Source organism: Cytobacillus oceanisediminis (assembly GCF_007830235.1).
Classification (GTDB): domain Bacteria; phylum Bacillota; class Bacilli; order Bacillales; family Cytobacillaceae; genus Cytobacillus; species Cytobacillus oceanisediminis.
The window spans coordinates 1-57,671 of sequence record NZ_VLKI01000002.1 but is presented as its reverse complement, the minus strand read 5'-3'; the positions used below and the strand labels follow the sequence as shown (position 1 = coordinate 57,671).

At 42.3% G+C, this 57,671-nt stretch carries 52 protein-coding genes and 2 pseudogenes (1 of these 54 running past the window's edge); 15 read left to right on the top strand and 39 right to left on the bottom strand.

What is annotated here, in order from left to right; translation table 11 throughout:
* From IQ19_RS04215 to yhfZ, 8 genes are all read right to left on the bottom strand, one after another.
* Nucleotides 1-270, bottom strand: the start of a protein-coding gene (locus IQ19_RS04215) for a phosphopentomutase (protein ID WP_144540211.1). The gene continues 924 nt to the left of window position 1, outside the view; the window shows 270 of its 1,194 coding nt (coding positions 1-270); the start codon lies at nt 268-270; its stop codon lies beyond the left edge, outside the window.
* A gap of 2 nt (nt 271-272) precedes the next feature.
* Nucleotides 273-1,433, bottom strand: a complete 1,161-nt coding sequence (locus tag IQ19_RS04210) for a YhfX family PLP-dependent enzyme (protein WP_144540209.1) — start codon at nt 1,431-1,433, stop codon at nt 273-275.
* Nucleotides 1,434-1,453: 20 nt separating this feature from the next.
* Entirely contained in the window at nt 1,454-2,596 is a 1,143-nt protein-coding gene (locus IQ19_RS04205; protein ID WP_144540206.1) for an aminotransferase class V-fold PLP-dependent enzyme, read from the bottom strand.
* A complete protein-coding gene (locus tag IQ19_RS04200) occupies nt 2,569-3,513 on the bottom strand; it encodes a phosphotriesterase family protein (RefSeq protein WP_144540204.1) in 945 nt (314 codons plus the stop codon). The genes IQ19_RS04205 and IQ19_RS04200 overlap by 28 nt, the downstream gene beginning before the upstream one ends.
* A gap of 155 nt (nt 3,514-3,668) precedes the next feature.
* Nucleotides 3,669-4,961, bottom strand: coding sequence for a YhfT family protein (locus tag IQ19_RS04195; protein WP_144540202.1), 1,293 nt, complete (start codon nt 4,959-4,961; stop codon nt 3,669-3,671).
* 31 nt (nt 4,962-4,992) lie between these two features.
* On the bottom strand, nt 4,993-5,352 hold the full coding sequence (locus IQ19_RS04190) for a DUF2620 domain-containing protein (RefSeq protein WP_144540200.1): 360 nt from the start codon (nt 5,350-5,352) through the stop codon (nt 4,993-4,995).
* A 1-nt stretch (nt 5,353) separates the two neighbouring features.
* Nucleotides 5,354-5,728, bottom strand: a complete 375-nt coding sequence (locus IQ19_RS04185; RefSeq protein ID WP_144540198.1) for a PRD domain-containing protein — start codon at nt 5,726-5,728, stop codon at nt 5,354-5,356.
* A gap of 65 nt (nt 5,729-5,793) precedes the next feature.
* Nucleotides 5,794-6,726, bottom strand: a complete 933-nt coding sequence (gene yhfZ / locus IQ19_RS04180) for a GntR family transcriptional regulator YhfZ (protein ID WP_144540196.1) — start codon at nt 6,724-6,726, stop codon at nt 5,794-5,796.
* A gap of 116 nt (nt 6,727-6,842) precedes the next feature.
* Here yhfZ and IQ19_RS04175 point away from each other — a divergent pair, with 116 nt between their 5' ends.
* The gene (locus IQ19_RS04175) at nt 6,843-7,064 is read left to right on the top strand and encodes a hypothetical protein (protein WP_144540194.1); all 222 of its coding nucleotides are present in this window, start codon (nt 6,843-6,845) and stop codon (nt 7,062-7,064) included.
* A 25-nt stretch (nt 7,065-7,089) separates the two neighbouring features.
* On the opposite strand, the gene IQ19_RS04170 is transcribed toward IQ19_RS04175, so the two are convergent.
* Nucleotides 7,090-7,698 (bottom strand): FMN-binding negative transcriptional regulator, encoded by a 609-nt coding sequence (locus tag IQ19_RS04170; RefSeq protein ID WP_144540192.1) that lies wholly within the window; start codon nt 7,696-7,698, stop codon nt 7,090-7,092.
* Between the two features lie 155 nt (nt 7,699-7,853).
* Here IQ19_RS04170 and pdxR point away from each other — a divergent pair, with 155 nt between their 5' ends.
* Complete coding sequence (gene pdxR / locus IQ19_RS04165; protein ID WP_144540190.1) at nt 7,854-9,233, top strand: MocR-like pyridoxine biosynthesis transcription factor PdxR; 1,380 nt, start codon at nt 7,854-7,856, stop codon at nt 9,231-9,233.
* A gap of 619 nt (nt 9,234-9,852) precedes the next feature.
* On the opposite strand, the gene IQ19_RS04160 is transcribed toward pdxR, so the two are convergent.
* The 3 genes from IQ19_RS04160 to IQ19_RS04150 all read right to left on the bottom strand — a co-directional run bounded on the left by IQ19_RS04160 (nt 9,853) and on the right by IQ19_RS04150 (nt 13,104).
* Nucleotides 9,853-10,692 carry a MurR/RpiR family transcriptional regulator gene (locus IQ19_RS04160; RefSeq protein WP_144540188.1) on the bottom strand — a complete coding sequence of 280 codons (840 nt, stop codon included), beginning with the start codon at nt 10,690-10,692 and terminating at the stop codon, nt 9,853-9,855.
* Between the two features lie 163 nt (nt 10,693-10,855).
* Nucleotides 10,856-11,548 (bottom strand): N-acetylmannosamine-6-phosphate 2-epimerase, encoded by a 693-nt coding sequence (locus tag IQ19_RS04155; protein WP_144540186.1) that lies wholly within the window; start codon nt 11,546-11,548, stop codon nt 10,856-10,858.
* A gap of 20 nt (nt 11,549-11,568) precedes the next feature.
* The gene (locus IQ19_RS04150) at nt 11,569-13,104 is read right to left on the bottom strand and encodes a maltose/glucose-specific PTS transporter subunit IIC (RefSeq protein WP_144540184.1); all 1,536 of its coding nucleotides are present in this window, start codon (nt 13,102-13,104) and stop codon (nt 11,569-11,571) included.
* A gap of 535 nt (nt 13,105-13,639) precedes the next feature.
* Between IQ19_RS04150 and nagA the strand changes: the two genes are divergently transcribed.
* The 3 genes from nagA (at nt 13,640) to IQ19_RS04135 (ending at nt 17,665) form a co-directional block, all read left to right on the top strand.
* Complete coding sequence (gene nagA, locus IQ19_RS04145; RefSeq protein WP_144540182.1) at nt 13,640-14,827, top strand: N-acetylglucosamine-6-phosphate deacetylase; 1,188 nt, start codon at nt 13,640-13,642, stop codon at nt 14,825-14,827.
* Entirely contained in the window at nt 14,824-15,555 is a 732-nt protein-coding gene (gene nagB / locus IQ19_RS04140; RefSeq protein WP_144540180.1) for a glucosamine-6-phosphate deaminase, read from the top strand. Before nagA ends, nagB begins: the two co-directional genes overlap by 4 nt.
* 505 nt (nt 15,556-16,060) lie before the next feature.
* Nucleotides 16,061-17,665, top strand: coding sequence for an alkaline phosphatase D family protein (locus IQ19_RS04135; protein WP_144540178.1), 1,605 nt, complete (start codon nt 16,061-16,063; stop codon nt 17,663-17,665).
* Nucleotides 17,666-17,770: 105 nt separating this feature from the next.
* On the opposite strand, the gene IQ19_RS04130 is transcribed toward IQ19_RS04135, so the two are convergent.
* The 7 genes from IQ19_RS04130 to IQ19_RS04100 form a co-directional block, all read right to left on the bottom strand.
* Nucleotides 17,771-17,968, bottom strand: a complete 198-nt coding sequence (locus tag IQ19_RS04130) for an acyltransferase (RefSeq protein WP_144540176.1) — start codon at nt 17,966-17,968, stop codon at nt 17,771-17,773.
* Nucleotides 17,969-18,527: 559 nt separating this feature from the next.
* Nucleotides 18,528-19,838: a helix-turn-helix domain-containing protein gene (locus tag IQ19_RS04125; RefSeq protein WP_144540174.1), complete on the bottom strand. Its 1,311-nt coding sequence runs from the start codon at nt 19,836-19,838 to the stop codon at nt 18,528-18,530.
* A gap of 29 nt (nt 19,839-19,867) precedes the next feature.
* Nucleotides 19,868-21,118, bottom strand: a complete 1,251-nt coding sequence (locus IQ19_RS04120; RefSeq protein ID WP_144540172.1) for a M20 family metallo-hydrolase — start codon at nt 21,116-21,118, stop codon at nt 19,868-19,870.
* 88 nt (nt 21,119-21,206) lie between these two features.
* Entirely contained in the window at nt 21,207-22,481 is a 1,275-nt protein-coding gene (locus tag IQ19_RS04115) for a M20 family metallo-hydrolase (RefSeq protein ID WP_144540170.1), read from the bottom strand.
* Nucleotides 22,482-22,506: 25 nt separating this feature from the next.
* On the bottom strand, nt 22,507-24,054 hold the full coding sequence (locus IQ19_RS04110) for an AbgT family transporter (RefSeq protein ID WP_144540168.1): 1,548 nt from the start codon (nt 24,052-24,054) through the stop codon (nt 22,507-22,509).
* Between the two features lie 259 nt (nt 24,055-24,313).
* Nucleotides 24,314-25,741: a M20 family metallopeptidase gene (locus IQ19_RS04105; protein ID WP_144540166.1), complete on the bottom strand. Its 1,428-nt coding sequence runs from the start codon at nt 25,739-25,741 to the stop codon at nt 24,314-24,316.
* Between the two features lie 33 nt (nt 25,742-25,774).
* Nucleotides 25,775-27,070, bottom strand: a complete 1,296-nt coding sequence (locus IQ19_RS04100; RefSeq protein ID WP_144540164.1) for an amidohydrolase — start codon at nt 27,068-27,070, stop codon at nt 25,775-25,777.
* 503 nt (nt 27,071-27,573) lie between these two features.
* Between IQ19_RS04100 and IQ19_RS04095 the strand changes: the two genes are divergently transcribed.
* Nucleotides 27,574-27,711 (top strand): YvrJ family protein, encoded by a 138-nt coding sequence (locus IQ19_RS04095; protein ID WP_144540162.1) that lies wholly within the window; start codon nt 27,574-27,576, stop codon nt 27,709-27,711.
* 81 nt (nt 27,712-27,792) lie between these two features.
* Here IQ19_RS04095 and IQ19_RS04090 read toward each other — a convergent pair whose 3' ends face one another.
* Both IQ19_RS04090 and IQ19_RS04085 read right to left on the bottom strand, forming a co-directional pair.
* Nucleotides 27,793-28,062 carry an HTH domain-containing protein gene (locus IQ19_RS04090; RefSeq protein ID WP_144540160.1) on the bottom strand — a complete coding sequence of 90 codons (270 nt, stop codon included), beginning with the start codon at nt 28,060-28,062 and terminating at the stop codon, nt 27,793-27,795.
* A 762-nt stretch (nt 28,063-28,824) separates the two neighbouring features.
* Complete coding sequence (locus IQ19_RS04085; protein WP_144540158.1) at nt 28,825-29,313, bottom strand: hypothetical protein; 489 nt, start codon at nt 29,311-29,313, stop codon at nt 28,825-28,827.
* Nucleotides 29,314-29,778: 465 nt separating this feature from the next.
* On the opposite strand from IQ19_RS04085, the gene IQ19_RS04080 reads away from it, so the two are divergent.
* The 4 genes from IQ19_RS04080 (at nt 29,779) to IQ19_RS04065 (ending at nt 36,202) form a co-directional block, all read left to right on the top strand.
* Nucleotides 29,779-30,666 carry a hypothetical protein gene (locus IQ19_RS04080; RefSeq protein ID WP_144540156.1) on the top strand — a complete coding sequence of 296 codons (888 nt, stop codon included), beginning with the start codon at nt 29,779-29,781 and terminating at the stop codon, nt 30,664-30,666.
* 45 nt (nt 30,667-30,711) lie between these two features.
* Entirely contained in the window at nt 30,712-31,809 is a 1,098-nt protein-coding gene (locus IQ19_RS04075) for a hypothetical protein (protein ID WP_144540154.1), read from the top strand.
* Between the two features lie 500 nt (nt 31,810-32,309).
* A complete protein-coding gene (locus IQ19_RS04070) occupies nt 32,310-34,331 on the top strand; it encodes a phospholipase D-like domain-containing protein (RefSeq protein ID WP_144540152.1) in 2,022 nt (673 codons plus the stop codon).
* A 266-nt stretch (nt 34,332-34,597) separates the two neighbouring features.
* Nucleotides 34,598-36,202 (top strand): phosphodiester glycosidase family protein, encoded by a 1,605-nt coding sequence (locus tag IQ19_RS04065; protein ID WP_144540150.1) that lies wholly within the window; start codon nt 34,598-34,600, stop codon nt 36,200-36,202.
* Between the two features lie 124 nt (nt 36,203-36,326).
* Here IQ19_RS04065 and IQ19_RS28395 read toward each other — a convergent pair whose 3' ends face one another.
* Nucleotides 36,327-36,440 carry a DUF3231 family protein gene (locus tag IQ19_RS28395; RefSeq protein ID WP_242020899.1) on the bottom strand — a complete coding sequence of 38 codons (114 nt, stop codon included), beginning with the start codon at nt 36,438-36,440 and terminating at the stop codon, nt 36,327-36,329.
* A gap of 229 nt (nt 36,441-36,669) precedes the next feature.
* Between IQ19_RS28395 and IQ19_RS04060 the strand changes: the two genes are divergently transcribed.
* Complete coding sequence (locus tag IQ19_RS04060; protein ID WP_144540148.1) at nt 36,670-37,191, top strand: CBO0543 family protein; 522 nt, start codon at nt 36,670-36,672, stop codon at nt 37,189-37,191.
* A gap of 379 nt (nt 37,192-37,570) precedes the next feature.
* On the opposite strand, the gene IQ19_RS04055 is transcribed toward IQ19_RS04060, so the two are convergent.
* The 5 genes from IQ19_RS04055 to IQ19_RS04035 all read right to left on the bottom strand — a co-directional run bounded on the left by IQ19_RS04055 (nt 37,571) and on the right by IQ19_RS04035 (nt 40,596).
* Nucleotides 37,571-38,356, bottom strand: coding sequence for a 2-keto-4-pentenoate hydratase (locus tag IQ19_RS04055; RefSeq protein WP_415802439.1), 786 nt, complete (start codon nt 38,354-38,356; stop codon nt 37,571-37,573).
* 5 nt (nt 38,357-38,361) lie between these two features.
* Nucleotides 38,362-38,553: a 2-hydroxymuconate tautomerase gene (locus IQ19_RS04050; RefSeq protein WP_144540144.1), complete on the bottom strand. Its 192-nt coding sequence runs from the start codon at nt 38,551-38,553 to the stop codon at nt 38,362-38,364.
* A 93-nt stretch (nt 38,554-38,646) separates the two neighbouring features.
* Entirely contained in the window at nt 38,647-39,075 is a 429-nt protein-coding gene (locus IQ19_RS04045) for a DoxX family protein (RefSeq protein WP_144540142.1), read from the bottom strand.
* 54 nt (nt 39,076-39,129) lie between these two features.
* Nucleotides 39,130-39,921, bottom strand: a complete 792-nt coding sequence (locus IQ19_RS04040) for a dioxygenase family protein (protein ID WP_144540140.1) — start codon at nt 39,919-39,921, stop codon at nt 39,130-39,132.
* Nucleotides 39,922-39,945: 24 nt separating this feature from the next.
* On the bottom strand, nt 39,946-40,596 hold the full coding sequence (locus IQ19_RS04035) for an alpha/beta hydrolase (protein WP_242020898.1): 651 nt from the start codon (nt 40,594-40,596) through the stop codon (nt 39,946-39,948).
* A gap of 231 nt (nt 40,597-40,827) precedes the next feature.
* Here IQ19_RS04035 and IQ19_RS04030 point away from each other — a divergent pair, with 231 nt between their 5' ends.
* Both IQ19_RS04030 and IQ19_RS29255 read left to right on the top strand, forming a co-directional pair.
* Complete coding sequence (locus IQ19_RS04030) at nt 40,828-41,367, top strand: helix-turn-helix domain-containing protein (RefSeq protein WP_144541122.1); 540 nt, start codon at nt 40,828-40,830, stop codon at nt 41,365-41,367.
* 116 nt (nt 41,368-41,483) lie between these two features.
* The gene (locus IQ19_RS29255; RefSeq protein ID WP_144541120.1) at nt 41,484-41,687 is read left to right on the top strand and encodes a phosphodiester glycosidase family protein; all 204 of its coding nucleotides are present in this window, start codon (nt 41,484-41,486) and stop codon (nt 41,685-41,687) included.
* A gap of 557 nt (nt 41,688-42,244) precedes the next feature.
* Here IQ19_RS29255 and IQ19_RS04020 read toward each other — a convergent pair.
* From IQ19_RS04020 to IQ19_RS03965, 12 genes and pseudogenes are all read right to left on the bottom strand, one after another.
* Nucleotides 42,245-43,294, bottom strand: coding sequence for a LacI family DNA-binding transcriptional regulator (locus tag IQ19_RS04020; protein WP_144540138.1), 1,050 nt, complete (start codon nt 43,292-43,294; stop codon nt 42,245-42,247).
* Nucleotides 43,295-43,332: 38 nt separating this feature from the next.
* Nucleotides 43,333-45,456 carry an ADP-ribosylglycohydrolase family protein gene (locus IQ19_RS04015; RefSeq protein ID WP_144541118.1) on the bottom strand — a complete coding sequence of 708 codons (2,124 nt, stop codon included), beginning with the start codon at nt 45,454-45,456 and terminating at the stop codon, nt 43,333-43,335.
* A 30-nt stretch (nt 45,457-45,486) separates the two neighbouring features.
* A complete protein-coding gene (locus IQ19_RS04010; RefSeq protein ID WP_144540136.1) occupies nt 45,487-46,635 on the bottom strand; it encodes an ADP-ribosylglycohydrolase family protein in 1,149 nt (382 codons plus the stop codon).
* 74 nt (nt 46,636-46,709) lie between these two features.
* A complete protein-coding gene (locus IQ19_RS04005) occupies nt 46,710-47,600 on the bottom strand; it encodes a carbohydrate ABC transporter permease (protein WP_144540134.1) in 891 nt (296 codons plus the stop codon).
* 11 nt (nt 47,601-47,611) lie between these two features.
* Entirely contained in the window at nt 47,612-48,511 is a 900-nt protein-coding gene (locus IQ19_RS04000) for an ABC transporter permease (protein ID WP_144540132.1), read from the bottom strand.
* A complete protein-coding gene (gene rbsK, locus IQ19_RS03995; RefSeq protein WP_144540130.1) occupies nt 48,483-49,409 on the bottom strand; it encodes a ribokinase in 927 nt (308 codons plus the stop codon). Before rbsK ends, IQ19_RS04000 begins: the two co-directional genes overlap by 29 nt.
* Nucleotides 49,410-49,419: 10 nt before the next feature.
* Nucleotides 49,420-49,731: a DUF4387 domain-containing protein gene (locus tag IQ19_RS03990; RefSeq protein WP_144540128.1), complete on the bottom strand. Its 312-nt coding sequence runs from the start codon at nt 49,729-49,731 to the stop codon at nt 49,420-49,422.
* Nucleotides 49,732-49,743: 12 nt separating this feature from the next.
* Nucleotides 49,744-51,102 carry an acyclic terpene utilization AtuA family protein gene (locus IQ19_RS03985; RefSeq protein WP_144540126.1) on the bottom strand — a complete coding sequence of 453 codons (1,359 nt, stop codon included), beginning with the start codon at nt 51,100-51,102 and terminating at the stop codon, nt 49,744-49,746.
* Between the two features lie 293 nt (nt 51,103-51,395).
* Nucleotides 51,396-52,436 carry an ADP-ribosylglycohydrolase family protein gene (locus IQ19_RS03980; protein WP_144540124.1) on the bottom strand — a complete coding sequence of 347 codons (1,041 nt, stop codon included), beginning with the start codon at nt 52,434-52,436 and terminating at the stop codon, nt 51,396-51,398.
* Entirely contained in the window at nt 52,436-53,428 is a 993-nt protein-coding gene (locus tag IQ19_RS03975; protein ID WP_144540122.1) for an ADP-ribosylglycohydrolase family protein, read from the bottom strand. Before IQ19_RS03975 ends, IQ19_RS03980 begins: the two co-directional genes overlap by 1 nt.
* A gap of 71 nt (nt 53,429-53,499) precedes the next feature.
* Entirely contained in the window at nt 53,500-54,978 is a 1,479-nt protein-coding gene (locus IQ19_RS03970; RefSeq protein ID WP_144540120.1) for an extracellular solute-binding protein, read from the bottom strand.
* Nucleotides 54,979-55,366: 388 nt separating this feature from the next.
* Nucleotides 55,367-56,835, bottom strand: a pseudogene (locus tag IQ19_RS03965) (IS1182 family transposase); the annotation flags it as partial.
* Between the two features lie 155 nt (nt 56,836-56,990).
* Here IQ19_RS03965 and IQ19_RS03960 point away from each other — a divergent pair.
* Together IQ19_RS03960 and IQ19_RS28390 are read left to right on the top strand one after the other, a co-directional pair.
* Nucleotides 56,991-57,326: a hypothetical protein gene (locus IQ19_RS03960; protein ID WP_144540118.1), complete on the top strand. Its 336-nt coding sequence runs from the start codon at nt 56,991-56,993 to the stop codon at nt 57,324-57,326.
* A 170-nt stretch (nt 57,327-57,496) separates the two neighbouring features.
* A pseudogene (locus IQ19_RS28390) lies at nt 57,497-57,671 on the top strand (IS21 family transposase); the annotation flags it as partial.

The window sequence follows — 57,671 nt, the reverse complement described above, 5'->3', positions numbered from 1 at the left end:
GCAGCTCCCGGCAATTTCCTGATGTCCCAAATACGTATCTGCCCCATGATGGGCAAGAGCCGAATAACCATATGCATTAGCTGGCGCTTCCATTCCATCAACAAGCGCCCCAAGCCCCAGATTATATAAAGTGGGTATATTTAAAAAGCCTGCTGATTCCCGTATATGCTTAAACGTATTAGCTCTGCAGTCAGAAGGGTTAAACTCCCCGCAGTCGTTCATTGCTCCAATTCCAAAACTGTCGATTACCAGCAGAATTGCTTTTGCCATCCTCACCACTTCCTCTCAAAGTGAACCAGTTCCGGCTTTCCGCTTTGTATTCCTTTTACCAGTGCAATATGGGCTCTTGTAACGAAAACCTGTGTGCGGAAAGAAAAAATGGCTGTATCCCCTTCAGCAATACGAAAGCCCTTCGGTTTTTCGATTGCCCCGTAATAATCGATTGCTTCAGGAGCCGGTTCTGCTGCTGGGACATACTGATCCAATATCTCGCTTTCTGCATTTCCGACGAGGCACCCCGTTAGATGTGAGCGGCCATAATATCCGCCCCCGATTACATAATAATGATCCTTGTCCTGGTGGGACACTTCCGTTACATAGATAATGGCCGGCTTTTCAGCGAGATCCCTATAAGCATGGAGCGGCGTCGTTCCTGTGAGGGCATGTCCAGGTTCCCCATGCGTCACACCCTGGTCAGCTAAAAATGGAATGGTTTCGCAGCTTGTCGCGCTTGGACCGTTTACTTGCTTGACTTCCATGCCCCGTCCTGCTAAAACCTTTTTAGCCTGAAGAAGGGTTTGAAAGTTAGGAGTAGGCTCCATTCCCATCCGGTCAGCCGAAAGTTGAAAGTTCGGGAATGTGGTGATTCCGGCTATGTTAATGCCCGGAAGTCCGGCCAGCTTAGTCAGCTCTTCATCCAATGAATCCAAGGGAAAGCCGCCCTCCTGTCCGGGATAAATGAAATCCCCATCTGCATACACTCTCAGAAGGACATCCTGCACCATTCCGGATTGGACGGCTGTCTCTGAAAGCTGCTGGGCACGTTCGTATGAAAACAGGGTCACGACCTCCGGTTTCCACGATAAAACTTCCGGCCATTGGTTTTTTCCCGGCTGAACAAGGTGGCCAACATTGCCGATTTCAACGCCGCCTTCTGCCAGTGTTTTGGCTTCATCAAATTCCACAGCTACAGCTTTTTGAATGCCATGCTCTGCTATAAATCGGCCAATAAACGGAAGCCTGCCCAGCTGTTTGCTCATGAAATAAAGCTGGAAGCTGTGCTCATTTGCCGTTCTTGCAAGTGCCTCCACATTCTCTCCCAGGATATCAAGATCAATCACATACGTATTTGGGGGTATTTGCCCGCTTTGATGCAAGGTGACACCTGATTGTATAAGCTTTGGGTTTCTTCGTCTTGTTACATCTAAAAACATTGAATATCCCCCCTTTGTTATCAGCGATGCTGCTTTTCTTTTGCAAGAGGTATCACTTTTTCCAATATGCCGATAATCGTGCTTGCACCGGACTTCATTGGGTTGATGCGCAACCCATACTCCTTCAGTTCCGGCTGGGCTTCCAAAAAGCTTCCGGATACCCGGTAAATCATTGGAATGATTTCATATTTTGATTCTGCCCCAACAGGGTGAGTGGCGGCGCCGTGCTCATCACTCATGCTGATGACCTGCTGGGCAATTGGATCTTTCAATTCCACAATGACATTTTTCGATTGGGCATTGGTCATATACGCAGCACGGATTCCGGCCACAGCCCCTTCATTCAGCCGGCGGCATAGCTCTTCTACTTGCTCATTTTGAATCGCTAAAGATACAGGCGCAAAGGTCATCATCCTGAGCAGCTCCATTGCTTCGTAGCCCTGTACCTGGCCTCCGCCCGAATAGTTATAATGATGGACTCGGGCAATCGCCTCTCTTTTTCCGACAATGATAGCAATCCCTTCAGGACCCAGCAGTTTGAAGCCGGAAAAAGTGGAATAATCGGCGCCCAGTTCAACCCCAATCCCCTTCGTTTTTAATGCACAATAATTATCATCCACCACAATTGGCAGGTCGGGGCGTTCTTCCTTTACGGCTTTAATGACATCAGCCAAACGGTAATGGTCTATCGGCTGCTGGCGGGCATGCTGAATGTAGAAAACTTTAGGGCTTTGGTTGTGCCTGATTGCTGCTCTGATTTCCTCAAGATTGTTATAATCCGCTTCGACTGTTTTAATGCCCAATATCCTTAACGTTTCTTTGGTCGTTGTATAGACAGGGGCTGTATGAATGAACATTTCATCTCCTGCAGCCAAAAGCATGCTTAAGATATTGCGGATCGCTCCCGTTCCTGCACCTCGGACAAGAGCACAATCCTCCGCTTCAAAAAAGTCCGCCAGCACTCTTTCCACAAGATAAGTCTGTTCCGGACGCTTCCATTTTGGAGAGACACCGAGATCTCCCATCGATAGAAACTGCTTTCCCTCAAAATAATGGCTCATTCGATCGACGAGCTTGAATTGTTTTTCCTGGGCCTCCTGTATCGATAAACTTGGCAGAACTGAATCGGCATACTTCAGATCGGCTGGATTGTATGTTGACAATATGATCCCTCCCTTATTGAAAAAGCTCTGGATGGATTAACGATTAGAAGCTGCTGCAGAATGCTGTCCGAAACGCCGGCTTCTTTTAATTTTGGAATAAAAGATTCAAGCACCAGCCCGTAGCCTGGCCCGCCATTCTTTTTCCAATGGGATTTCCGTGTTAGATCGGCTGAAAGCAGGATTTGCCTTTCAAATCCCCGATTAATAAAATCAAGCAGGAAATCCGATCTTTCTCCGTCAGGCCGGTAATTATTTTTGCCAATCGTATCAAAAGCGATATAGGCACCTGTTTCCAAAACGGAGAGCACTTCCTCTTTATTCGGATTAAGGTCCTGATGGCCGATAATGATTTGGTCCACAGGAAGTCCTTGCTTTGTAAGAAGCTGCACCTGTTCAAAGCCAAGTGTCCCGAGCGTCGTATGGGTTGTGACCGGAAGGCCGGTTTCGACTCCGGCTATAGCCGCACCAATCAACAGTTCTTTCTCAATCGGCTTCATTTCATTCTTGCTTGTGCCCACTTCCCCAATGACACCTGGAAGAATGCCGGTATCAGCGATTCCTTCCGTAGCTTCTTTAATGAAATGATGCGCAAACTGTTCTGCTTTCCAGTCCCCGGCATATTCCGGGATAAATGGATCCTTGTAAAAGCCTGTGCACGTAATCAGGTGAACCCCTGTCGCTTCACTTAATCTTTTTAGAACAAGAGCATCCCGGCCCATGCCGTCATTCGTCACTTCGACCATAGACCTGCCGCCCAGACGGTAAAAGTCCTCCAGTTCCTCCCGCATGCCCTGTTCATCATCAAATATCGTATCCGGATCTTTTTTCACTCGCGAAAGATCAATGGAGAGATGCTCGTGAGCCGAGCAAACCCCCAATTCCTCCGGAGCAATTTTTCCAAGAACCGTTTGTATCATGGCCTTTCACTCCGATCTTCTCTGCCGATTCTTATATTGCGGATAAATTTCGTTCTAATAGGGATAAAAATCTTTTATAACGAGGATAAATCCCGCTATAACATAGATAAACCTTTTTATATTACAGAAAAGCTGTAATGACAGCTTCATACCATTTATTGAGGAATGGACATAATTCCAAGAGCCACAAGGATATTCGCAATGATTCCGACTGCAATGGCGCCAACAGGACCAACCGCAATACGGACAATTGGGCGTCCTGCCGCTTCATTCAATAAGTAGAAGCCCGCAATGAAGAAGAAGCCAAATCCTGGCGCGATCGCATTTGCCGCATTCGCTCCACCGATCAAAAGGGCCACTTCCAGAAGCTTGGTCATCGCACTGCGGATGTTTTCCCCGGAGTTGCGGACACCAGGATATTTATCAAGGAATCTGGCAATTGAACTTAATAGCATAACTTCAATGAAAATTATAATGACACCGCCAATTAAGGCTAACCAAACATTTGGAGAGAAAAATCCTACAACGAAAATGAGCGTAAATCCGACCGGGCTGTAAACACCTGTTGCAATAGCTGTACTGGCGACAAGCGGAATAAAGCCGAGTGCACGGGCAGCGGCAGCAATTCCGGCATCTGTTGCTTTGCCTTCAGCCAATAGATTCAGAGAAATTGGATCACCTGCCATAATCCATAGATTGGTAGCAGCTGCAATAAGACCGCCGATAATCATAAAGAAGACTACATTTTTTCTGATCTTAGCTACTTTGTCACTGAATACGGCTGCAAGGTCAATGGATGAACCTTCTTCTGCTTTTTCCTTCATGGCAAATGCAAGCAGGAATATCATCCCAGTAATAAGGGCCATTCCTTCCTGGTTCAGTGTTACAGTTGTACCCGAAACAGTTAGGATAGCACTTTCATTTAGCCAAACAGCAAGCTGGCGGACCAAAGCGGAAACAATAAACGTAATGACACCTTTCTTCACACTGAACTGCATCGCTACAGCAAGGGCCGGGAACGCCATGAATGTAACAACTACCGGTGCTCCAACTGCTCCCATTGCATCAAGGAAATTAAGCGGAAGGTAATCAAACAGTTTAACAAAGCCTTCCAATCCGATTAAAAGACCTGCTCCATACGCTCCCCCGATCACGGCAGCAAGCGGCGTACCCCACTTATTTTTGGGTGTCAGCAAACCGATAATATCTGTCCCCAGCAAGATACTGTGAACGAGAATGATGCTGGCGGAGAGTGTAAAGGGAATTCCAAAACCGATCACAAGGCCAAAGCTCATGGCAAAGGCAGTAAATGCCAGGTCTCTTCGTGTCATCCGTCCTTCTACGTGCTCGGAGACAATAGGCCGAAGCCCATCGTTGAAAACAGCAATATTCATATTGGCCAAAACAGCAGCAACGGCACCGATCAGGATAATTAAGGTCATTTCCATTTCATTTTCCCCCTTAAGTTAAATGGATTTCCTAGCTTCTATTCTTTAAAGCCTTGATAATCATAGGGACTGCGGCATCTTTATGATCCGCTGTAAATCCAAAAGCTTTTTTGCCTTCATTGACAGCGGTTACGATTTTCTCCTCAACAGGCTTCTTCCCTGGCATGGAAACAGTCTCGCAATTTGGTTTGCCCAGAAGTGCAATAGCCATCGCTAAAGCCCCGCCGCCACCAGTATGGCAGGCGCCGACATAGTAATCTGCTTGTCCTGTCTTGACAGCCATGGCAGCTTCCAAATCCGACTTGATCATCGTCGTGATGCTGCTATCAATTTCTTTTATTAAGCTCTCAATCTCTTTTTTATCCACTTGTCCTCCAACTACAATTTTCATCCTAGTTTCCTCCTTTATTAATTTGCAGTACATTCGTATAATGGATGAGCAGAAAATCGATTTCTTCCTGGGGGAGCTGTTTTTTCCATTGCTGCTGTACAAAATCGATTTCCTTTATTGCCAATGCCGCTTGCGGTGACTGCTTTACCTCTTCCAGCAAAGCCGGATGAGGAGCTTCCACCTGTTCACCCTTTTCAATTCTGGTCAGCGCTGTCGGCAAATGCGTGAACAGCATTTCTGCCTGTTCAATGGTATCTTTTTTTAAGATTGAACTTAAATGCATGAATGATAGAGTAGTTATATCTGCAGCTTTTGTGCTAACAACCAAAGAGGTTAAAAGTATGTCTAATCTTTGTTTCAACTGTTCTAAATTCATTGAAATTCCTCCAGTATACAGTATTTAGTATATTAATCACAGAAAGAAACTAGAACTCCAGTTTCTTAATAGTGAGGATACTTTTTTTCCTCCTCGACAAGCTGTTGGATTTCCTCCACTTTTTCAAATTGAAGAAGCTGGATCTGTTCCTTAATATTTGTTCTTTCACTTTCTATCACAATGGCAGCCCTTGTCGCTTTCAGGGCCAGTTCCTTTGCTTTTTTCGATTTAAAATCTGAGGAAGTAAAAGTCTTAAAAGCTCTGGCTTCATCAGCATTCCACACTGCTGCATCAATACTGCCATTTTTCAGCATGGTGAAAAGCTGCATATAATCTACTTTGATGAGTTCAACATCCAAACCTTCACATTCCAGCAGGGTGATATTGGCCTGGTCAGTAGATGAATAGTCAATCCCTAATCTCATGCCGTCTATAATCCTGTCATTTCCGCTTTTTGAAAAAAATACTTTGTGGGACGTCACATATGTTTCAGGACCTAACGTATGAAGAATTTCCAGGCCCTCAAATTCCTGTACTGCTTCTTCCGCTGCCAGCTGGGACATGATCGCAAAATCGTAGCGGCGCGTTTTCAAAGATTCAATTCTTCTCCTGGCCCCTCTCATATAAGCGAGTCCTGATTTCTTATTCATCTCTTCAAAGCCTTCCACCATGCCGGTAGCCAAGCCTTCATACTTGCGGGAATATGGCAATGGCATAACGCCCATTACAGGTCCGATGCCGGCAATCTCGTAAAGAAGGTTGATGTCCCTTTTTTTAAGAAAGGTCCCAAGATGCCCCCTGGACTCCAGAGAAATGGCATGCAATTCCTCCAGCACTCTTAGTGCTCCCTGCACAGTTCCCCGACCCAGGGAAAGCTTTTCCGTAAAATCACTAACCCGCGGGATCCTCTCTCCCTCTAAAAACTGAATAAGCTCCATCGCAATAAACTTCGCTGCCAGCCCATTTTTCGAATACAAACTTTCCCAAATTCGGCTCATATGTCAATACCTCTTTCAATATACAAAAAATTGTATATTTTGAGTGTAGCGTTTTCATATCTCTAATTCAAGGGTTTTCTATAAAAATCCATATTCTTAATAAAAAACAGTCTTAAATGACAGCCAGCCAGACGAATCCGTATAACAGCATGCCGAAATTACTGGAGAGCATTGAAAGGAATGTGATTCTTGATGCTTTAAAAAAGGAAAAATCGACACGAAAGGGTGCACAAAAACTGGGCGTTACACAATCGCTGCTGATGAGACGGGTGAGGAAGTACGGAATCGATGTTCATGCAGAATCCGCTAATCAGCAAAATAGCCTAATTTCTATTTGACTTGACTGAAACAAAAAATTAACTATTACTTTTTAAGATTTTCTTTCATGAATTTTGATATTTGCTGCTCATCTGTATTTAAAATCTTTTCCAGGTGATTAACAATGAGTTCTTGCCTTTGGCGAGAATGGTTTTGACTTAATTTCGCTTTCCCTTCAATACTATTAATCTTTATTTTGAATCCTTGAACTCCTTTATTCATGCCAGCGAGAAAATCGGGATCAATATCTTGCAATCTGTATGAACTGTCAGGAGCTTCATACTTCAAAACCATATCATGCATGGAACCGATTAACTCATCTTCATCCTCAATAAGTTCGACTTCGCCATATACGTGAATAGCTGTATAATTCCAGGTTGGCACAGCTTTATTGGTCTCATACCAGGATGGTGAGACATAACAGTGAGGACCGTGGAAAATCACTAGTACAGTTTGATTCAGTATATCTTTCCACTGAGGATTCGGACGGGCAAAATGTCCATATAAGCAGGTATTTTCTTTGTTCAAAATTAACGGCAAATGAGTGGCGAATGGTTGACCATTGTGCTGAGAAAAAAGAGTCGCAAAGCTATTCTCCTTTATGACAGTGAAGGCTTCATCCTCGTTGATCTTAAAGTGCTTGGGAATATACATGAAAAAATCTCCTTTCCATTTTACAAAAATCAGGAAACTAAGTAAATCCTTCCGGCAGGCATTCAAAATATATTTGATACAGGTTATGATAATATTCAATCTGACATATAAAAAGATACAATTTTAAATAATTGAGCATGTCAAAGGAGATGCCAATGAAAAATACCATTTTTGCTATTAAGGATGACTCCCCTAAATATAAACAAATCTACGAGCAGTTTAAAAAATATATTGAGCAGGGTGACATACCGGCTGATGAACAATTGCCCTCCATTCGCCAGCTCGCAGACTCCCTTCAAGTAAGCCGCAACACCACCTTAATGGCATATGATCAGCTTGCTGCTGAAGGCTATATTCGCGGAGAAGGAAGAAAAGGATTTTTTGTAAATCAATTGGAAGCAAGTTTATTTCAAGACTCGTCCCTTTCAATTAGCCAAAAGCAAACAGAGGCGGCACCAACTGTCCGGATTGATTTTAAAGCAGGGGCCGTAGACCAGACACATTTTCCTTTACAGGCCTGGAGAAGGACGGCCAATCAAGTACTAACGTTTCAGGAAAGCTTTCGATACGGGACCCCATTTGGCGAAGCCTGTCTCCGGGAACAAATTGCGGCATACTTGCTCCAATCCCGCGGGGTAAGGGCAGATTCCAATTCCATTATTATAGGCAGCAGCACCCAGCAAATGCTGATCAATCTTGGATATATACTGAAGGATGATTTTCCGGGCATTTTCGTAGAGGACCCTGGCTATGATGGTGCCAGGGAAGCCTTTCAATTCCATCGTTATCTACTTGAAACCTTGCCAGTTACTGAAGCCGGTGCTGATTTTTCCCAATTAGAACAAAAGATATCACGATTAATCTATGTAACCCCTTCCCATCACAGTCCATACGGGGTAAGCATGTCCATTCAGCAGCGGCAAAGGCTTATTCAATGGGCCAACATGAAGCAAGGATATATTATTGAAGACGATTATGACAGTGAGTTTCGCTATACGCAGAAGCCATTTCCTGCTCTCGCTTCGATTGATTCTGCCAGAGTCATCTATCTTGGGAATTTTTCAAAGTCCTTTCTTCCAGGAATCCGATTAAGTTATATGGTGCTGCCACAGCCGCTTTTAACCCTTTACAAAAATCAGTTTAGTCATTTTGAGAATACTGCTTCTCTTCTTAACCAGCTTGCAATGGCCAAATTCATGGAAGATGGGGAGTGGGATCGCCACATTAAACGCATGCGGCTTGTTTATAAAAGAAAAATGGGGCATTTAGTATCTGAATTAAAGGAACAGTTCGGTCAATGCATAACGATTATAGGGGAACAGTCCGGTTTGTACGTATTAATTAAAGTTCAGCTTAAGCGCACAGAAGAATGGCTTCTTCAACAGGCATCCAGTTGCGGTGTGAAAGTATATCCCACTTCTCTTTATTTCATCCATAATCATACTGAACAGCCGATTATCAAACTTGGCTTCAGCAATCTTTCTTTTGATGAAATACAGCTTGGTGTGAATCTTTTAAAGAAGGCGTGGCTATAGACATGCCCGCGGCTAATAAAATGCCAAGATATTATCTTTAAGGACTCTGAGGATGCTAGTTAATGACGTTCCACCTGCCTAGTCTGGAGGCATATAAGGTAAAAACCGATTCTTTGTTTTACGCTTTAAAACTTCATGGTATCCGGGGTCAGGCTCCTCTGTTTTTTCTCTTTTTTAACACAAAGAAACCTTGTCATTTTCAACAGCATGACAAGGTTTCTTATCCCCTATAATCTTAAACTTTTCTCATATTCTTTAGTCAACTGTAAAACTTATTAGTATAAGCCCCGCCTTCGCTATATACCATGATGGCCACACATGCCATCCACCTGTTTTTATTATAAATGAAAACGCTTACATAAACCACATTAACTTTTCTGCAATTTTCGACAACACTGCCGATAGAAGGAAACCAAAACCTTTTCGCATTAGACCCCACGAAAAGGATATCGTATTGTTCCTAAATATATGAATGGATTGGCTTGATAGGTGCTGCAGGACCCATCCGCTAAGAAGATCAGGTCGATCGCCTGATGGACTGTTGTACACTAGATAAAAAATTGTGAAGGCGGAAGGATTCCATGTATTTGGTTCAGTCCCTTTCATCGCACGGCCTTCATCAAATATCCTTCAAAGCCCTCAGCGTCTTATCCCGAATCTGAATCCGGTTCATATAGTCTTTTGCTACAAGTTCTGTGTATAGTAAGTCAAATAGCAGAAACAGCGGAAGGGTTGGAGAAATGTTCTGACCCATATGCATACTGCTTTTACTCATAACGAGAAGGGATAAATCTGCTAACTGGGAAAGTTCAGATGTTTTATCACTCGTGATAGCAAGGACTGACGCACCTTGCCTCTTGGCAATTTTAATCGCGTCGATGACTTCTTTTGTTTTCCCTGAAACAGAAATGCCAATGACAAGACTTTTGCCTGTGCTTAAAGCTGCATCCATCACAGCTTGATGAGGGTCTGTAATCGACTCAACCTGGACTCCGATCCGAAAAAACTTCCATTTGAACTCCTGGGCTGCAATCCCTGAGTTGCCGATGCCGTATACATGCACTTTCTCAGCATCCGTTAAAAGGGAAACGGCCTGCTGAATATCAAAATAAGTCATTTTCCGAAAGGTCGTTTCGATAATCTCCAAATGGTTTTGATAGAGATTGGAAAAATAATCGATCTCCTTGATGTCACTGGCTACAGTCGGTTTGTTCCTTAAATCGATATATCTTTTTAATTCGTGTTTGAACTCATTAAACCCGGAAAAAGAGATTTTCTGACAGAAGCGGGTAATCGTAGCCGGGGAAATATGAATTTTCTTCGCGATTTGGTTGATCGATAATTGGCTGATTTCATCAGGATTTTCGATAATATATTTTGCTAATTCCGACTCAGAGCTTGTGAATTTTTCCATCGTGCAGGCTATGCCATGCAGAAGATTCTCACCCAGATATTCCATATTCTTTCTCCCCTTTTAGATCATCCATACGTTCATTATACAAGTTGTTACCCTTATTTTTAGTCAAATGGCTGAAAACTATGAACTAATCATAATTAACCCTACTAAAGCAAAAAGCTGAAAACAACCCAGTCAGGAGCCTGAGTTATTTTCAGCTAAATCCTTATTTTTGCATAGCATCTACAAATCTTTTTGTAATGATCTGCGGTCTTGTAATCGCACCGCCTACCACAACCGAGTGAACATGAATATCCAGCACAGAGCGGGCAATTTCCGGGGTTGAAACATTTCCTTCTGCTATTACCTTTGCGTGCTTCACTTCTTTGACGATTTGTTTGATCACGGCGTAGGCATGATCATCGATTTTCAAGCCTTTTGTCTCTTCTGTATATCCGTATAATGTCGGTGCGACAATATCAAACCCCAGCTCATCGGCAAAAATGGCTTCTTCAACGGAAGAGACATCCGCCATCAGCAAAATATGAGGATACTTTGATCTTACGTCTTGATAAAACGATTCTAAATCCTTTCCATCTGGCCGGATCCGATTCGTTGCATCTGTCGCAATGATTTCGGCACCCGTGTCAGCTAAGGCATCGATCTCTTTCATGGTTGGTGTAATAAAGACAGGATGGTCCTTGTATACCTGTTTGATGATGCCGATCACAGGAAGATCGACTATTTCTTTTATTTCCCTAATATCAGGGACGGAGTTGGCCCGAATGCCAACAGCCCCTCCCTCCTTTGCAGCTAATGCCATACGTCCCATAATGAACGAGCTATGAAGCGGTTCTCCTTCTAAAGCCTGGCAGGAAACAATTAGTCCATTTTTGATCTGTTCCAGCACTTGATGCATGTAAAACACGTCCTTATTATTTATTCCTGACCTAAATACTCTTCTATTTCGTTTTTAACAATGGTGACTTGAGGTCCATAAATAACTTGAACACCCGTTCCTTTTTTCACAATTCCTTTTGATCCGGTCTGTTTAATGACATCTTCTTTTACCAGGGATTCATCTTTAACGGTTACCCGCAGACGAGTCGCACAGCAATCAACTATATCAATATTATTTGTTCCGCCTAATCCTTCTACAATCGTTTTAGCACGGTCTGTAGCTGAAACTTGCTCTGCTGCCTGTTCCTCATCTTCACGTCCAAGAACTTTGAAGTTCTTTTTTCTGATTAAGAATTTAAACGTAAAGTAGTATAAGAAGAACCATGGAATACCTACCATTAACACATATGGCCAATTTGTTTTATCGGCCCCTTGGAGAATTCCAAATAAAATGAAATCAATAAATCCGCCTGAGAAGGTTTGTCCGACAGTAATATTGAATATGTCTGCCATCATAAAAGCAAAACCATCGAAAATGGCATGTACTAAATAAAGAAGAGGTGCCACGAACAAGAAGCTAAATTCCAGCGGCTCAGTGATTCCTGTCAAGAATGATGTTAACGCTGCTGATAACAAAATTCCCGCTACCACTTTTCTGTTTTTCTTTTTAGAGCAATGATAAATGGCCAATGCAGCTCCTGGCAGACCAAACATCATGGTAATAAAACGGCCTGACATGAATCTTGATACCCCTTCGTAATATTGTTCAGTCGAAGGGTCACCCAATTGGGCAAAAAAGATATTCTGAGTACCGCTGACTAATTTCCCGCCAATCTCCAGCGTTCCGCCAAGTGCCGTTTGCCAGAATGGAAGATAGAAGATGTGGTGCAAGCCAAGCGGTCCGAGCATACGCAAAATAAATCCGTAGAATAGCGTTCCGATTTCCCCGGTACCTGTAACCACTGACCCAAGCCCATTGATTAAAGCCTGGAAGTATGGCCAGATCACAAATAGAATCGCCCCTACAAAAATGGAAGCAAATGAAACGACAATAGGAATAAATCGAGATCCCCCAAAAAATCCTAACACTTGAGGCAGCTGAATTTTATTGTATTTATTATGCAAGGCAGCTGCTGCTATCCCGACGATAATACCGCCAAATACACCCGTTTCCAAAGTCTGAATCCCGACAGCCATCCCTTGACCGGCTCCTGCCAAGTTATCCTTCGCCAGGTCTCCGGTTAAAGAAAGCAGCGCACTGATGGTACTATTCATAACAAAATAACCGATCATGGCTGCTAATCCAGCTGTTGCTTTATCTGAACGGGCTAAACCGATCGCTACCCCTACCGCAAATATGATCGGCAAGTTGGCAAATACGATTGAACCTGCTGCACTCATGATTGTAAAAATGGCCTGCAGCCAGCTGATATCTAAAAATGGATAAGCTGAAACCGTATTCGGGTTAGACAGCGCTCCGCCAATTCCCAATAACAAACCTGCTGCCGGTAAAACCGCTATAGGAAGCATGAACGATTTACCAAATTGCTGCGCTTTTTCAAAAGCTTTTTTCATTGATATTAACCCCCTTTATCTTGATGAGAAACCTTAGTGCTTTATCCTTCTATCCGTATCATATATTCGCAGCTGCCGCAGTTCAATGGGATTGAAATCGTTTTCAACCCTTTTCATCATTCTTGCTCCAACGCTGAAAACACGTTCAAATTAACATGTGTGTCTACTTTTCATTCATTCCTGATAGTAGAATAACTACTTGAAAAGAAGTCCCCGTCTGCTGGAATACAAACGGGATGCTTTTGAAGCATTGGTTTTTTGAATACTTATTGAGATTAGCGAACCTTAACTAGCTGAATCTCTCCTTTTACTTTTTGGCTCTGTTAAAGGTCAATGTTGTTCTTAGCACCCTGTTGATTGGAGTGGAAGGCGGCGAGACTCCTGCGGGAGTAGCGTACCAAGGGAGACCCCGCAGGCGCAGAGCGACGAGGAGGCTCCCGGTAGCCCCGCGGAAAGCGAGTGCCTGCAGCGGAAATCAACAGCCAAATTTAACAGAGCCTATTATTTACTATATGTACAATGGGAGTTGATTACCTTGAACGCTATCTTGCTTAAAGGAATGCAAATATATGCGGAAGACCAAAAGATTGAAGCAGGCTATATTCAATTGCAGGACAACAAAATAATTGGTGTTGGACCCATTACGAATTTGCCGGAAACGGAAGGATTTGAGGTGATTGAAGTTTCCCCTTCCTTTAAAGCGATTCCCGGCCTAATAGATATTCATATCCATGGAGTAAATGGTGCTGATGTGATGGATGCAACAGCGGAAGCTTTAGAGACCATGTCCGCTGCTCTTCCTAAAGAAGGCACTACCAGCTTTTTAGCGACAACGATGACTCAAAGCCAAGCAGCCATTGAAAATGCACTGATAAATTCCGGGAATTATATAGAGAAGCAGCAATCACCCGGTAAGGCAGAAATCCTTGGCATTCATCTTGAAGGACCGTATGTCAATAAAGCCAGAGCCGGTGCTCAGCCAGTGGAATTCATTGTGGATTCAAGCATCGAGCAATGCAAAAAATGGAACAATCTTGCGAAGCAATCGATAAAAATCGTTACACTGGCTCCTGAACAGCCAGGTGGCATGGAAATGGTGAAATACTTGAATGAAAACGGCATTATTGCCTCCATCGGCCATTCTGATGCCACATATGAAGAAGTCACCCAAGCCATTGAAGCCGGCGCTAAACACGTCACACATCTATTTAATCAAATGCGAGGCTTGCATCATCGGGAACCCGGTGTAGTCGGTGCTGCTTTATTGCGGGATGAATTAACAGCAGAAATAATCGCCGATGGTGTTCATGTCCGGCCTGAAATGGTGAAGCTGGCCTTTCAGCAAAAAGGCAAAACAGAGTTAATTTTAATAACAGACTCCATGAGGGCAAAATGCTTAAAAAACGGAGTCTATGATCTTGGAGGACAAGCCGTAACGGTTGAAGATGGAAAGGCGGTTTTACACGACGGAACACTCGCTGGCAGCATTCTAAAACTCGGACATGCGATGAAAAATATGATGGATTTTACGAGCTGCTCACTGGAAGACACCATCCAAATGGCTTCCGTTAATCCAGCTAAGCAGCTGAATGTCTTCGATCGCAAAGGAACCATCACAATTGGAAAAGACGCTGACATCGTGATATTGGATGAGCAGCTTGAAGTAGCCATGACTTTTTGCCGTGGAGAGCTTGCCTATCATCGAGGAGGAGAACAGCAGTGAAAATCTTACAAGCAAAAAATTATGATGAAATGAGTCAAAAAGCAGCGGAGTTTTTAATCGAAAGAATCCGCCGCAGCCCTGACATTAATCTGGGATTGGCAACAGGCGGAACCCCGGTTGGATTATATGCTCAATTGGTGAAAGATCATCAAAAAAACCATACTTCCTATCAGGACGTTACAACCTTTAATCTGGATGAGTATATGGGGCTTTCCAGTGAAGACCCAAATAGTTACCGTTTTTTCATGGACAAGCATTTATTTAAACATATTGATATTAAAAAATCGAATACTCATGTTCCTTTAGGCGATACAGCCAATCCTCAGAAGCAATGCAGCGATTACGAAAACCTGATAGAGAGACATGGCGGCATTGATCTTCAAATTCTTGGCATCGGCAGCAACGGCCATATTGGCTTTAATGAACCTGGTACATCCTTTCAATCTGAAACACATATTGTCGAATTAACACCTTCTACACGCGAATCCAATGCACGATATTTTAATAGCCTTAGTGAAGTGCCTTTTCATGCTATTACTATGGGGATTGCGAGCATTATGCGCAGCAGAGAAATTCTCTTGCTTGTCTCGGGAAATGCCAAAAGAGATGCCTTGGAGCAACTGTTACAAGGAGAGGTTAATGAAAGCTTCCCTGCCTCTATATTGAGAACACACCCTGCTGTGACCATTATTGCAGACGAGGCGGCTATAGGGTCAATTGTTGTTTAAACCTATTTAATGGGTAGCTCGTATTCCATTAGCAGCTTACAGAATCAGAGGAGAAACGGCTTGGGGCTTGCAGAACGGGGTATCCAGTTAAATAGGAAAATTACGAAAGCATCTGGTGAACGGCCAATTGCGGATGCTATCCTTTTGCTTCGATAAGATGAAGCATAACGATTCAATCAAACGTTTGATTGAAAAAAACAACTTTAATTAGGAAAGTCAGCGATTATATTCGCTGGCTTTCTTTTATTTAGATTGGCACTTCTATTCGTCTTCCTATGCTAATTGAATCCCATTATTAAAAGAGTGTCGTTAACCCATCACCCCTCTTTTACCTGAGCCCCATGCCTGTTAATTTTTTTACAAGATTTTACGCCAATGTAAGATAGTTATAGTTTGTTTATACTTTCGGTAAATTACACCATTTTCTCTTCGATTCTATGTTATCTATTAAATGTCAGAACGGTCTGACATATTTTCATGAATTTTTACATAGGGAGTGGAGAACATGAGTTATGAAAACTGGTTAAAGGAATTCAATTCGAAAACAGTCACGCGGCGGTCGTTTTTAGGTACCTCAAGCAAAGCAGCACTGGCTGCTGCACTAAGCCTGACAATCCCCCATTCATTGTCCAAAAAGGGTGTGGAAGCTTCTTTTGCCTTCAATGCCTACCCATTTACGCTGGGGGTAGCATCAGGGGATCCCTTGCCGGATGGGGTTGTTTTATGGACAAGATTGGCACCTGAACCTGCTGCTGCAGATGGGTTAGGCGGAATGCCCGATAAAAATATCCGTGTGGAATGGGAAGTGGCAGAGGATGAACAGTTTAATAGAGTAGTAAAACAAGGAACAGAGGTTGCCATGCAGGAGCTTGCGCATTCCGTCCATGCAGAAGTACATGGCCTAAGGCCGGGAATGGAGTATTATTATCGGTTCAAAGCCGGAAATGAAATCAGTCCTGTCGGAAGGACGAAAACAGCTCCGGCTTGGGGAGCACATGTGAACAGCCTTTCTTTTGCCTTCGCCTCCTGTCAGGCATGGGTAGGAGGACGCTATGCCGCTTACCGTGACATGGCACAGCAGGATCTCGATTTTGTTCTCCACCTTGGGGACTATATTTATGAAAAAAGGGACACAGCGACCCTTGCTGATTTCCGTAACCAGCATGCCCTTTACAAGACTTCTCCTGACCTGCAGCAGGCTCACGCTGCGTTTCCGTTTATCGTGACCTTCGACGATCACGAAATTGAAAATAACTGGGCAAATGATATTTCACAGCCGGACGGAGAAGAATCCAACCAAAACTTTTTGGACCTTCGCGCTGCAGCCTTTCAAGCCTATTATGAGCACTTGCCGCTCAGGCTTCGATCAAAACCGCATGGTTCCGATATGACTCTTTACCGTCAATTCACATATGGGAATTTAGCCGATTTTAATGTGTTGGATACCCGCCAATACCGCGATGACCAGTTAAGGGACGGTTTTCCGAGTGCGCCGCTGGATCCTGAAGCACAGAGCCCTTCAAGAACCATGATGGGCTCCAAACAGGAGCATTGGCTGCTGAAAAATCTTGAGCATTCCAAAGCCCGCTGGAATGTCATTGCCCAGCAAACCATTATGGCTCAATATGACTATGATCCAGGCTCAGGAATCAGTGTCAATCATGACCAATGGGACGGCTATGCGGCCGAGCGTGACCGGATTTTGAAGTTTATACAGCAGCACCGACCTTCCAATCCGATTGTCCTTGCCGGAGACTGGCATTCAAGCTGGGTCAACGACTTGAAGGCTGACTTTACGAATCCTTCATCGGAAACTCTTGCAACCGAGTTTGTCGGCACTTCAATCAGTTCAGGCTGCGGCTGGAAGGATAATGTGGAAGCAGCACTTTCCGCTAACCCGCACGTAAAACTCTTTAATGGCGACCTGCGCGGATATGTTCGCTGCGATTTGACGCATGATTCATGGAAAACGGACTTCCGTGTGGTTTCTTCCCCTGGCGATCCGAATGCACAAGCCTTTACGATGTCATCATGGGTGGTTGAGAATGGAAAACCAGGTGCAGAGGAAATTGGGGTTTCTAAATATAATAAGGTTGGGGTAACGGTATAGCATATCTTGAAACTAAAAAATTTCGGAGAAAAATAAACAGCCGACCGGGTTTTTCCCTTGTCGGCTGTTCAGTTTCTTCTTATAGTTTTGACATTCCCATTTCCACTAACTTGCTCTTTCCTCCGCAAGCTTCACTCCCTCAAACTTCTGTACAAAATTGCAGGTTTTACATGCCCGCCCGATTGATTGTTTGGTAACAGGATCCCGATAATACGTTTCATTAAAACCGCATATAGAGCATTCTAGTTCGTGGATAATTTCCCGTTGCCCAAGGATCGCTTCCAGTAATAACTCGAAATGCAAATCTACCACTCCGATTCCCTTTTAGTTGTTTATATCAAATGGAGAGTGCGAAGATTCCCGAACTTTGTATAGTCTAATGGCGCATCTTTACGACAAAACAGAGAAGGAACCCTATTACTCCTGGGTGAAAATAAGGTAATTTGGCCTTTTTATAGTCAAATCTATAGGATGACTTAAACTATTATTCATTTAGGAGTTTTACATGCTTCGATATTTTCTATTATTTTTCGGGAAATAATATGCTTTTTATTGTCGTTAATAGGGACTTTAGTGACATTATAGGATTCCTTCCTAAATGGGGGTTGTATATGATCGTTTCTATATTAGAGTTCACTTGAGAATACAACTCTTGGAATTATACTTTGAGGATTTATTTGAGATGGGGTTTTATACAACTTCTGATCAGGCTTACATGGGCTTTTTTTTATAAATGTTAAAAGGTTTTTCCCGAAAATCTCAGAGTTCCTCCTTGATCCGGAAGCTGCTCCGGATCAAAGGGGAAACACCTGAAATTCGATCATTTTCTCCCGCTTTCTTAAAGCAGCCTGGGAACATTCAGCTACAGCTGCAATTCATAAACCTTCCGTGGCCTGCCGCGCTGGCCAGGCTGTTCTTCGCCGGTCACTTTTGCAAGTCCCAGCCGCTCGAGTTCGGACATGATTCTTCTGGAATTGCGTTCGGTGTTTTTCAGCCACCTTGAGATCTCCTGGGCTGTGACGATATTCTTTTGATAATGTTTTGATAGGTACTCGATTTTTGAGACGATTGCAGGGCTTATTTTCGCATCTTTAAAGCGTTCTTCCCATTCGTCTCCCCATTTGCGCTGCTGGTAGGAGATGGTTTCCTCTCCGCTGCCCGACAGGTGTTCCTGTATCTGTTTTTTTTCATCCACACTAACCACAGGTGACGTTTCCTTGTTTCGGGCATACTGGAGGGCAAGCCGGACATTCTGCTCCGCATCATAGGCCGTCAATCCGTAGCCAATCCCGATTCTGACTTTCAGCTTGCTGTGTATTCTCGCTTCTTCGATCAAAGAATGCATAGAGGCTTCCTGAAAATGCATGTCCATTTCGCCTCTTGTCGTGTAAATAAAGAATAAACCGTCTCCTATTTGCACGAATGAGCCTTGCACTTTTTCGGCATAATCGAGCAGGACTTGCTTAATCTCCAGCTCATGGCGCTTCATTTCGTAGGTAAAATGCTGCTCATCAAGTGAACTGGCGGAGTGCATCACTTCAAGCCCCATGATGGCAATCTGTGACCGCTTATACCAATTGGATTGGCCTCTTTCCTTTAAGTACCGTAAAACAAGCTTTATAGCGACAGGAGAGGGAACCACCCGGTAACAAGGTATCCCATTTTCCTTTAGCCGCTCGTAAACTTCAAGGACACATGTCAAGGCGACCTGTGTTTTTCCTTCCTCATATAGCTTTTTATGAAAACGGATGATTTCCTCGGCTGGTTCATATTCGTTATAAGAGAATGAATGAATGTTCAAATCTCCTAAAAAGTATGTATTGCGCAGCGTATCCAGTTCTGATTGCTGAATGGTATCTAGGCTGGCATGTTGGAACCCGCCTTCCCTGATATGTGCTTCAAGGAGAGTTCCCAGCAAACTCGAACCGTACAAGGGGGGATAGTGAGCATTTTCATCTCTGATAAGCCCTTTCGAACGTGCAAAATAGTAAGGAGCCTGCCCTGAAAAAAACCATAAATCAATATCTGCTTGATATTCCCTGATGATGTTTTCCGTTTCTTTTGTTTCTTTATAGATATATGGAGTCATTTCCAGTTCGCTATGTTCACGCCCCAAAGCGAGAATATGTCTGACAGAGTCTTCCGGTCCCACTACCCCAACACGGATCTTCATTCTTTTCCACCTGCTTTTCTTCTATTGCTTCATATGCTAGCTTCACTCTTTAAATAGTGTGCGATAATCTCTGTTCCCATTTCCAAGTCTTCAAGTGAGGCAAATTCCTCTGGATGATGGCTGAGCCCATTTTTGCATGGAATAAATAATAGCCCGGATGGCCATTTGGCCGCCATATTCATGACATCATGGCCAGCACCGCTTTCCAGCACAAAAGCTTTATAGCCCAAAGTTTCTCCTGCGTGCTGCAATTTCTTCCTCACTCCATCATCCAATTGGATGGATGGGTTATCTACAAGGGTATTCACTTCCATTGTAACACCAAATTCACTGGAAAGCTGACTGCACTTTTGGCGGATCAGCCTTTCCATTTCCCTTTTTAAGTCATCATCCACACTGCGGATATCCACTCCCAGTTCGACGATGCCCGGAATCACAGTCATTACATTAGGTTTCAGTTCAATGGTGCTGGCTGTAGCGACAATGGGCACTTCACTCGAGCTGGTTAAAGAAGCGGCCGTTTCCGATATAAACGTAATAAGTGGCGAAACAGCAACGAGAGCATCCTTTCTGTTCCCCATTGGAGTTGTTCCCGTATGGCCCATTTGCCCTTTTATCATGATCTTTAGGCGGATTGGGCAAGCGACCGCTGTCACAGCTCCGAATTCCGCACCGGCATCTTCAACCCTTGTCCCCTGCTCGATGTGAAGCTCAATAAAACTTTTCAATGCCGTCTCCGGCCGTTCAGCCTGGTCAATCGCATCCCAAGAGATCCTCATTCCTTCGACTGCCTGACGGATGGTGATGCCGTCTTCGTCTGGCACATCTGCCAGGTCATCCTTATTTAAAAGGCCGCTCATCGCCTTGCTTCCTATGGTTGACACACCGAAACGCGAAGATTCTTCTGAGGCAAAACAAATCACTTCAATAGGAGAAACTGGAACGAATCCCTCTTCCTTTAGCTTTTTGATGGCTGCCAGACCGCAAAGGACACCCGCTACCCCATCATATCCTCCGCCTCCCTTTACCGTATCCACATGGGAACCAACAGCAGCTGCCGGGGAATCTTCTGTTCCTTTCTCTTCCGTTTCCCACCGTGCAATAGCATTCCCAGCCTCATCTCTCCTTACTTTCAAACCGATCTCTTCAGCAATGGAAACAAAAACCTCAATTGCCTGCCATTCCTCTTCCGAGTATCCCAACCGGCAGAACCCTTCAGGCCGTTCCATGGAAGTGGTTACATTCAACTCTTTCAGATGCTTTTCCAGCCAATCTTTCATAATCAACACTCCTCCCCTTTATCCCAATCCAATGTAAAATGCTGAAAATGAGGCAGATTTCTCTGCCCCATTTCCCATTATTAAAACCTCAATGTAATTTCTTGATGGATTCAAAGAGCACTTTAACGGCAGCCAGCATGGTGCCTTCGTTTATATCAAACTTCTCATTATGATGGCCTGCCGCAAGCTCGGTACCAAAAATGCAATACGTGGCCTGCCCTCCGTTTTGCTGAATCCTTTCCATGAAGAAAGTTGCGTCCTCAGAACCTGCAGGTGAATCGTCTTCAAGTATGCTCTTCTTAATATGAGGAGATTCTTCTGCGCAAGCATGCAATACGGCTGCCAGCTCGGTTGATCCCTGGGCACTTACAGCCTCGCCCACAGTCTGTATCTCGTAATCGACTCCATACATTTGTGCCGAACCTGCGATAACAGCTTCCGCCTGGGCCTTGACATATTCATTGATTTTCGTATTTTCTCCGCGCGTTTCAACCTTTAAAACGGCCCGGTCAGCGATGATATTACGTCCTGAACCAGCATGCATTTCCCCCACATTAATGCGGGTTGCCCCTTCTGAATGGCGTGGAATGGCATAAATATTCAGTGCAGCAGAAGCAGCTGCAAGCAGTGCGTTTTTCCCTTCTTCCGGATTTCCCCCGGCATGAGAGGCTACGCCCTTAAAAGTAATATCAAGTTTGGAAGTGGCCAAAAATCCGTTCTTTGATGCAACAAAGTGTCCATCCGGTACTCCCGTGCCAACATGAGAGGCAATAAAGTAATCGACATCATCCACAACCTTGGCTTGGGCCATTGACCGTGCCCCGCGGGTTCCTTCCTCGGCCGGCTGGAAAATCAATTTGATTTTCCCCTTAAGGCTGTCCTTATTCTCTGCAATCAAGGTTGCCAAGCCCAGCCCAATGGTTGTATGGGCATCATGTCCGCATGCATGCATTTGGTTTGGAACAGTGGATCTAAACCCTTCTTTTTGCGGAAAGTGGCTGTCTGCCTCGGATTCATTAATAGGCAAGGCATCCATATCAACGCGAAATGCGATGGTCTGGCCTTCCTTTTTGGTATCCAGTGTGGCCACAATGCCTGTATAACCATCTTTGAAAGGCTCAAGGTATTCTTTTTTTGCCCCATTTTCGAGTGCCCATTGATAGTGTGCTTCTGTGTCTTCTTTATTGGGCTTGCCCATGCAATAGTCGGCAGACATCACTTGTTTTCCCATTTCCAGCTGAAATCCTAGTTCATCGAGGATTGAGGCAACGATGGAAGCTGTCCGCATTTCCAGAAAGCCTCCTTCAGGATAACGATGGAAATCACGACGCCACTCTACTAATTTACTTTGAAGATTACTCACCTTTTACTCACATCCTAGTTTTCTATTAGAGATATGGACCAATTCCAGGACCAAACGGGATTTCAAAGAAGAAGAATATTAAGATCATCACAATCCATGTCAGCAAGAAACAAATCGAGTATGGAAGCATTAGCGATATAAATGTTCCAATTCCGGCTTTCTTGTCATACTTCTGCATAAATGACAGCGCTATAACCATGTATGGCATCATCGGGGTCACGATATTCGTTGACGAATCCGCCACACGGTAAGCCACTTGCGTAAAGGCAGGGTGATAGCCGAGCTGCATAAACATTGGCACGAATACAGGCGCTTCAAGGGCCCACTTTGCTGAACCTGAAGTGATCAGGAAGTTCAGCGATGCTGTAAAGATAATATAGCCAATGATCAGTCCTATACCTGTAAACTCTGCTTCTTTCAAAAATTCTGCCCCGTTCACGGCAACCCAGGTAGCAATGTTAGACCAGCTGAAGAAGGCGATGAACTGGGCAATTGCGAATATTAAGACAATATAAGATGCCATATCCTTCATCGATTCAGCCATAAAATTGGCAACATCTTTACTGCTCTTAATGTTTCCAACCGTCATTCCGTAAACAGTACCGATGATAATAAAGAAGAACAGAATGATCGGGATAATGCCATCCAGGAATGGGGATGGCACAATGCCGCCATCTTCATTGGTTAGCGGGCTATTTGGCATAAGGATGGCTCCCAGAATAATCGCAATATACACCCCACCCGCAATGACAGCATTTCGCAATGCTTTGCCTGCATTAGGAGGATCTTCTGTTACAGCTTCTTTTACCTCTTCGCCTTTGTATTCTCCAAGGCGCGGTTCAATGAATTTCGTTGTGACAAGTCCGCCGACAACCGTTAGAACAAACACGGAAACAATATTGAAGTACCAGTTATCAATTGGTGTTACCACCATATCCTCATTAATAATCTGCGCAGCTTCTGTTGAAATACCTGCCAGTAATGCGTCTGTTCCAGCAATTAAAAGGTTTGCTGTAAAACCTGCACCTGCTGCTGCATACCCTGCTGCTAAACCGGCAATCGGGTTGCGGCCAATTTTATAAAAGACCATGGCAGCGAGCGGCGGTACAAGAACCATCGCTGCATCTGATGCGATATTCCCCATAATCCCTACAAAAACGACCGTATAAGTGATTAAAGCAGGCGGCGATTTTAAAATCGTTTTCTTAATGGCATAATCCAGCATGCCGACTTTCTCGGCAAGGCCGATACCGAGCATCATGGATAGAACCAGGCCAAGAGGCGCAAATCCTGTGAAGTTATCGAGCATGGATGTTAAGATGAACTGTAAACCTTCTGCAGATGCCAAATTCTTGACTGGCAGCTCTTCTCCTGAGCCCGGGTGTATAACAGTCGCACCAAACGCGCTAAAAATAGCTGAAACAATAATGATAAGAACGGCGAGGCCGGCGAACAATATAAATGGATCCGGGAGCTTGTTCCCGACGATTTCAACCCCATTGAGGAATCGCTGTGCGATCCCTGCTTTCTTTTTTTCTGTTACATTTTTCTCCCCTTGCTTTTCAGTTTTCATTTTCTCCCCCCGCTTTTCAATTTTTTAAATTTTAGCTCTTTTTCTTATAGACTGTTGTTATAGCTTGGGAATGCTGCCCGTTGATTTCCGCTGCGGGCCCTTGCTTTCCGCGGGGAGGAATGAGAGCCTCCTCGGCTTCGCCTGCGGGGTCTCCCACTTCCCTCTCTTCCCGCTGGAGTCAAGAGCCCTCCGCTCCAATCAACTCAATAGATAAGATTAGGTTTGACATTGAAAAACAACAATCTTTATAAAATCAGCCTTATTTCAATGTTGATGGCTTCACATCTTTAGGTATTGGACATGTGTAAGGGTTAGCCTCTTTAAACTCATTGAATTCCTGTTTAACAGATTCCAATTCTTCCTTGTCCGTCAGCAGTTTAACAGCCGTTAATGCCATGGCCTCTGCGGCCCGAAGCATTCCTTTATGAGCGTAGCTGCTAATGCCTTGTGTCGTCATTTGCCATGTATGCAGCGGTGTTCCAAGGGCTGACGTCGATGCCGTCAGCTGAGCCGTCGGCACAACCCAGCTGACATCGGAGACATCTGTAGATCCGGCAAGAATTTCTTTAGAAGGTTCATATGCCGAGATGGTTTCAGCGAGGTATTTCCCCTTAAACTCACTGCCATCCCCTACATAGCCAAACCCTTTTAAAATATCTAAATAGCTTTCTTTTTCACCATCTGATAACGTGGACCAAAGCTTTTCGGCAAAGGCCTTTTCATCTTCGCCCGGTTTTTCGATGCCAGCTTCCTGAAGGCTTTTATAGAGGACCTTTTCAAGGCTCCGATTTGGAATATAATTCGAACAAGCCTTGTCGAACTCGATGGAAAGCTCTGTTTCCGTCATCAGTGCTGCACCTTCCGCAATTTTGCATACCCGCTTGTAGATCTCGTCCACCTGCTGAACCTTTGGTGCCCGGATTAAATACAGCACTTCAGCATTTGCTTGTACGACATTTGGCGAGATGCCCCCTGTATTAGTGATCGCATAGTGAATTCTCGCTTCCGGCACGATATGCTCACGAAGATAATTCACTCCAACGTTCATCAGCTCAACCGCATCAAGGGCACTTCGTCCCAGATGCGGCGAGTTCGCAGCATGTGAGGATAAGCCTTTAAATCTGAAGTAAACCTGATAGTTTGCCAGACTGGAAAGGCTCATGATGCTGTTTGCCGGAGATGGATGCCAGGTTAATGCTGCATCCACCCCTTCAAACACACCTTCCCGGACCATGAATGTTTTTCCGGATCCGCCTTCTTCGCCAGGACATCCAAAAAACTTAACAGTCCCTGGCAAATGGTTATCTTCTAAATATTTCTTGGCTGCGCATGCTGCGGCAAAAGCGCCAGTCCCCAGCAGGTTATGCCCGCATCCGTGGCCGACATTCAGTTCTGTCGGCTCATATGATGTTTTGTTTGGCACCTGCCCTAATCCGGATAGTGCATCAAACTCCCCAAGGAACCCGATAACTGGGGATCCGCTTCCATAAGTAGCAACAAAAGCGGTCTCTATGTTTGCTGCATTCCTTTCAACGTCAAATCCGGCTTTTTCACACTCAGAGGCTAAAAACTCCGCTGATGAATACTCTTCAAATCTCGTTTCCGGATGTTCGAATATATACTCGCTGATTTTTTCAAAAGTCTCTTTGTTTTCGGCTAGAAATGTTTTCGCAAAGTTGTTCGTCATTATATCCCCCTTAAAAAGTCTATTTCCTTCCATTTAAATGGCTGATCCCCCATTTAGAATATGGATATAAGCATCGACCGCAGCCAATAATACTTCTTCCTCGAAATCAAACTGAGGGTGGTGATGAGGGTAATCAAGCTGGGTTCCAAACAGCATATACGTTGCTTTGCCTCCATGCTTTTGGACCCGATTCATCATTAAGCTGACATCTTCCGATCCAGAAACAGGCACTGCAGGCAATATTTCTTTAATAAACTCACTGGATGCACACCATTCCGTAATTTTCGGTATAAGCGCCTTATCACAGACAACTACTTCCGTAACGCCTACTGCTTCAATCGTGCAGGAAACATCATGCATATTTGCTGCAGCCTGAATAATCCGAGTGGCTTTCTCAGCCATGTATTCAGCAATCTCTGGTGTCTGGCCCCGCACTTCAATTTCCATATAGCTGTCTTCCGGGATGATGTTCCGACCGCTTCCGGCAATCAGCTTTCCAACATTGACCCGGGTTACGCCATCATGGTGGCGCGGAATTCCATAAAGATTATTAGCAGCAGTCGTTGCTGCCAATAAAGCATTTTTACCGAGTTCCGGACTTATGCCGGCATGAGAGGAAACTCCTTTGAAATAGACATTGAACTTTGTTGAGGCAAGAAATCCCGGCGTTGTTGCCGCGATTGTTCCAACTGGCAGGGATTGAATGCCGATGTGGCCGGAATAAAAATAATCGACATCATCCAGCCAGCCTTTATCTGTCATTGCCCGAGCCCCTCGGCCCCCTTCTTCTGCCGGCTGGAAAAGAAGAGTAAAGCGGCCTTTCAAATGATCACTATGGGCTGAAATATACTGAGCCACTCCCAGTCCGATGGCTGTATGCCCGTCATGGCCGCAAGCGTGCATCACGTTCTTTTCCTTAGAAGCAAATTCATGCTTTGACGGCAGATGCGCTGAATCAGCTGATTCGTTAATCGGCAATGCATCAATATCAAAGCGAAAGCCTACATGGTCTCCTTTTTTGCCTGTATCCCATGTCGCAACGAGCCCGGTATTTCCGCCGCGCATTTTATCCAGCCAAGACTGTTCAACACCATAGTCAATCGCCTTTTTCTCATGCGCCTCAAGATCAGCGGCTGCAGGCACACCCAGACGGGACTCCTCTTTCAGCGCTTCTTTTCCTATGAAAATAGTAAACCCCATTTTTTCGAGTTCTTTTCCAATTCTATAAGTCGTGATGTACTCCATAAAACCCAATTCAGGCATAGCATGTAAAGTACGCCGCCATTTGATCAATTGGGGAGTTAAATCCTTTAAAAACTCACTGGACAAAAAATCACACCTCACTAGTTAGTAAAAGCACGAATGCTTCTGTAATGAATGATCATAACTGTAAAAACTATCGCGAATAGCCTTAATTATTCCATTTCGGAAATTTTCCGTTTAACTACCTTAAATCCATTATACATACGATTTTAGAAAATTCAAAGTTAAATATTTACTATTAAAATACGAAGAAATGAATTTTTATGAGTAGAGTAGCTAATAGAAAATAGGCTGTTTTCGCCAACTTTGTTGATTTTAAACAAAGTTGGGAGAGGTTGATTTCCGCTCCAGGATGCTCGGTTTCCGCGGGGCGGACGGTGTGGCTCAAGGTGCTAAATTAGTTGAGCGTAATGTAACCGAATATGAATTAGTTTAATTCGAAGAAGCCGGTTTCTAATGAAGCCGGCCTTTTTTTAACGATGGTATTAAAGTGGTGCCGTTTGGGGTGCCAGGCCCCACCTGGGGGCCTGACACTCCTTTAACGTCACCTACAGAAAGGAGCAATGACAATGGAACAGATGGTCACACTCATCAGCGAGCTCGGCTTCCCGATTGTGGTTACACTTTTTCTGCTGAACAGAATCGAAGCCAAACTTGATGTGGTCGTATCGTCAATTCAGGGATTGCCGGATCGGCTGGAGGAATAGGGTGTCAGGAAATATAAACAGCCTGCATAAGAAAATAAGGGGCCTTTATAGGTCCCTTATTAAAGCAAAAATACATTCTCTTTATTTTCTTCCAGCATTAACTGAAGCAAATTCCTTATTGAACTTAAGAATATACCCCTTAGCCTTTCGGTTATAAACGATGCTATTTGTTAAAGTATCAAACTTATAGTTGGAGAAATAAGCGTTTATTTCCTTCATATCTCTCTGGATTGTTTTGACACTCACATTAAAGTTCTCCGCTTCCTTTTCCTTACTTATGACTTCTCCTTGGCTAAGACGTTCAAACAGGGACAAAATCCGCATTGTTTTCATGTGTGATTCTTCAATCAAGATGTCTTCTCCCCTCGTTTATTTTTTATATTTCATAAAGGCTAAATAAATATATGCCTAATTATCATATAGGAAAATAATAACATAAACACAGTGTTATTTTGGGTAATTTTACCTATATATACTTCCAAATTGTTTTATTTAATATCGTCCGAATTTATGTTTTCTTTTGCTAGGTAATCTTTAAAGATATAAAAAAGCAATTGAAATGCAACATGTATATAGTAAAGTTTCGGCTCTTTCGGTATGTATATAACGATTAGAGACAGGACAGAATTCATAATAAACAAATAAGGATGATTGTTATGAATGAAAATGAATTTCTAGAATCAGAGAATTTATTTAAAGGGCTTTTATGGGCCGCTGGATTAAGCATTCCTTTGTGGATCTCAATATTCGGCTGGATAAAGATAATCTTATATTTTTCACCTATATAACTTAATGGGATTTTTCAAGTGAAAATCTGGTTATCCTTTTTTAGTTAATACTCAGCTGAATAAAACGGCGAAAAACCTTGCTGCAAAAATCAGCAAGGTTTTAATTTTAGGCTCTGTTAAATTTGCCTGTTGATTTCAGCACGAGGCACTCCCGCAGGACGTTGAATAAGCATCCTCGAATAAACACCGCACGAAGAAAATGCGAAAGCATTTTCGAGGAGTTCGTGCTTCCGCTCCAATCAACAGGGTGCTAAAAAACAACAATAAGCCTTAACAGAGCCTAATTTTAGTGGTAACGATTTACGGTCAACATTTTTTGGTCTCCCTATTTAAAATGCTTATTTAACAGCTCTTTAAATAGCAGATTTAGATCCCTGTTTTTCTGCTCTCTTAACCATTCCACTTGATCAATGGGCAAGTTTAATTTAAGCGTAATCTTTTCATTGGGCATCTCTACTTTCCTGATATCCTCTAGCGTAATACCTTCTTCAATATCCGGAAATGCCAAATCATTCTCACTTATCCTTAGCACGCCTTCGTAGTTTTCATTTTCATCCAATTCACAGAATAAATTAAGCCTGGGCAGCCTTCCCGGCAGTGATTTTAAAAACATAAAGGAACTAATGACTCTTCCATCTTCCAACTCGATTTCTGCTATCAAACTTTCCCTATCTTTATATTTTCTTAGAGTAATCTCACTCACAATCATATCCACTTCCAAAGTACTTCCTGTAGAAGACTCGAAAATATAGATGGCACTGTTAAATATATAGAACGTTTCTCCATCGATGATGATCGATTTTACCCCAACCATACTTCTTCCCCCAAATAAATAGGATCTGCAATAGGATGAACTGCGACTTTATAGATTAACTACATCATATCAGAAAGAGAAGCAATGTGGGGTTTTCATTGAGCTTAGATCCCATACAAGCTGGAACCCCCTTGACAAGGACTCTTACTCTTACTCATCATTACACAAGTGAAAAATCCGCTCAAAATTCAGCATGGTATTATCTGTTTCACCCTTTGATCTTTCATTGTATCTCGGGTCTTGCTCCGGCTTTTTTCCACCTTCTAAAGTCATGAAAATAGATTTAGGACTTAAGACAGCTTCCCTCTCCCATTAGGATGTTTATACTTTTATTAAACCCTTTTCTTTCTTCTGAATAAAAATCTTTTAAAATAGGTTTAATTCATTTCATAGAGGGTATAAACAATAGAAAAAAAGATTTTTTATACATAATAGATTTCCTTTCGAAGGGGGGTGAGTGACGCAGTGAAACACCGTTTGTTCTATTTATTTTCCTTTATATGTGTGTTAAGCCTTCCGGGCTATGCTTCTGCCGATTCAGGTTTGCTGTCAGATGCAGCTGAGGCCGATGGGACAGCAGTCCTGGAAGAACAGGAACAATCAGAATTAAAAAACAGCACGGAAGAAAGCACCGCCACTGTTAATAAGAAGGTGGAAGGTTTTGTATCCACTCCTGATAAGGCTGTGAGTGAAGCAGTTGAATCGCTTTCTGAAAATATTTCTTCTTCCGCCAGCACACCAGCGGCAAAAGTGAACGTACTTGAGGAAGAAGGTTTGGTTAAGGTTGATACTCCAGCGGCTAGTGTACAAGCTAAAAAGAAAGCAGCCGAAGCGGAAGCTCCAGCTGAAACAGTCGAGGTTTTGAATGAACTTGTTATAAAAGCGGAAACATCTGAAACAGAAGCAAACGTTTCTAAGAAATCGGATTTAAGACCTGAATCTGAAAAACCATTCACATTTGAAGATACGAAAAAGTTCTTCTTTTCCCAAGAGGAAGCACCTTTGCATAACGAAGAAGCGCTATTTCAACATAATACTAAACTCACAGGAAAACAAAGCTCGAAATCAGAACTAAATTCAGATCAGGGCTCAAACTCTTCCAGCTTGCTTCCGGATAAAAAAATGCCTGTAATGGATATAATCATTCCTTCCAACGGAGGCCCAGGGTCACCATCCTCCAGTCAGGCAGGTTCATCGGTTTCAGCCTTTACATATATTCCGGGTATATTACCAAGCACAATAAAGGATCTTACTCCACCATCAATGGGCGGCAGCAGTCATGTAAGACAGTTCTTTGATCAATGGGTAAACGCTCCGCCGTCCCGGCCGCCGGAACTCTCTTCTTTCTTATAAATGATATATATAAAAATCAAAAAATAAGAAGGAGAGAACATAATCATGAAAAAGAAGAATCTAGTAAAAACATTATCTATTACAGGTGCAATCGCTGCAGGACTATTTATTGGAGGAAGTACCGGTTTTGCTGAGGAAAAAGAAAGCTCCCTGTCACTTTCCAACCAGCTTCAAGGCGAAAATCAAGTGACTATTGAGACAGAGGATGGCTTTGATTTGCAGGGTGCGATCCATTCACAAGCAGAATCTGCTTTTCAAAATGAAGGTACTTCAGCTGAAGGCAGTGTTCATAACTCATTAACCCTTGCAGCAGTTTCCAAAGATCACGCTGCTGAAGGAAAAGCGGATCTCCAGCTAACTGCCGACGCTGATAACACCGCAGCGATCAGCGGACAAGCTGATCTAAAGGCACAAGCTTCCCTCAAAGAAAGCGATGTATCCGAAACCGGAGATGAAGCTTCTGTTCAAGCTAATGGAAAAAGTGATACAAGCACAGCAGTGTCCGTATCAATTGAAAATGAGGAAGTCACTGAAAATGTATCGAACAGCACAGCTGCATCAACTGATGCTAACGCTGACGCTGGAGTGTCAGGATCAGCTGATGCTGAGACTTCAAGCCAAATGGATGTGTCCCTAAGTGGTGAGAGTAACGCTTCCATTGAAACAAATAGTGCTTTATCCGCTGATTTTGAAGCTGCCACAGAAGCGAACTTGGATGCAGATCTGGAGAGGGAAAGCACGAATGGCATTCAGTCCACATTCCATGGCACTGTGAAAAAAGACTCTATCACCGCTGACTTGAAGGCAGATGAAGCTTCTGTAGCCGTTAACGGAGTAACAGAGACTGACCTTAAGCCGGAACCTAAAGATAATGATGAAGAATCTTCTTTGAATGCTAAGTTACAAAGCAACACTGAAGCAGATTTAGAAGCTGCGATTTCTTCAAATGAGGAGATGTCTGCAACTTCTGCTAGCGGGGACCTATCATTAACGGCTGAGGAAAAATCTGAGCTCAGCCTGAACCCGGATTTCTCCGCTTCTGAAAATAATGAGTTTACTTCTTCTTTTACAGTAGCTTTCAACGTTGAGACTTTTGAAAATGTGAAATTGACACTTCCAAAAGAATTGGACCTAACTGCTTAAAATTTAACGCAAATAAAATGACCAGGAGGAGGCAAATCATTGCCTCCTCCTTTTGGTAAGCAAGTAACGTTACTAATTGTCTTCTTTGGCTTTCTCTTCTGCTTTCTTCGCTTCTTCCTTAGCCTTTTCTTCTGCTTTCCTTGCTTCCTCCTTACCTTTTTCAGCTATTTATTTAAATTAGATAGGCATTACCCCCTCTAAAAGTAACCACCTAACCTTGGTTGAATAAACGCTATGAACACTTTATTTCAATTATTAACTTTTATATCGAGTTTTTTTATCATTTTCAACCCATTAAATAAAAGTAATTACGCCTGTCGTATCAGGCACAAATCTCCCCCTGCAATGTGATAGAACTAGTTATATCAGCTCACCCTTGCCAAAATCCTTCAAACTAAACCACTGAAATAGAACTATTTTCTGAGAAATTTACATTTCTTATATATTTTCCCAACATTCTCACATTATGATTATCTTGAATTTATATTTTAGGAGGTATCATGGTGAAGAAATTGTTTTCTATTTTTCCAGCGTTTATTCTATTGTTTTCCATTCTTTTTCCAGCAATGCAGAACACGGCTTCAACTGTTCATGCAGCCGGAGCCGGGAGTGTAGTGATTAACGAAATAGCCTGGATGGGGACAACTACAAGCTATAATGATGAATGGATCGAGCTTTACAATAACACCGGTTCCGATGTTGTTCTGGATGGCTGGAAGTTACATGCTGCCGATGGGACACCCGCCATTGCACTAAGCGGTACGATTCCGGCAAACGGCTATTTTTTATTGGAAAGAACCGATGATCAGACAGTATCCGATATTCCTGCAGACCTTATTTACAGCGGAGCGCTTGGCAATACAGCAGAGCATCTTCAGCTGCTGGATTCAGCAGGCACCGTAATCGATGAAGTTGACACATGGTATGCAGGAGATAATACGTCGAAAGCAACAATGGAGCGGATCGATCCTGCTGCAGAAGGAATTTCCTCCTCAAACTGGGCAACAGCCATCAAAAGCTACACCGGCGGACTTGGTACACCGAAAGCGTTTAATTCCACCGGAACAGATGGAAGCGGTACCGTAGATCCTGATGACGGTTCAACAGAACCTCCCCCATCGTCCAATGTATGTGATGACAGGACACAGCATCTCAATAATGTTTCCGAAGCTGAAGGAGCGATTAACGTATACTTTAACAAGTGTGCATTTCCTCAATATGCTTCAGCCGGAAACGAAGCGAATTACAATGTGAATTTTGAAGATATTTTAATCAAGCGTCTAAATTCGGCAACAAAGAGCATTGATTTTGCTACATATGAAATTAACCTTCCACGCGTTGTGGATACACTCATCCAGAAAGCGGCAGAGGGCGTTGATGTCCGCGTAATTGCTGATTCCAAAGATTCAGCCGACCCTCATTATGCAGAGCGTTTTGAAACCATGCGCCTGTATTTGGAGAAAATGGCCCGCGGGCAGGATTCTGCCATGGGGACTGCCGATGACATCGTGATTTTTTCTGACTCCCCTATGTTTGCGGTAGAGGATAGCGCCAAACGGACAAGCAAAGGCCTCCCTTCCTCAGCCAATGATATCGATCAAGTAACTGTAACCGTTGGAAATTCGTCTGTCACAGGCCGTTTATTCGTGGATGCTGAATCTAAATCGGCCGGCAGCTACTATAGCCCCGGAAACCAGATGCACAATAAATTTGCCATTATTGATGACAGATGGGTTTTTACAGGAACATGGAATTTCACCGTAACCGGCCTTTATGGATCCGATGAAAATATGCAGCAGGGCATTTTGGACGGAAACCAAAATCAGATTGTAGAAATGAACTGGCCAGAGCTTGCAGGGATTTATGAAACAGAATTCAATGAAATGTGGGGAACGTCTGCCTTGAGCCCAGATCCAGCGATATCCAACTTCAGCAGCCGCAAAACAGATAACACCACACATGTGATTGATATTAATGGAAAAAAGGTTGAAATCTACTTCTCGGCCGGAGACAATGCGATTGGCAAAATGGCTTCGCTGATTCGAAACGAAGCACATTTCAATACCTACTTCTCCATTTTCGCCTGGAGTGACCAGGCAATCGCCGATGAGCTGAAAAACAAATGGGAAGGTTCCTATAATGACCTCGAGGGAACACTGACCGGATTTGATGTGAAAGGCGTGTTCGATTCTGATTTCTGGAATCAATGGTGGTCTGCAAGCATCGATATGACGGGAAGGACCGCTTCCCAGACAAGTGTGAATAATCCCAACACACGCTGGAAAAATCCCGCCCCTGTCTATAAGGATGCAGAGGTGCGAAAGCTGCACAGCAAGACGATGATTATTGATGCAGATACAAACAGTGACCCAACCGTCATAGTCGGGTCCACCAACTGGAGCAACAACGGCAACAATGTAAACGACGAAAATATGCTGATTATTCATGATGCAGCCATTGCCAATCAATTCGTCCAGGAATTTAACGCCCGCTACACCCAAGCAGGCGGAACCATCCAATAACCAACTATAAGGTGCCTGATACCCGGTGAGCAGACGCTTCATCAAGCCGGGGATTAGGCACTTTTTTTAAAGAAGATGGGTTATAAAAATGGCAGTCTGCCGATTCGGATTTACAAAGCTAAATAAACCTTAACACCCCTGCAATGATTGGTTAACGTTTGATTAATACCTATTTTTTATACTGTGGGTAATTGCTCAATCAAAGCATAGAAGTATTAAAGTAATTTCAGCTTGAATTTCACCAATACATATAAGGAGTGAAAAAATTGAACAAATCCTTCAAAAAAGCTGTCATCCCTGCGATTGCATCCATCAGTTTAACCTCTGTTCTGCTTGCAGGCCCTGTCCCGGAGATGCCGGCAAGCGCTAAATCAGCAGAACAGCATGAAAAGCAAGCGGAGAAAGAGACACTGCCTCTTGGCCTGCCCTATTTAAACGAGCAAAGAACCACTGAAAGCCTTGCCCCAGGAGTCACATACACAAAAATCATCCGGGGTGAAGAATCTAAAAAAGATTTTTTCACGGTAGATATTGATTTTACCGAAACACATGAACAGGCTAAAGCTTTGGCAAAAAAGCTTGAATCAGAAGGGTTCAATCCCCAGATCGACCGTATTGCGGACCGGGCCATGGACGATAAAGAAATGGGGCCTCTTGGGTATCTTGTCCGGGTTGGAGAGTTTCAGAGTGAAGAGGCTGCCAAAGAGCTTCAGCAAGAATTGGCTGGGAACGGCTATACAGGCCTGCGTACAGTTTATACCGGTGAAGACGGACAGCAGACTACCGGCCCTTGGGTCGTTAATGTACTTGAAGTAGATCCGGACTCATTTAACGGAACTATTTTACCGGAGCTCGGAAAAGATAAGGTCCAAGACAAAGAAACCCTCACTGAAATGGCTGGCCGAAATAACGCATTAGCTGGAATCAATGGAGGCTACTTTGTAGTAGGAAACAAGGATGGAACACCTGGCGATCTTGCCGGGATTTCAGTAATGGACGGAAAGCTGATAAGTGAAGCGGTAAACGGCCGCTCAAGCCTTATTCTTCCTTCTGCAAACAGGGACGCACGTCTTGCTTCTATTTCTTCCTCCCAGACTGCTGTATCATCTGACGGTTCAGTACGCGAAGTAGATGGATTAAATCGGAAACCAGGCTTAATCCGGGGCTGTGGAGGCACAGGAGAAGATACACCGACTGAGGATCCAAAGCATGATTATACATGTAAAGACGAAAGTGAGCTCATCCATTTTTCACCGGTGTTTGGCAATAAAACAGAAGCCGGAGATGGCGTTGAAGCAGTGCTGGATAAGACGGGAGAAGTGATCGAGCTTCGCACACAGCGGGGCGGAGAAATCCCAAGGGAAGGCTCCGTTCTGGCCGGAACTGGAGAGGCAGCCCAGTGGCTTGAAGCCCATGCGCAAGTGGGCAAGAAAATCCAGGTGAAAAATGAAGTATCAGCTGATGGACAACCATTGCCATTAGAACAAACTTCAGCCATTATCAACGGTGGCCCGCGCTTGCTGGAAAACGGCAAAATCTCTATTAACGCAGCGGCAGAAGGATTCCATTGGGAAGAAAACCCTGAATTCTATTACCGATTTGGAGAGCGCCGAAACCCAAGAACCCTTGCTGGAGTAAAAGAGGATGGAACCCTCCTTTTCGTAACAGTTGATGGACGGGCTCCGGGACTAAGTGTCGGTGCAAACTTTGAAGAGAGCGCCAGAATCATGAAATCACTTGGTGCAGCCGATGCCCTTAATCTTGACGGAGGCGGCTCCACTTCCATGACAGTCGGCAATACACTGGTCACAAGACCATCTGACCAAACAGGTGAACGGCCTATTGCGGATGCGATCCTTTTGCTTCCATAAGATGAGGGTAAATGAGTTTAATCAAACGTTTGATTGAAAAAACAGTTTTAATGAAGAGAGTCAGCGGTTAAATTCGCTGGCTTTTTTATATTAATTACTGGGATCCTCACTTCTTCTTCCTATGCTAATTGCGTATGTTGGGTGATAAGTCATAAGCAAACTGAAGAACAGTAATTTCTTCATCTTCTACATCCTTTAAAAAATACTCTAAAACACATTTGGACAAACTATCATTCATGCAAGCACTCCATATTGAACAGCAAAAATTCCGATCACTTTAAATAATTTCCGTCTCATAATCAAGAATATGGCCCCATTCATTAAGAAGAAGGCATAGCTTGCTGCAGAAAAGCGTCCGTTAATTAAGGGTCAGTATTAAAGGATAGCACCCCGTAAATGAAACAAGAATTTTGATTTCCCTGATAATATATTTAAAAAAGGATATTTTATTTATAGGAGGTGTATATATGAAGGACAGAACAATATTGAACCTGTTAACTATATTTGGTATAGCTGGAAGCCTATTTTTTTTGCTGCGAAGAAAAGGTGATATGAAGGATTGGTTTCTTATTTATTTTATAAAAACTTTAGTTTCTACTATACTTGATGGACCAGTAATAAAAACAAAGTATTTACAATACCCGCATCGCTATTTTCCAAAATTATTTGATTCAAACATTGTGTTTTTATACATTTTATTTCCTTTATCATGTGTCATGTATAATCAATTTTCTTATAAAATGAAGCCGTTAAAAACCTTTTTGAGTGTTTTCCTTTTTAGCGGACCAATGACACTTTTTGAGAATTGGCTTGAAAAGAATACCGATTTAGTAAAATACAATAAGGGCTGGAATGGCTATATTACATTTATTGTCCTTTCCTTTACTTTCTTGCTTGTTAAAGGATGCATGGAGGGCATTCGTTTCTTAGATAAAAAAATTTCCAATCCCTCAATTGTTACTGAAAGAAAAGAATTTACACAAAGTTAGAACAGACCAGGTACTTTTTTTAGACAAATCATTGGTCTTTTTTGTTTGTTACATGTACCTGAACTTGAACGCGTTAGCCCGCAAGCCTTTTAAACCAATGCTGGAAATTTTGACGGTCAATTTAAAGCCTCCTTATTAAAAAGATTAAATAGTTTAGATGTGATTTGAATGTTTATGGATTAGATTGGAAAATAAAGAGTGGGTGTGTGAATGGATAGGTATCGATGAAAAGGAGATTTTATGGTCCTTTATTGGTATTCAACAACTGGGTTAATATTTCTTCTATTTTTTAGTGACAAATTTAAAAAATGATCCATCTTCAAAACGGGAAAAATAAGGGGAACAGAAGAACCGTCCCCTTGTTTCTATCTTTCATTCGTTATCGAACATGAAAAGAAATCTTACCCATGCCATCAAATTCCGTTGTGACATGGTCTCCCTTTTTTAACAGGACCGCCTCCGTAATGCCCCCTGTCAAAATGACAGAACCCTTTTTCAACTTCTCCTTTTTCTCTTCATATAACATACTGGCTAACATCGCTGCAGAATTTGCCGGATTTTCCAGGACAGCCGAACTTACTCCACTCGCTCTTATCTCTCTGTTTATGGACATGGATACCCCAATCAAATCAACGGTAAAATCATGGGGATGGTATAATTGACTCCCCCAAATGACCCTTGATGCAGAAGTGTTATCCGCTATCACATCGGGCAGCTGAAACCGGAAATTCTCATACCGGCTGTCAATTATCTCAAGGGCAGGCAGAATCCATTGCGTTTTTTCCAAAACCTGCTCACCCGTCACATCGGGCCCTTCAATGTCTTCCCCAAGAATAAAGGCAATCTCAGCCTCCACTTTTGGATGGATCAAATCGTCCATTAGGATTTGGCCCCTATTCGGGACATTCATGTAATCAAAAATATAGCCGTAAATAGGGGTTTCGACTTTCATTTGCTTCATTTTCGCCCGGCTGGTAAGGCCCATCTTGTAAGCCGTCACCTTGTGGCCTAACTCAACCTTTCTTTTTACCAGTTCCTGCTGCACCCTATACCCCATTGTCAGATTAAAATCTGTATACTGATCGGAAATACAAGAAACTGCTTGTTTCTGTTTCTCTGCTTTGATTAAATACTCAGCAAGATCTCTATAGTCAAGCATCGATATCTCCCCTATTCCTGCATCTCACTTTTTAGCTTATCTCCCACCGCAAAACGATTTTTAGGCACCTCGTTCACAACGATTCGAATACTCGATAAGGGAGCCCCAAGCGATTCGTGAACCGTACGGGCAACATTCCGTATACAAGTTTCGATGGTTTCCTGATCTCTTCCCTCAAGCATCGTGATTTGAATAATTGGCATACACTGCCCTCCCTTTTTATCATCCACAAAAAAGAAAGCATTACCTCTGATATATGGAAGTAATGCTTTATTAAAAATGATTTTTCAATTGAATTAATGGGCAGAATGCGCCTTTCCCGCCTTTTCTCCTTTAAAAACGAATGAATCCATTGCATAAGCCTTAGAACCGGTGATAGCAAGAGATACCGCCATCGCTAAGAATGCCAATTCCAACTCATACCCGGCCATTTGTCCATTCCCTAAAAAGCCTGCAGCTAATTTCACCTTTATAATCGCTCCAGCCATTATTAAAACGAATAGGCCGGAAACCACTCTTGTACCTAATCCAAGCACTAAGGCAATTCCGCCTGCCACTTCAATGAAAGCAACACCATAAGCGAGAAATCCGGGTAAACCGATACTAGCAAACCAGCCAGCTGTGTTTTCAATCCCGCCCTGGAACTTTGCTGCTCCGTGAATAAAAAAGCTAATTCCTAATACTAGCCTTAAAATGAAAGTACTTACTTCGTATTTGTTTTCCATGTTTCCTTCCTCCCTATTTAGTGATTCATACCATTAAATTTAATATTTAATCATTTACTTTAACTCTCCAAATTGCCATACACTGTGACTAAGATTTCCATATCTATAACTGCGGTGCAGCAGCTTTGCACTTTTTTCTTGATCGGCGGAACCCATTGCATAAAAAAGTGGAATAAAGTGCTCATTTCCGTATGGCGGTACGGCGAAATCAGCATTCGGAGCTAATGTATCATACTTGAATAAAGACTCTACATCCCAATTACTGATTTTCTTTTCCAGCCACATATCGAAATCAAGTGCCCATTGATCAACCTTTCCATTATCACCGGCCATCCTTAAGGCCCCAAGGTTATGGACCGTTCCCCCGCTGGCAATGATTAACATATCTTTTTCTCTTAAGGATGACAAAGAACTTCCAATTTTATATTGTTCCTCAGGTGAAAGGCGGGGATTTACTGACATTGAAATGACCGGAATATCAGCATGAGGATACAGCAGCCTGAGAACTACCCAGGCTCCATGGTCTAGGCCCCGTGCTGTATTCACTTCAAAAGGCACTCCCTGTTTAGCGAACAGCTCTGTAATTTCCTTTGTAATCGTTTCATCTCCTGATGCCGGATATTTAATACGATATAAAGCTTCTGGAAATCCTCCAAAATCATAGATCGTTTCGAATTCGTCTACATTGCTCACCTTTTGAACAGATGATTCCCAGTGTGCTGAAAACAATACAATTGCTTTTGGCTTGGGCAGTGAATGGCCCAACGAATTCAGGAATTTAGTATATACATTATTTTCAATAGCCAATAGAGGTGCTCCGTGAGCAACAAATAAAGCTGGCAGCATGGTCATATTCCTCCTTTATCATTTTTAGGATTGATCTAAATTGTCCAAAATCCATTTCATAAAATCCTGCTGGTTCTTTAGTGAAACGATATGTCCTTCAGAATAAGCTTTAAGAGTTACTTGTGCACCTAATCCACGAAAAAACTCGCTGCTTTCAACTCCCCATTCATACGGCAGAACGTTGTCCAATTCGCCGTGAGAAATAAACAAAGAAAGCTCTTCAACAGGTTTTATCCTGTATTCATCTTTGACGAATTCTGGTATATATCCGCTGAGCGCAACAATCCCTTTGATTCGATTCCCCAGTGTAAGGCCAAGCGTCATCGATACAATGGCTCCCTGACTAAATCCAAGTAAATAGAAGCGGTCTTGATCGAGTGGATATCGTTCAGCTGCATAATCAATAAAGTCAGTAAGCTGTTGGATTCCATGATCAAATGCTTCCCGGTGCGGTTTGCCATAGCCTTGTATCGTAAAATAGGCAAATCCCGGCGGCTGAGATAAAGGGCCGCGAACACTAAATATATAAAACTTATCTTCTAACCCGGCGACCAGCGGCAGCATATTTTGTTCATTACTGCCCATTCCATGCATAACAAAAATAGCAGGATAGGTTTTATTGGGGTCAACCTCAGATGGTTTGCGAAGTTCATAAATCATAGATGAATCCAACATATATCATCCCTTCTTTATTTTTATCCTAAAGAAATTACTTATAGTTTTAACTTATACAGAAACAATATTCTTATTAGAAAACAAGGAGTCAAAAAAAGAAACTTCATTCAAATGTATTCTAATGTGAATAAATGTTACTTAAAAGATAACAATAGTGACTGTAGAAAGTCAATAGTTTTTTTGCTAATATATAAATATGTTTCTTAAAAGAAAACATCTGAGGTGATTAAACTGGATATTGGAACAAAAATTCGAGCCATACGAAACAGAAAAAAAATTACGATTGCCCAAATGTGTGATGGAACAGGTCTGTCAAAAGGGTTTATAAGCAATGTTGAAAACAACAATACCTCCCCTTCTATTAATACATTAAGTACCATTGCAGAGTTTCTAGGGGTTCCTCTCCCCTATTTGCTGTTAGAAAAGAAACAGCATATGCGTGTCGTACGCAAAGATGAAAGAACCAATTCTTCTTTTCATAACTTAAAGATTGAGCACTTGGCCTCAAAGGGCGGACTTAGAACCATGATCGTTGAATTTCCCCCGGGAGCCTCCATCGGAGAACCAAATTCACACGAAGGGGAAGAGTGTCATTTAGTATTGGAAGGGAAAATTCTGGCTGAGCAAGGAGAGGACTCTTTTATTGTAGAAGAAGGGGATTCCTTTAGCTGGAACGCCAGTGTCCCACACTTCGTCAAAAATATTGGAGATGGCAAAGCAGTCGTCTTCATCTCGATTTATTCTGATACTGAATTGAAAGATGTATTATAGAAGTCCATTATCATTTTCGTTTCTTACCTTAACCGATTTTAAAAAAGTATGGAAGCAGCACCCTTGTTACACATTAAGTAACGCTATGGCAGAAGGATTCCACGGGGAAGAAAACCCTGAATTCTAACCGATTTGGAGAACGCCGCAACCCAAGAACCCTTGCTGGAGTAAAAGCGGATGGAACCCTCCTTTTCGTAACAATAGATGGACGGGCTCCGGGGCTGAGTGTCGGTGCTAACTTTGAAGAGAGCGCCAGAATCATGAAATCGCTTGGTGCAGTCGATGCCTCAACCTTGACGGCGGCGTCTCCTCTTCTGTGACAGTCGGCAATACACTGGTCACAAGACCATCTGACCAAACAGGTGAACGGGATTGCGGATGCGATCCTTTTGCTTCCATAGGATGAAGGTAATTTAATCAAACGTTTGATTGAAAAAAACAGTTTTAATTAAGAGAGTCAGCAGCTAGATTTGCTGGCTTTTTTTTTTGAGTATTGGATTATCACTTCTATTCGTCTTCTCATTCTAAATGCGCATGGGGCCAAATTTCTGATTTCCTTGTATATGTGGGGCATGCCCACAGACTAGAAAGACTAAACTTTAAGCTTAACTCAGCAAGTACGTTTACGTATCAAGCACGGTTTGGCACACTGTACCTGTCCCCTTGTCCCACATTTTAAAGAGGAATGTTTCTGGATTGAACAACCCAAAACGGAAGAGGAGCTTAAAGCAGCTATTGGGAATATTTATTATCATGAACGTTGCCAATTAAAATTAAACAAGCTGGCACCTGTAGAAAATAGGCACCAGCTTGCGGCTTAATATTCTCTTATCTCTGTCTACCTTTTTGATTCAGTCCACAGGCCCCTTCTTAAAATTCACCTATATTTCCCAAACCCAAGTGTAGATTGTCTTGTAACAAGACGAATATCCAGCGAGGTTTCATCCAGGATCGATTTATCGTTCTCTAATCCCTCAATTTTACGAATAAGTTTGTTAGTGGATACGACCCCGATGTCATAAATTGGCTGTTCAACCGTACTAATTTCCGGTTCTACCATTTCGGTTAGCTTGATTCCGTCAAAGCCGATTATGGCGATTTCCTGTGGGACTTGGTAGCCCATTAGCTTAAGAGCTTTGAGACTCCCGATTGCCATTAAATCATTGCCTAAGAATATTCCATCGACATCCTTATGCTGGTTCATAAGGAGTTGTGTCAGCAGCTTGCCGCTTTCTAGCGTAAAGTCTCCTTCATAAACAATGACCGTATCCTCCGGTGATGATTTTCCATCCCCAACGGCCCTATCAGTGACTGTCTCCACATATCCTCGTTTTCGTTCAGAAGATGGAGGGTACGACTTCGGCCCGCTGATATGAGCAATCTTCTTGCAGCCTACCTCAATCAAGTGTTCAACCGCCAATTTTGCACCTTTATAGTTATCCAATCCAATCGAGTCAAAGGTGTTATTTTCAGCTGCCCGGTCAATTCTTACAAACGGTATTTTTAACTTTTCAATAGCCTTTATGACCTTTTCACTCATTTCAAACGATGCCAGAATAAAACCATCGACATATCGGTTTTGAAGCTGAGTCCAAAAGTGATTATCGTCCATATCTCCGACTTGCGTATTTACTAATATGATGCTATATCCCTTTGATTTCGCCACTTCTTCAATTGCCACGACGAGTTCAGGAAAAAATGGGTTTGTAATATCAGGGATAATCAGAGCAATCGTCCGGGTTTTCTTTTTCGCCAATCCTCTTGCGATTTCATTTGGATGATAGTTTAGGCGCTCCATCACTTCCCGAATCTTCATCTCCGCTTTTTGACTGATATATCCATTATTATTTAAATACCTGGATACTGTTGCTACGGATACGCCTGCTTCCTTTGCAACATCTCGAATCGTTGTTTGTTTCTCTCTCAATAAAATTCTCCTTTAAAAGGAATTTTCTGTTTTTAGAGCTATTCGTTCGTTTCTTTTACATGGAAACGATGGACTCTTGTTTCCCCTTTTTCAAGCAGGCCTAAGCCAATCATGCCATATGCATTATCCAGGCCATCGAAATCCAGGACAAGCTCTCCATTGATTTCGATCTGAACAGCAGTTCCCTTGCTGACAGCTTTAAAATTATATATAGTTTCAGGACTCCATCCATATGATACTGTCTTTAAACGCTTAAAACCAAAGTTATTCTCTATTAATGAAATCTGATTGTTACCATCAAAACCTGCCCAATAGTAGCGTTCTGTTCCAATAGCTCTAAGAATAACCCCGTGGCTTTTACCAGAAGCAGGCTGCAAGCTTATTTCCAGTTCAAGGTCACGTCCATAATAGTTCCCTGTAAAGGAAGAAGTATCTTCCTCCTCTGCAGCAGCCTTCATGAAACCATCCTCCAGTGTCCATTCACCACGGTGGTGAGCAAAAGGTGTTACACATTTAAATTCCACGGCTTGTTTGGCAAAATCGATGGTGTAATCTGCATTTCCAAAGATTCGGAACTCGCCGATGTAAAACTTTCCAAATGAACGGTTATCTGCAGGAGAAGGGCTCTCGACTATAAAACCAACCTCGTCTATCAATGCACCATCAGTTTCTGGTATCACAAATTCAATATCAAGCCACTGCTGATGGCTTAATGTAACGGGGTCCAGCTTTAAGTCTTCCTTTGTAAAACTATTGCGGATGTAAGGAGTCAAATAAACATCGGCCCCGCCTTGCCATTTATCCATAAACACCTTTGCAGAAACCTTTTGCCCGCTGTATGCAGTAGGTGCAAAAGTCGGCTTATATTTTTCATCGTTGAACTCTTCACGGCAATAAAATGGCTTGTAAAATACTTTACTGGAATCGCCTTCTATAAATCTGTCAAAAAGAACGGACAATGAACCCCGTGCTGTCTCAACCCCTACATCACCACATGGGCGCAGCAGCGTCTTAAAGCTATTATTCGTCTTAAAGCCATGAGTTGCTCCCGGCAAGGTAAAATCCAAGTAAACCTCACCATTTCGGACGCTTTCCATTAATCGCTGAGGAGCTTCCAGCCCATTCACTTGATAGCCAAGAACGGCAAGCTCCTTACAGAAGGTTGGGATATCCAGTACATTCAAGTAGCCAGACACGCTGGATGTGGCGATCATATCGTTGATTGGCATACTATAATGACCTGGAATACCATCAAGACCGGCGAAAACCCCTGCGATGGTTCCAACATTGCCTGCATTGCAATCCGTATCCCAGCTGCACATGGTCGCGATTTCAACGGTTCGAGCCAAATCTCCCTTTCCATACAATAGGGCCAGGGCACATACTCCGGCATTCGGGATGATATGGCATACTCCAGTGTACTTATCATAACCCCACTCTTTTTCTAAATACTGACGGCACTTCCGGAAAGCCTCTTCCTCAGGCTGCTTCTGATAAAAATCGATCACAGCTTTCACGACAGCATAATAAGTGGAATCTTTTGGAATCACGGACAATCCTGCTTCGATAATATCATCAATATTTTTAGCTGAAAAGGCTTTGGAAATACACGCTGCCATAAAACGCGCACCATACAGGCCATTTTTATCATGAGACACACTTGCCGCTATCTCTGCATAATCAGCTGCCTTTTGAATATTATTTGGGAACAGCAATCCCCATGTATCGATAAATATCTGCCCGCCAATCTGCTCAGCCATAATGATGCCATTGACTTCAGCCGAACCTGACTGTGGTGCAGGAATGCCTTTTTTAAGATTCAAATACGCCGTATGCTCTGTGCTGATCTGGTCTCCACCCCACCAAAACATGCCGATTCCTTCACGCGAATAGTTTAACCACGCTCTTGCAACATCCTGGGGTGTCAGCTCCCGCCCGCGTGCGTCATCCATTAATGCCCGGATAAAATAAACCGGACCATTTGCATCATCATCTGCAGAAAAGGTTTTATAATCCTTCACATACCCCCTGATATCACCATGAATTTCCTGTATTTTTTCATATGACCATTCATTTGGCTCCAGTGGTGCACCAAGCCGGATTCCAACATTCATTCCTAAGAAACCGGCATACACCCTTTCTAAATAGTTTTCAGGCAACAATTTTCTCAACTCCTGGTCCCCAAAGTTCTTTTATAGAATGCTTTTTCTTTTTCCATTTAGCTGCAGGTCTTGCTCAATAATCAGCTTAGCAGTTTCTGAAAATTGGTCAGCTGCCTGGATTAAATTCATTTTGTTTGTTTCCTGTAAAAGCTCAACATCCTCAGAACGAATAACACTAACTCCGTACATGGCACCTAAAATAACACCGGCCATTACCCCGATGGAATCTGTATCACGGCCAGAGTTAATGCCATCTAATATGGATCCGTAATAATCTCCATCGTTTAACACCATAAACGCCAGTGCCATCGGCAGCTCTTCAATGGAGAAAAGCCTGTTTGGCGTATAGTGATTGGAAGGAACACCAACCTTCTCAATTTTACGGTGAACATCGTCTTTCATTGGCGAATACTTTTCGATCACACTTTGGAATGAAGCAATGACTGTATCCATATCCGCCTTTTCAGAACGTAATTTCTTAGCAGCTTCGGTTAAATCACGAATCGCATTCTTTGTTCCATCCTTAGCAAAATGGAGGGCTGTTTCAACAATTTCATCAACTGTCACATTTTCTTCAAACGCCTTTGCCACACAAGCTGCCAGCACCCCTGCCGCTTCCAGTCCGTAGCTGCTTTGATGTCCCATCGCAAACAAAATTGCTTCATCATAGGCAGCCTTCGGATTTCCGGCATTGACAATTCCAACAGGTGCAATATACATCGCAGCCCCGCAGTTGATCATATTGCCAATTCCCCCTTCACGCGGCTCACAATTGGCTAATACATGACGCATGAAAATATATTTTTCCGGGTAGAATAGACGGTCAATAATGAGTGCTTCTCTGCCAAACTCAGGGATATACGTTTTTCTGAAAGCTATTTCCTTCACAAATTCGTTCCCCATGTCATATGCATCTATATGTCTTTTTTCTTTGTTATAGACGTTGATGAGAGCAACAGTCATAAGGGTATCGTCAGTAACTGTGCCGTTGCCCCTTTTCCTGCCTAAATTCATATCAGCAGGATAATCTTCCTTGTACCATTTGGTACGGAGTGTCTCCACTCTCTTATACATTTTTTTAATCTCTTCATAACTTAATTTTTCAACAGGTGCTCCCATTGCATCCCCTAGTGCCGTGGATATAACAACACCTCTAACTCGCTCTTTAAAAGTAACCATATGAAGAACTCCCTTTTTTCTACACATTTCGCTTTTGTGTATTTATTCATCTATTCCACATAGTGTGCTAAAGATCAGTCTTTGACTCCACCCTCAAATGCACCCTTCGCATAGTACTTTAGAATCAACGGATAAATCAGCAGTAAAGGTACAACCGAGATGATAATCGTTCCTGCTTGCAGCGAAGCAAAATCAAGGGTTGCTATTTGATCATAGGATAGAAAATTTTGCGCTCCTAATAGGGATGTGTTATCACGTTCTACTACAAATTGCCGAAGAACAAGCTGAAGCGGCCATTTGCCGGTGTCCGTTAAGTAGATCGTCGCCCGGAAGTATTCGTTCCAGTGATACACTCCATAAAAAAGACCCATGGTTGCCAAAGCGGGCTTTGATAAGGGCAGCATAATTTTGGTGAAGATACGGAAGTGCCCAGCCCCATCCATACGGGCTGCTTCCAAAATACTTTCAGGAACATCCTCAAAAAATCTCATCATGATAAACAAGTAAAAGATATTGATTGTCTTATATAGGATGAGGGACGCATACGTATCCAGCAATCCCAGATTTTTCACCAGTAAGTATTCAGGAATCAATCCTGGTTCAAATACCATGATGACAATTAAGAAAATCATTACAAAATTTCGCCCTGGAAACTTCGTTCTTGCCAGCACATAGGCAGTCATTGCCGTAAGCAATAGATTTACGGCTGTACCCACAATTGTTATAAATAGAGTATTAAAAATACTTTTTATAATTAGCGGGTTTGATAATAAAATTTTATAGTTAATGAGTGAAAAGCCTTCAGGTATGATTCCCAGGCCGCTTAGCTTATGAACCTTGAGAGGATCTGATAACGACATTGCTAGTAAGTGAAGAAGCGGAACTAGCACTGTTAATGAAATTAAAAACAAAATGCTGTAAATAATAACCGTTGAAATACTCCATTTTTTTAATTTATTTATCATCGTCCCACCTCCTACCAAACGCCTTTACCGGTAAAGCGTTTTGAAATAAAATGCGTACTTAAGATTAAGACAACCCCAATCACACCTTTGAAAAGGCTCGCTGCCGTTGCATAAGCATATTGACCGTTTAAGAGACCGATTCGATACACATACGTATCTAAAATGTCGATGACGCTGATGACAGAATTGTTCATCATATTAAAGACCTGGTCAAAACCGGCATTCATGAAAAATCCCAGATTTAAAATAAAGACTGTCATGATTGTTGAAGTTAAAGACGGCAGCGTAATGTATCTCATTTGCTGTATTTTAGATGCTCCGTCAATTTTGGCCGCTTCATAGAGAGAAGGACTTATTTTTAGTATGGCTGCCAAGTAAATAATGGAATCCCATCCTGCACTGCGCCATATTTCCTGGAACACCAATACCCAGCGGATATGGTCCTTACTTGTCATAAAATCAAGTGATGGCATGTTGAAGAAGCTGCGAATCACGTTAACTCCGCCATCTTCAGGATTCAGAAATGCGATCCAGATCCCCGCAATAATAACCCATGATAAAAAGTGAGGAAGATACACAATGGACTGTACATATTTTCTAAACTTCCCGACTCTTACCTCATTGATCAATAATGATAAAATAATCGGGATTGGAAAGAAGAATACGATCTTCATCACGCTAATAATGATGGTATTTTTTAATACATCCAAAAAGGCTGGGGAGCTAAATAGAATCTTAAAATGCTTCCATCCGACCCAAACATTATCACCGATAATCCGGTAATCCTGAAATGCCAGCTTCATTCCGATTAATGGAACGACGTGGAAGATCGAAAAATAAAGGAGGGCTGGAAAAAGCATAAGGTAGAGGACCCAGCTTGATTTAATTTGCTTCAGTATGCCCTTTTTCATCTTTATACTCCTTTTCCTTTACAAATTGAGTCACATCATTTCGCTTGGGCATTCCCGTCTGGGCACCCTTTTTAGTGACCGATATCCCAGCTGCTATGTTGCCAAAACGTATGCTCGCTTCCAGGCAGTTACCTTCTGCAATAGCAACAGCGAAAGCTCCTGAAAAGGTGTCTCCAGCTCCCGTTGTATCAACCGGAATCACTTTAATGGAAGGAACTAATCTAATTTCTTTTCCATCAAAGAAACGTACTCCCTCTGACCCGCATGTAATGATTAATTTATTCGGATACTTTTTAAGCAGTTCTTCCATTGAATCGTTCGTGTTAAACACCAGTTTGTACTCGTGTTCATTTGGTGTGATATAGGTCACCTTGTTAATCAGATCTTGACTGAGTGTTTGTGCCGGCGCCGGGTTAATAATAATCGTTTTTCCATGTTCATATAGAAGCGGAACCAGATACTCTATCATGTCTAAAGGTGTCTCGAGCTGAAATACGATTACATCGTAGTTCAAAAGCTCTGATGCAGCGTTTTTTACATAGTCAATGTTGGTATGTGTATTTGCACCTGGTACCACAATGATGCGATTTTCACTTTGACAAAGCTCAATAAACGCAGCTCCTGTAGGCAATCCTTTTACAGATTGAAGATTCACAAGATTGATGTTCTCCTTTTCCAGCTTCTTGATAATCATATCGCTGTTCTCATCATCACCAACCGATCCGAATAAGGACACATCACCGCCAAGACGGGCAGCTGCCACAGCTTGATTGGCCCCCTTGCCGCCAATGGATAAAAAGAAATTCTCACCCAGGACGGTTTCTCCTAATTTAGGCAGTACCTCGCTTTCAATAAAATAATCCATATTGATACTTCCAACAACGGCTATTCTCTGCATGTTCATCATCCTAATCAATCAGTATATTCATTAACGGTGCATGCTGCTGTGCCCCATATACATCCCGGTCTCCGACTGTTCCAGAGGAGATATCTCTTAAAATCGTAATCTTAATTCCAAGTGCCTGATCATAGAAAACAAGATGATCAATCTGTTCCGCTGTGAGATTATACAGCTCGCAAATGGTTTGTTCATTGATTTTCCCTGAATTCTTAACTCGCTCATAAACTTCCTTGGAATCAAATAAAATATCGAATGTCAGCTCAAACGGTCCTGCATTTTTACTTCGCAGTACTTTAGCTAGTTCAAATAAAGCAGCCATGTTTTCATCCCCTTACAAATACTCAATAACAAATGGATTTTCAGTGATTTCCATTAGGTGATAGAGAGAAAACTCATACACAGGCCCAAACTCTACATCACTTGGTGCAAATGGAAAGGCTAAATTTCCAGCTGTAGATTTCCGATTCTCATATCCGTAATGAAGAAATGTCGATCTTACACTCGAGCAAATACTGTTTGCAAGTTCCTGTGTCTTGGCAACCACTTCAAACATAACACCAATCTCATGTCCCTGGAATGGTGCGCATTCTTTTGAACCGAGCACCCCATTTTTTCCATAATTATAGAAGTGGATAGAATAATCCTCTTCCGGGATGTCCTCGTAATAATCCCTTACCTGCTCCACCACAAGCTCTTCTATATCTTCGATCTTTTCTACTAAAATCGGGTCACGGACACCTGCGATGACAAAGGTTCTATAGGCAACCTTTCGTGCACCTTCAAGCTTGATGAAATATTGATCATTTTTTAGCAGTTTACTATTCTTAACCTCGACAACACCGTCACCTACTTGTATAAACTCACATTGACTAAGATCAAGGATGATGCCTGGTCCATGTAAAATATATGGATGTTCTTTTTCGTAAAAAGTATGAGCACTCACACTAATCGGCGAACATTTGCGTATTGGATTCAAGGATTGAACAGTGAAGGAATCCTCCTTTAATGTTCCAACGATGCAATCCTTCGTTGTACCTGGTTCAGCACATAGCGCCCCGCATTCTAAAATTTTCCCAAGATGATAAGCCAGCCCTGGATCTTTGCCGTGGTAAATTCCAACTGCCGCAAATGGCGATGGATCATATGCTCTTCCACAGACAACAATGTCTGCTCCGTTTTCAAGAGCCTCCAAAATGGGCTCGTGTCCCATCTGAGCAACAATGTTGTTTGTTTCTTGGATGACTTCATCTGTAAGAGCTGGAATGTTTGGCGTTAGAGGGTTAATTCGGCCCTCATGGTTTGCTTTTATGATTTCCTCCTGTGTAAAGTCGGACCAAATCACGGCAATTCTAGCGTTTAAGCTGCGTTCATCCAGGATTTCTTTAATAATATCCAGCGTCCACTCCATATGCGGCTTGGCACCGGCTCCGCCAGCAGACCCTATAACAATGGGAATGTCACGGGGAACACCCTTTTTAATAATGATATCCAAATCCTTTTTGGTTGCCCGGCGGCTCACAATCGCGACACCCGCACCAAGTTTATGCGGACCTGCATCAGTCGATCCTGCATCCACAACAATTCCATGAACCTTTTGATTGTACTCAAAGGCCCTGTTAAAAGACTCTTCCGGAAACCCATATCCTAATATTCCGCACGGAGAAACAATTCGTACATCACTGCTAGTCATATTATTAACCTCTTTTTATTTGTCTGTTTTCTTATTGATAAAACGCTTGATATGTAACCGGTTACATATTTTCTCAAAAAAATAAGGTTATAAAAACCAAAGGACATGTAACCGGTTACACATTGTATATCCTTATGGTACCGTTTAACGCCATTCCCTGTCAACCTATTATTATCTCAATATTTAGGTTTCTATCGCAAATATCTTAATGGCTATTGTTAAAGATAAAATGGCACGATTATTTTTCCCTTTCTTAGGATGAATCGTGCATCTATCTTTAAAATCCTTAGAAGTTATGCATTTTCATAGCTGGCCAACCTGGCAGCAACCTCTTTCAGTGACGTCCCCTGTAGACTTGGAATACAAATTCCTTTTATTTCATCTAATGTTTCCTTCCAAGTTTCCGGGACTGCACCTGCTCCCTGTGAAGCTCCAGATAAAGCGCCTACCATTGCAGGCATACTATCGGACTGTTTCGGCAGTAAAGATGCCAGCTGAATTCCTTTTTGCAGGTCTCCTTCTGTACTTAGGAAAATCGCATAAGCTACTGCGAGTGTTTCAGGTGCAATGTTAGCATAGTTATAGACCGCATTGACTACTCGCTTTTGCCATAGCGGTATGGCTGCAAATCCGTCACCCTGGGTTTCTTCGAGTACATTTAGGGCAATATCCATTTTTCTGCGAATCCAGGTATTCTCCGGTACGTATTTTAATCCTTCTTCCACTATTTCTTGAGGGGAAGCACCTGATAGAGCCACAGCTATACTGGCAGCCATCGCCTGGGCTGCATATACACCGTCTTCAGCATTTGTGATAGAAGCCATTTTTTGTGCTGCACTTGCAGCTTTTTCAGGCTGATTTTTATAGATAAGACCGATTGGAACCGCACGTGAAACAGAGCCATCATCATAGTGATGCGGATTGTCATTCCCAGATGCCGGTGGAAGGATTCCTTTTTTGATGTTTTCAATAGAAGCTCTCTCACTTACTCCGCTCCAAATTTCCTGCTCAGGTTCTACTATATATTGCATCCAGCCATGAAGTAATTTTTCTTCCGTAATTTCTTTCCCGCAATCCAAAATCATTTGGGCAGCGATGATTGCAAATTCTGTATCATCTGTTCCGCAGAAATCTAAAATTTTCTCACTCAAGGCATGTGTGAAGGGCAATGAAATTTTATTAATCCGATGCCGGTCCGTAATTTGGCTAAAGCTCCATAAACGATTTCTCCTCTTAGGGGGAAGTACGAGCGATCTATGATACATCGCAGCAAAGCCTGCCGAATCACCCATTGCCATACCAAGAAGGGAACCGTAAATTTTATCATGTGACATTACTCTTTTCCTCCTATGATTGCGTTTGTTAAATCTCTGGCAACATCACGGACATCTATCCCTTTCATGGCCAAAACACAGCGGCCGCGGATAATATTAATCCGGTCCTGCCAATCAGCTGGTACAGCATCTGCACCATGTAATGCTCCTGCCATTGCACCATTCATAGCCGCAATTGTATCAGAATCTCTTCCAATATTGACTCCGCCAAGGATAGCAGGAATATACTCACCCTTCGCTGCTGCAAAAACACCATATGCGAGCGGAATTGCTTCCGGTCCCATATCGGCCCAAGGATAGTAGAATATGGAGATCCTATTGTAGAGCTCTTCCAAGGCATCTTGAACATTCGTATATTTTGTGCCAATTTCTACAGCCTCGCTGATTTTCCGATATGTCCAGGAATCCTTGGGTATGTGGTTCATCCCTGTTTCAATTACTTTTTGCCAATCGTTTCCCCTCATGGCATAAGCAACGCTGGCCGCTACAGCTTGACCGCAATATACTCCATCCCGGTCGTGGCTGACTCTTGCTTCAATCTCAGCTAATCTGGCCGCTTCTTCCGGATCTCCTGCACAATAAATGCCAATCGGAGAAATTCTCATGGCAACCCCGTCACTCCACATTTGATGATTATCGACACCCGTGGCAGGGGCAGCCAGCCCTTTTCGAAGATTAAAGATAGCCTCTACTTCACTAAAGCCGCCGCCTTTAAAGCCGCCTTCCTGAGAAACAAGATATTTAGTCCATTCTCTTGTCATATCCTCATAGTTTAATTTGTTACCATAGTTTAAGATGATTTTTGCTGTCAGCATGGTGTATTCGGTATCATCTGTTCCAACTGGATCATCATTGACAAAGTTATTGATCCAGCCATATTTTTCCCGGATTTCTTCCAAAGCCAAGCCTTCGGTTGGAGCTCCCAATGCGTCACCCACTGATAATCCTATTAAACAGCCATATACACGCTTATACCATTGTTCGAAATCCAAATGAGATCCCCCTATGCTAAAGTTTCCTAAAAAAACAGTGGAGAACGGAGTCTCCACTATTTTTTTTAGTATTATCTTAAATTTTTATTTGCAAGTTCTGTAATCTGTTCTCCGCCTGCTTCGTTCCACTCTTTAACGAATTTATCGAAATCAGAGATTGGACGCTTGCCAGTAATGATGTCCGTTGTAAATTCCATATACAGGTTTTGCATAGCATCCCAGTTAGCTACATATTCTTCCGGGATTATGAAGCTATTGTCTTCTGCATAAAACTCTTCAGCTGATTGAAGTGATTTTTCCGCAGATTCACTTAATAATGGTGTAGATTCATCTACTGGAGTGGCCGGCGTATAATCAGCTGGCTCCCAGAATCTAGCAAACCATTCACTGTAATATTTATCAGTAAGCTGAAGTTTTCCATCCACTACGTTATAATGATCACCTTCGAATCCAAAGCGGTCGATCATTTGTCCTTCAGGGCTTGCCATATAATCCAGAATTTTGAATACAAGATCCTTGTTCTCAGAATTAGCTGAGATCGCAATCCCTCTTGACTCTTTTGTAACGTCCGTAGCACCAAATCCTTGATACTCGCCCTTCGCAGGCGGCAGCATGACTAGTGAAGCTTCTTCTCCGCTTACTTGAACCATTTTGCCTTCATAAATATCGATTACCTTACCAGCTGTACCTGGGATGATCGCAGCATCTCCATCAAAGAATGCTTTTTCTTTCGTATCCCATTGCTTTGTTAAGTATTGAGGATCTAATAGTCCTTCTTTATATAGCTTATTATAGAATTCAAGTTTTTCTTTTTGCTGCTTTGAAACTCTTGCGTATTCAAAAGAGCCATCTTCTTTTTGCAGCCAAGTTTTATCGATCCCAAAAGCCATATCAAACATATAGTCAATTTCTGCTATGTCACCGGCAACTGTAATGGCATATTTAGGTTTATCGCCGCCTGGCTGTTTTTCAACTAATTCTTTGAAAAATGCATAGTAATTGTCCACAGTTGGATCTTCCATTAGAGCTTTAGAAGTTTCCATTTGGTTAAACCAGTCTCCTCTAATGACAGGAACTTTAGGAGCAAGTGGTTTAATCCATAGCAGATAAGGATAATTTTCAAGTCTTTTTTCGTTAAATGGCTGAACGATATCCTTAAGATATTTTGAATCCTTGATATATGGTCTTAAATTCTCTAATAAACCCTGTTCTGCCATGGCTTGATCCCCGCCTTGGAAATAAATCATATCAGGAATATCGCCGCTATTGAGCAGTAAGTTTAACTTCTCAGCGTAGTTACCTTGCGGGAGGTCAACTAATTCAAAATTCACTTTAATATTTTCATCTTCAAGGAGCCCTTTTTCAATCGCATCGTAATATTTTTCTGAAACAGGGTTAGAGCTGTTATCGTCCTTCATTACCACACGGATTGTTGTCGCTCCCCCTTTTTCTTTTTTATCTTCCTGACCTGCTTCTTCTTTGTTTGTACAAGCTGCCAGTAAACCTAAAACCAAAATCAAGCTTAATAGTGCTAAAAAAGATTTTTTCATTACTTTTCCCCCTAAAAACTTTTTTATATTCTAATTGAATCAATGAATAACCGCTCTCCCCCTTGCCATTCATCAGTTTTGTATAAAGGCTAACTATCGAAATTTACGATAATGTGTAACCGGTTACATAAATGACTATAAAAGATTGATCCTAACAATCCTTAATTAGAAGACGTTGTTAGAACGCGATAACCAACTTAATTACACACCATTATGTAACCGGTTACATATTATATTCCCTTTTAGGATAATTGAAAGTAGTTCTAAAGTCAACTACCAATTAAAAAAATTCAAATTATTTTGGAGGTACCAATAACATAAACACGGGGACGGTTCGAGGCCACTGATAAAGTCCACTTTTTTGTTCTTGATTTCGGTGAAGAAAACTTATTATTTTTGAATATGTAAAAAAAAACAAGTATAAATGAAATGAATGAGAATTTTGAGAGGATAGTAGGCTTGCTATCCTCTTTAAATTCACTGCTAATGCAGTTAACTTGGCTTGTAAAGCCATGCTTTTTAGACCGTACCCCCTGGCACGATCTAATCCGTGGAAATTCTTCATCTCACCATTTTTCCATTCTTGGCAAGCGCGTTTCCGATATTTTTCTTTAAATTCTTCGGTCTTCTGCTCCTGGCTGTATCCATAGAACTCAGGTGTATTAATGCTTATTTCCAGGATTTTTCCAACTCTTTTTTCCTTAATACAATTCTCTCTTAATGGACAATTTCTACATTGTTCTTTTTCAAAGGAATACTTATAGTAATCTTTTCCTCGCTTATCTTTATAGTATTTTTTACTTTCTGTTTTATTTCCTAGAACGCAAAACCACTCATCCGAACCTTTATTGTATTTAAATTGGTCCTCATCAATTCTATAAGCCATTGCACTTATAGGTATGTAAGGTTTTGCCTTTATTTCGTTGATATTATCTAATATGGGTTTTTTAAAATAAGCTTTGTCCCCATAGACTTCCTTAATGACTACTCCCGTTTTCATCGTTAATTTAATTAACTCATGGAACTGCGTTCCATCTACATAAGCTCCATCGTTTACCCTTAATGCAGTATAATTCTGTCTTCAGTGGTAATGATATATTCCGTTTTATAACCAAAAAAGTGTGCGGTTTTGCTTTTGTGTCCCACTCTGGCATCTTGATCTACAATGGAACGAACGCCTTTTTGTTCAATGAATTTTGGGTCTTGTAGAATTTCTTTTGCATTTTCCAATACCTTTTTAGTTTTGGGTGCTTGTTCTATTTCTACATTTTCTTTCACACTTTTAATCGTTTCTTCTATAAAATCCTTCATCACAGCTTTAGCTTCTTTATGATTTTCAATTTCCTTATACTCTGGAATTTCTTGATTAATTGTATCTGGTACTTCTTCGATTTCTTCATTTATTGTTTTGAAAGTCTTTTTTGCCAGATGTTTTAAAAGTATTTGCTTCCGTATGCGTATTATCAATCCTTACACCTTCGCCCTTGATTATTCCTTTTTTTACACACTGATTGATTATTTGAATGATGATTTCATCAATCCTGATCTCATTTTCTTCTAATTTATTCTTTCTAAATTTTGTTAAAAGACTAGGGTGAGGTAGTGCATCTTCTGGATTAATGTCTAGAAAATACATGTATGCAAGATTTAAAGAGGCGTCTTCAATTACGCGTTCATCTGATAAATTATAGAGGTATTGGAGAACTAATAGTTTCACCATTAGCTCAGGCTCTTTAGCAGGTCTTCCATAGTATTTACTATATGTATTAGCTAGCAGCTCATTAATAAATGATTTTCAGGTATTTTAAAGTATAATAAAGAATAGATGCTTAATTGCATATCTTTGTCTTTAAGCATAATAAAAACCTCCAGTTTGGTGATAGTTTCTAGTCAATTCTATTATACCAAATCTGGGGGTTTTTCTTTTTTCATTATATTCCATTTAATTGGAAGTGTTTTTCAGTGGCCTCGAACCGTCCCCATGTTTCCATAAAAAAGGAGGGCAATACAGAATGGAATTCAAATTTGGGAACGGTGCTATTGTTTTACCCCCTTTACACATTACGATTATCGCAATAATTATTATTTTCTTTTTAGTAAGGTGGAGCAAGCAATTAGAAACACGACGTTTTACGGTTTTCTTTTACTTTCTGATTAGTACATACATTGCTCCAATTTTTTCTAGCAGTACAAAAGAAGGTGTCTTTCAGCTATGGATTCCCTTGGGATTTATAGTAGTTTTCTTTTACTTGTTTCGCAGCAAAAGAAACCATCCATCTAAAATGAAAGCGAGTATTTTAGGACTTTGCATAGCATTATATCAGTTAATTCTTCAATATGTCGGGTAGTTTTTGGTATTCCACGAACGTGTTTATGGCATCATAAAAATGTAGGTTATGGCATTTAATTTGTGCAGGCCCCGAGGGGCCTGCACAAATTAAAAAAGGCCACTTGTCAACATTCCCAAATACACATACACTTCCTGTTGGGTACAAAACGTGCAGGAGGTATTAAGGAGATGTTGGCTGTGGCCGAGATTAATTATATCAGACATGAAGTTAACTTTAAAGGCTGCGGATATTCCAGTGTGGCTAAAAAAATGGGGAGAGATCCCAGAACCGTTAAGAAGTATGCAGAGATGGAGGACTTCAACGAAAAACCTAAAAAGAAACTAACTAGGACTGCTCCTGTGA

Excerpts from the sequence above, each read along its gene's own strand:
- IQ19_RS03985 (WP_144540126.1), bottom strand. The coding sequence starts at position 51,102 with ATGACTAGCAGTGATGTACGAATTGTTTCTCCGTGCGGAATATTAGGA.
- IQ19_RS04045 (WP_144540142.1), bottom strand. The coding sequence starts at position 39,075 with ATGGAAAACAAATACGAAGTAAGTACTTTCATTTTAAGGCTAGTATTA.
- IQ19_RS03980 (WP_144540124.1), bottom strand. The coding sequence starts at position 52,436 with ATGTCACATGATAAAATTTACGGTTCCCTTCTTGGTATGGCAATGGGT.
- IQ19_RS04150 (WP_144540184.1), bottom strand. The coding sequence starts at position 13,104 with ATGAAAAAAGCTTTTGAAAAAGCGCAGCAATTTGGTAAATCGTTCATG.
- IQ19_RS04070 (WP_144540152.1), top strand. The coding sequence starts at position 32,310 with ATGGTGAAGAAATTGTTTTCTATTTTTCCAGCGTTTATTCTATTGTTT.
- IQ19_RS04010 (WP_144540136.1), bottom strand. The coding sequence starts at position 46,635 with ATGGTTACTTTTAAAGAGCGAGTTAGAGGTGTTGTTATATCCACGGCA.
- pdxR (WP_144540190.1), top strand. The coding sequence starts at position 7,854 with ATGAAAAATACCATTTTTGCTATTAAGGATGACTCCCCTAAATATAAA.
- yhfZ (WP_144540196.1), bottom strand. The coding sequence starts at position 6,726 with ATGAGCCGAATTTGGGAAAGTTTGTATTCGAAAAATGGGCTGGCAGCG.
- IQ19_RS04035 (WP_242020898.1), bottom strand. The coding sequence starts at position 40,596 with ATGTTGGATTCATCTATGATTTATGAACTTCGCAAACCATCTGAGGTT.
- IQ19_RS04095 (WP_144540162.1), top strand. The coding sequence starts at position 27,574 with ATGGAACAGATGGTCACACTCATCAGCGAGCTCGGCTTCCCGATTGTG.
- IQ19_RS04210 (WP_144540209.1), bottom strand. The coding sequence starts at position 1,433 with ATGTTTTTAGATGTAACAAGACGAAGAAACCCAAAGCTTATACAATCA.
- IQ19_RS04200 (WP_144540204.1), bottom strand. The coding sequence starts at position 3,513 with ATGATACAAACGGTTCTTGGAAAAATTGCTCCGGAGGAATTGGGGGTT.
- IQ19_RS04105 (WP_144540166.1), bottom strand. The coding sequence starts at position 25,741 with ATGACGAACAACTTTGCGAAAACATTTCTAGCCGAAAACAAAGAGACT.
- IQ19_RS28395 (WP_242020899.1), bottom strand. The coding sequence starts at position 36,440 with ATGAATGATAGTTTGTCCAAATGTGTTTTAGAGTATTTTTTAAAGGAT.
- IQ19_RS03990 (WP_144540128.1), bottom strand. The coding sequence starts at position 49,731 with ATGGCTGCTTTATTTGAACTAGCTAAAGTACTGCGAAGTAAAAATGCA.
- IQ19_RS04000 (WP_144540132.1), bottom strand. The coding sequence starts at position 48,511 with ATGAAAAAGGGCATACTGAAGCAAATTAAATCAAGCTGGGTCCTCTAC.
- IQ19_RS04110 (WP_144540168.1), bottom strand. The coding sequence starts at position 24,054 with ATGAAAACTGAAAAGCAAGGGGAGAAAAATGTAACAGAAAAAAAGAAA.
- IQ19_RS04085 (WP_144540158.1), bottom strand. The coding sequence starts at position 29,313 with ATGGTTGGGGTAAAATCGATCATCATCGATGGAGAAACGTTCTATATA.
- IQ19_RS04185 (WP_144540198.1), bottom strand. The coding sequence starts at position 5,728 with ATGAATTTAGAACAGTTGAAACAAAGATTAGACATACTTTTAACCTCT.
- IQ19_RS04120 (WP_144540172.1), bottom strand. The coding sequence starts at position 21,118 with ATGAAAGATTGGCTGGAAAAGCATCTGAAAGAGTTGAATGTAACCACT.
- IQ19_RS04040 (WP_144540140.1), bottom strand. The coding sequence starts at position 39,921 with ATGCTGCCAGCTTTATTTGTTGCTCACGGAGCACCTCTATTGGCTATT.
- IQ19_RS04125 (WP_144540174.1), bottom strand. The coding sequence starts at position 19,838 with ATGAAGATCCGTGTTGGGGTAGTGGGACCGGAAGACTCTGTCAGACAT.
- IQ19_RS03960 (WP_144540118.1), top strand. The coding sequence starts at position 56,991 with ATGGAATTCAAATTTGGGAACGGTGCTATTGTTTTACCCCCTTTACAC.
- IQ19_RS04060 (WP_144540148.1), top strand. The coding sequence starts at position 36,670 with ATGAAGGACAGAACAATATTGAACCTGTTAACTATATTTGGTATAGCT.
- IQ19_RS04190 (WP_144540200.1), bottom strand. The coding sequence starts at position 5,352 with ATGAAAATTGTAGTTGGAGGACAAGTGGATAAAAAAGAGATTGAGAGC.
- IQ19_RS03970 (WP_144540120.1), bottom strand. The coding sequence starts at position 54,978 with ATGAAAAAATCTTTTTTAGCACTATTAAGCTTGATTTTGGTTTTAGGT.
- IQ19_RS04195 (WP_144540202.1), bottom strand. The coding sequence starts at position 4,961 with ATGGAAATGACCTTAATTATCCTGATCGGTGCCGTTGCTGCTGTTTTG.
- IQ19_RS04135 (WP_144540178.1), top strand. The coding sequence starts at position 16,061 with ATGAGTTATGAAAACTGGTTAAAGGAATTCAATTCGAAAACAGTCACG.
- IQ19_RS04155 (WP_144540186.1), bottom strand. The coding sequence starts at position 11,548 with ATGCATCAAGTGCTGGAACAGATCAAAAATGGACTAATTGTTTCCTGC.
- IQ19_RS04170 (WP_144540192.1), bottom strand. The coding sequence starts at position 7,698 with ATGTATATTCCCAAGCACTTTAAGATCAACGAGGATGAAGCCTTCACT.
- IQ19_RS04075 (WP_144540154.1), top strand. The coding sequence starts at position 30,712 with ATGAAAAAGAAGAATCTAGTAAAAACATTATCTATTACAGGTGCAATC.
- IQ19_RS04005 (WP_144540134.1), bottom strand. The coding sequence starts at position 47,600 with ATGATAAATAAATTAAAAAAATGGAGTATTTCAACGGTTATTATTTAC.
- rbsK (WP_144540130.1), bottom strand. The coding sequence starts at position 49,409 with ATGCAGAGAATAGCCGTTGTTGGAAGTATCAATATGGATTATTTTATT.
- IQ19_RS04175 (WP_144540194.1), top strand. The coding sequence starts at position 6,843 with ATGACAGCCAGCCAGACGAATCCGTATAACAGCATGCCGAAATTACTG.
- IQ19_RS04160 (WP_144540188.1), bottom strand. The coding sequence starts at position 10,692 with ATGGAATATCTGGGTGAGAATCTTCTGCATGGCATAGCCTGCACGATG.
- IQ19_RS04050 (WP_144540144.1), bottom strand. The coding sequence starts at position 38,553 with ATGCCAATTATTCAAATCACGATGCTTGAGGGAAGAGATCAGGAAACC.